Annotated in this window: 52 protein-coding genes and 1 tRNA gene (1 of these 53 running past the window's edge); 34 read left to right on the top strand and 19 right to left on the bottom strand. The window is 40.6% G+C overall.

Features of this window, described 5'->3' with window-relative positions:
• The 6 genes from B1202_RS08760 to B1202_RS08735 all read left to right on the top strand — a co-directional run.
• Positions 1-412, top strand: partial view of a substrate-binding domain-containing protein gene (locus B1202_RS08760; RefSeq protein WP_078190190.1) — the 3' portion only. The gene continues 617 nt to the left of window position 1, outside the view; 412 of the gene's 1029 nt are visible here — the last part of the coding sequence; its start codon lies beyond the left edge, outside the window; it ends in the stop codon at positions 410-412.
• A gap of 99 nt (positions 413-511) precedes the next feature.
• The gene (gene pstC, locus B1202_RS08755; RefSeq protein ID WP_078190189.1) at positions 512-1891 is read left to right on the top strand and encodes a phosphate ABC transporter permease subunit PstC; all 1380 of its coding nucleotides are present in this window, start codon (positions 512-514) and stop codon (positions 1889-1891) included.
• Entirely contained in the window at positions 1888-3279 is a 1392-nt protein-coding gene (gene pstA / locus B1202_RS08750; RefSeq protein WP_078190188.1) for a phosphate ABC transporter permease PstA, read from the top strand. The genes pstC and pstA overlap by 4 nt, the downstream gene beginning before the upstream one ends.
• Before the next feature lie 13 nt (positions 3280-3292).
• Positions 3293-4216 carry a phosphate ABC transporter ATP-binding protein PstB gene (gene pstB, locus B1202_RS08745; RefSeq protein ID WP_078190187.1) on the top strand — a complete coding sequence of 308 codons (924 nt, stop codon included), beginning with the start codon at positions 3293-3295 and terminating at the stop codon, positions 4214-4216.
• A gap of 189 nt (positions 4217-4405) precedes the next feature.
• A complete protein-coding gene (gene sohB, locus B1202_RS08740) occupies positions 4406-5368 on the top strand; it encodes a protease SohB (RefSeq protein ID WP_078190186.1) in 963 nt (320 codons plus the stop codon).
• A gap of 340 nt (positions 5369-5708) precedes the next feature.
• Positions 5709-7916, top strand: a complete 2208-nt coding sequence (locus tag B1202_RS08735) for an Ig-like domain-containing protein (protein WP_078190185.1) — start codon at positions 5709-5711, stop codon at positions 7914-7916.
• 61 nt (positions 7917-7977) lie between these two features.
• Here B1202_RS08735 and B1202_RS08730 read toward each other — a convergent pair whose 3' ends face one another.
• Positions 7978-8607: a DUF2238 domain-containing protein gene (locus B1202_RS08730; protein ID WP_078190184.1), complete on the bottom strand. Its 630-nt coding sequence runs from the start codon at positions 8605-8607 to the stop codon at positions 7978-7980.
• Positions 8608-8819: 212 nt separating this feature from the next.
• On the opposite strand from B1202_RS08730, the gene B1202_RS08725 reads away from it, so the two are divergent.
• Positions 8820-9059, top strand: a complete 240-nt coding sequence (locus B1202_RS08725; RefSeq protein ID WP_078190183.1) for a hypothetical protein — start codon at positions 8820-8822, stop codon at positions 9057-9059.
• A 203-nt stretch (positions 9060-9262) separates the two neighbouring features.
• On the opposite strand, the gene purB is transcribed toward B1202_RS08725, so the two are convergent.
• The 9 genes from purB to B1202_RS08680 form a co-directional block, all read right to left on the bottom strand.
• Entirely contained in the window at positions 9263-10651 is a 1389-nt protein-coding gene (purB, locus tag B1202_RS08720) for an adenylosuccinate lyase (RefSeq protein WP_078190182.1), read from the bottom strand.
• 56 nt (positions 10652-10707) lie between these two features.
• Positions 10708-11439 carry a high frequency lysogenization protein HflD gene (hflD, locus tag B1202_RS08715; RefSeq protein ID WP_078190181.1) on the bottom strand — a complete coding sequence of 244 codons (732 nt, stop codon included), beginning with the start codon at positions 11437-11439 and terminating at the stop codon, positions 10708-10710.
• Between the two features lie 12 nt (positions 11440-11451).
• Positions 11452-12588: a tRNA 2-thiouridine(34) synthase MnmA gene (gene mnmA, locus B1202_RS08710; RefSeq protein ID WP_078190180.1), complete on the bottom strand. Its 1137-nt coding sequence runs from the start codon at positions 12586-12588 to the stop codon at positions 11452-11454.
• A 4-nt stretch (positions 12589-12592) separates the two neighbouring features.
• A complete protein-coding gene (locus B1202_RS08705; protein WP_078190179.1) occupies positions 12593-13078 on the bottom strand; it encodes an NUDIX hydrolase in 486 nt (161 codons plus the stop codon).
• Between the two features lie 244 nt (positions 13079-13322).
• Positions 13323-13865, bottom strand: coding sequence for a hypothetical protein (locus B1202_RS08700; protein ID WP_078190178.1), 543 nt, complete (start codon positions 13863-13865; stop codon positions 13323-13325).
• A gap of 88 nt (positions 13866-13953) precedes the next feature.
• Complete coding sequence (locus tag B1202_RS08695; protein WP_078190177.1) at positions 13954-14496, bottom strand: gamma carbonic anhydrase family protein; 543 nt, start codon at positions 14494-14496, stop codon at positions 13954-13956.
• Between the two features lie 103 nt (positions 14497-14599).
• Positions 14600-15748: a D-alanyl-D-alanine carboxypeptidase PBP5/6 gene (gene dacC, locus B1202_RS08690; RefSeq protein WP_078190176.1), complete on the bottom strand. Its 1149-nt coding sequence runs from the start codon at positions 15746-15748 to the stop codon at positions 14600-14602.
• A gap of 118 nt (positions 15749-15866) precedes the next feature.
• Positions 15867-16253 (bottom strand): MCR_0457 family protein, encoded by a 387-nt coding sequence (locus tag B1202_RS08685; RefSeq protein ID WP_078190175.1) that lies wholly within the window; start codon positions 16251-16253, stop codon positions 15867-15869.
• Between the two features lie 228 nt (positions 16254-16481).
• Entirely contained in the window at positions 16482-16856 is a 375-nt protein-coding gene (locus B1202_RS08680; RefSeq protein ID WP_078190174.1) for an MCR_0457 family protein, read from the bottom strand.
• 116 nt (positions 16857-16972) lie between these two features.
• On the opposite strand from B1202_RS08680, the gene surE reads away from it, so the two are divergent.
• The 3 genes from surE (at position 16973) to B1202_RS08665 (ending at position 19713) form a co-directional block, all read left to right on the top strand.
• On the top strand, positions 16973-17746 hold the full coding sequence (gene surE, locus B1202_RS08675) for a 5'/3'-nucleotidase SurE (protein ID WP_078190173.1): 774 nt from the start codon (positions 16973-16975) through the stop codon (positions 17744-17746).
• Between the two features lie 114 nt (positions 17747-17860).
• Positions 17861-18691 (top strand): peptidoglycan DD-metalloendopeptidase family protein, encoded by an 831-nt coding sequence (locus B1202_RS08670; RefSeq protein WP_078190172.1) that lies wholly within the window; start codon positions 17861-17863, stop codon positions 18689-18691.
• Positions 18692-18783: 92 nt separating this feature from the next.
• A complete protein-coding gene (locus tag B1202_RS08665) occupies positions 18784-19713 on the top strand; it encodes a LysR family transcriptional regulator (RefSeq protein WP_078190171.1) in 930 nt (309 codons plus the stop codon).
• A gap of 68 nt (positions 19714-19781) precedes the next feature.
• Here the strand turns inward: B1202_RS08665 and B1202_RS08660 are convergent, their stop codons facing one another.
• On the bottom strand, positions 19782-20993 hold the full coding sequence (locus B1202_RS08660) for an aspartate aminotransferase family protein (protein WP_078190170.1): 1212 nt from the start codon (positions 20991-20993) through the stop codon (positions 19782-19784).
• A gap of 198 nt (positions 20994-21191) precedes the next feature.
• Here B1202_RS08660 and grxD point away from each other — a divergent pair, with 198 nt between their 5' ends.
• A complete protein-coding gene (grxD, locus tag B1202_RS08655; RefSeq protein WP_067762767.1) occupies positions 21192-21533 on the top strand; it encodes a Grx4 family monothiol glutaredoxin in 342 nt (113 codons plus the stop codon).
• A gap of 182 nt (positions 21534-21715) precedes the next feature.
• Here grxD and B1202_RS08650 read toward each other — a convergent pair whose 3' ends face one another.
• Positions 21716-24334: a Lon protease family protein gene (locus B1202_RS08650; RefSeq protein WP_416202523.1), complete on the bottom strand. Its 2619-nt coding sequence runs from the start codon at positions 24332-24334 to the stop codon at positions 21716-21718.
• A 205-nt stretch (positions 24335-24539) separates the two neighbouring features.
• On the opposite strand from B1202_RS08650, the gene B1202_RS08645 reads away from it, so the two are divergent.
• From B1202_RS08645 to rpmE, 5 genes are all read left to right on the top strand, one after another.
• Positions 24540-26684 (top strand): AmpG family muropeptide MFS transporter, encoded by a 2145-nt coding sequence (locus B1202_RS08645; protein ID WP_078190169.1) that lies wholly within the window; start codon positions 24540-24542, stop codon positions 26682-26684.
• Positions 26685-26882: 198 nt separating this feature from the next.
• On the top strand, positions 26883-27284 hold the full coding sequence (gene gloA, locus B1202_RS08640) for a lactoylglutathione lyase (protein WP_078190168.1): 402 nt from the start codon (positions 26883-26885) through the stop codon (positions 27282-27284).
• A 223-nt stretch (positions 27285-27507) separates the two neighbouring features.
• On the top strand, positions 27508-28482 hold the full coding sequence (locus B1202_RS08635; protein WP_078190167.1) for a bile acid:sodium symporter family protein: 975 nt from the start codon (positions 27508-27510) through the stop codon (positions 28480-28482).
• A gap of 51 nt (positions 28483-28533) precedes the next feature.
• Positions 28534-29004 (top strand): hypothetical protein, encoded by a 471-nt coding sequence (locus tag B1202_RS08630; RefSeq protein WP_078190166.1) that lies wholly within the window; start codon positions 28534-28536, stop codon positions 29002-29004.
• 217 nt (positions 29005-29221) lie between these two features.
• Positions 29222-29446, top strand: a complete 225-nt coding sequence (gene rpmE / locus B1202_RS08625; RefSeq protein WP_078190165.1) for a 50S ribosomal protein L31 — start codon at positions 29222-29224, stop codon at positions 29444-29446.
• 83 nt (positions 29447-29529) lie between these two features.
• Here the strand turns inward: rpmE and B1202_RS08620 are convergent, their stop codons facing one another.
• Genes B1202_RS08620 through epmB form a run of 3 tightly spaced genes read right to left on the bottom strand, consistent with a single transcriptional unit; the run spans position 29530 to position 34417 of the window.
• On the bottom strand, positions 29530-31659 hold the full coding sequence (locus tag B1202_RS08620; RefSeq protein WP_078190164.1) for an EAL domain-containing protein: 2130 nt from the start codon (positions 31657-31659) through the stop codon (positions 29530-29532).
• On the bottom strand, positions 31641-33386 hold the full coding sequence (locus tag B1202_RS08615) for a GTPase (RefSeq protein WP_078190442.1): 1746 nt from the start codon (positions 33384-33386) through the stop codon (positions 31641-31643). Before B1202_RS08615 ends, B1202_RS08620 begins: the two co-directional genes overlap by 19 nt.
• A gap of 14 nt (positions 33387-33400) precedes the next feature.
• Positions 33401-34417, bottom strand: a complete 1017-nt coding sequence (epmB, locus tag B1202_RS08610) for an EF-P beta-lysylation protein EpmB (protein ID WP_078190163.1) — start codon at positions 34415-34417, stop codon at positions 33401-33403.
• Positions 34418-34805: 388 nt separating this feature from the next.
• Between epmB and efp the strand changes: the two genes are divergently transcribed.
• The 7 genes from efp to B1202_RS08575 all read left to right on the top strand — a co-directional run bounded on the left by efp (position 34806) and on the right by B1202_RS08575 (position 42216).
• The gene (gene efp, locus B1202_RS08605) at positions 34806-35375 is read left to right on the top strand and encodes an elongation factor P (RefSeq protein ID WP_078190162.1); all 570 of its coding nucleotides are present in this window, start codon (positions 34806-34808) and stop codon (positions 35373-35375) included.
• 194 nt (positions 35376-35569) lie between these two features.
• Entirely contained in the window at positions 35570-37672 is a 2103-nt protein-coding gene (locus B1202_RS08600) for a carbon starvation CstA family protein (RefSeq protein ID WP_078190161.1), read from the top strand.
• A 13-nt stretch (positions 37673-37685) separates the two neighbouring features.
• On the top strand, positions 37686-37988 hold the full coding sequence (locus B1202_RS08595) for a YbdD/YjiX family protein (RefSeq protein ID WP_078190160.1): 303 nt from the start codon (positions 37686-37688) through the stop codon (positions 37986-37988).
• Between the two features lie 228 nt (positions 37989-38216).
• On the top strand, positions 38217-39173 hold the full coding sequence (locus B1202_RS08590) for an AAA family ATPase (RefSeq protein WP_078190159.1): 957 nt from the start codon (positions 38217-38219) through the stop codon (positions 39171-39173).
• A 12-nt stretch (positions 39174-39185) separates the two neighbouring features.
• Complete coding sequence (locus tag B1202_RS08585) at positions 39186-40091, top strand: DUF58 domain-containing protein (protein WP_143221593.1); 906 nt, start codon at positions 39186-39188, stop codon at positions 40089-40091.
• A 3-nt stretch (positions 40092-40094) separates the two neighbouring features.
• The gene (locus B1202_RS08580) at positions 40095-42107 is read left to right on the top strand and encodes a transglutaminaseTgpA domain-containing protein (RefSeq protein WP_078190157.1); all 2013 of its coding nucleotides are present in this window, start codon (positions 40095-40097) and stop codon (positions 42105-42107) included.
• A 32-nt stretch (positions 42108-42139) separates the two neighbouring features.
• A tRNA-Val gene (locus B1202_RS08575) sits at positions 42140-42216 on the top strand.
• 79 nt (positions 42217-42295) lie between these two features.
• Here B1202_RS08575 and B1202_RS08570 read toward each other — a convergent pair.
• The 3 genes from B1202_RS08570 to B1202_RS08560 form a co-directional block, all read right to left on the bottom strand.
• Complete coding sequence (locus B1202_RS08570; RefSeq protein ID WP_078190156.1) at positions 42296-42943, bottom strand: CoA transferase subunit B; 648 nt, start codon at positions 42941-42943, stop codon at positions 42296-42298.
• A 3-nt stretch (positions 42944-42946) separates the two neighbouring features.
• The gene (locus B1202_RS08565) at positions 42947-43648 is read right to left on the bottom strand and encodes a CoA transferase subunit A (protein WP_078190155.1); all 702 of its coding nucleotides are present in this window, start codon (positions 43646-43648) and stop codon (positions 42947-42949) included.
• Positions 43649-43845: 197 nt separating this feature from the next.
• The gene (locus tag B1202_RS08560; RefSeq protein ID WP_078190154.1) at positions 43846-44727 is read right to left on the bottom strand and encodes a LysR family transcriptional regulator; all 882 of its coding nucleotides are present in this window, start codon (positions 44725-44727) and stop codon (positions 43846-43848) included.
• Positions 44728-45070: 343 nt separating this feature from the next.
• On the opposite strand from B1202_RS08560, the gene B1202_RS08555 reads away from it, so the two are divergent.
• The 7 genes from B1202_RS08555 to B1202_RS08525 all read left to right on the top strand — a co-directional run bounded on the left by B1202_RS08555 (position 45071) and on the right by B1202_RS08525 (position 51492).
• Entirely contained in the window at positions 45071-46057 is a 987-nt protein-coding gene (locus B1202_RS08555) for a quinone oxidoreductase family protein (protein WP_078190153.1), read from the top strand.
• An 18-nt stretch (positions 46058-46075) separates the two neighbouring features.
• The gene (locus tag B1202_RS08550; RefSeq protein WP_078190152.1) at positions 46076-46924 is read left to right on the top strand and encodes a TauD/TfdA dioxygenase family protein; all 849 of its coding nucleotides are present in this window, start codon (positions 46076-46078) and stop codon (positions 46922-46924) included.
• 56 nt (positions 46925-46980) lie between these two features.
• Positions 46981-48030, top strand: coding sequence for a 3-keto-5-aminohexanoate cleavage protein (locus B1202_RS08545; protein ID WP_078190151.1), 1050 nt, complete (start codon positions 46981-46983; stop codon positions 48028-48030).
• A gap of 120 nt (positions 48031-48150) precedes the next feature.
• Positions 48151-49497, top strand: coding sequence for an MFS transporter (locus tag B1202_RS08540; RefSeq protein ID WP_078190150.1), 1347 nt, complete (start codon positions 48151-48153; stop codon positions 49495-49497).
• The gene (locus B1202_RS08535; RefSeq protein ID WP_078190149.1) at positions 49494-50147 is read left to right on the top strand and encodes a DsbA family oxidoreductase; all 654 of its coding nucleotides are present in this window, start codon (positions 49494-49496) and stop codon (positions 50145-50147) included. The genes B1202_RS08540 and B1202_RS08535 overlap by 4 nt, the downstream gene beginning before the upstream one ends.
• Positions 50144-50467: a Rieske (2Fe-2S) protein gene (locus tag B1202_RS08530; RefSeq protein ID WP_078190148.1), complete on the top strand. Its 324-nt coding sequence runs from the start codon at positions 50144-50146 to the stop codon at positions 50465-50467. The genes B1202_RS08535 and B1202_RS08530 overlap by 4 nt, the downstream gene beginning before the upstream one ends.
• Positions 50464-51492 (top strand): YeiH family protein, encoded by a 1029-nt coding sequence (locus tag B1202_RS08525; protein WP_078190147.1) that lies wholly within the window; start codon positions 50464-50466, stop codon positions 51490-51492. Before B1202_RS08530 ends, B1202_RS08525 begins: the two co-directional genes overlap by 4 nt.
• Positions 51493-51575: 83 nt before the next feature.
• Here B1202_RS08525 and B1202_RS08520 read toward each other — a convergent pair whose 3' ends face one another.
• Positions 51576-52586: an AraC family transcriptional regulator gene (locus tag B1202_RS08520; RefSeq protein ID WP_078190146.1), complete on the bottom strand. Its 1011-nt coding sequence runs from the start codon at positions 52584-52586 to the stop codon at positions 51576-51578.
• A gap of 302 nt (positions 52587-52888) precedes the next feature.
• Between B1202_RS08520 and B1202_RS08515 the strand changes: the two genes are divergently transcribed.
• From B1202_RS08515 to B1202_RS08500, 4 genes are all read left to right on the top strand, one after another.
• Positions 52889-53494, top strand: a complete 606-nt coding sequence (locus B1202_RS08515) for an RBBP9/YdeN family alpha/beta hydrolase (RefSeq protein ID WP_078190145.1) — start codon at positions 52889-52891, stop codon at positions 53492-53494.
• A 134-nt stretch (positions 53495-53628) separates the two neighbouring features.
• Entirely contained in the window at positions 53629-55461 is a 1833-nt protein-coding gene (locus B1202_RS08510; protein WP_078190144.1) for a DUF1302 domain-containing protein, read from the top strand.
• A 231-nt stretch (positions 55462-55692) separates the two neighbouring features.
• The gene (locus B1202_RS08505; RefSeq protein ID WP_078190143.1) at positions 55693-57330 is read left to right on the top strand and encodes a long-chain-fatty-acid--CoA ligase; all 1638 of its coding nucleotides are present in this window, start codon (positions 55693-55695) and stop codon (positions 57328-57330) included.
• 38 nt (positions 57331-57368) lie between these two features.
• Positions 57369-57671: isocitrate lyase/phosphoenolpyruvate mutase family protein (locus B1202_RS08500; RefSeq protein WP_171262623.1), on the top strand; the 303-nt coding region annotated here is incomplete at its 3' end.

Here is a 57671-nt window from a genome sequence, read left to right as displayed (position 1 = left end):
GAAAAAAGCATGTTCAACATTCCGTAAAGATGGTCGTGTGATTGAAATCGCAGGCGACTATACAGAAACATTGGCACGCTTAAAAACTTCACCTAACGCGGTAGGCGTATTCGGTCTAGGTTTCTATGACCAAAACCGTGACAAACTACGTGTAGCAACAGTTAATAACGTTGCACCTTCTGAGAAGACGATTTTAAATGGTTCATACCCAGTATCTCGTCCATTGTTCTTCTACGTAAAAGGCGAGCACTTAAAATCAATTAAAGGCTTAAAAGAGTTCACAGAATTCTTCCTAAGCAAAAAAGTATCAGGTAAAGGTTCTAAGCTTGAAAAAGCAGGCTTAATTTCAATGTCTGATAAAGAACGCGCTGCAGTTCTTGCAAACTTTAAAGCTGGTAAAGCAGTTAAATAATTGGATTGAAACAGCCAATGGCAGGATTGACCTGCCATTGGCTTTTTGCAAAGAAACAGTTTTTTCAAGAAGGGCTTTTGAAAAAACAGTGGAGATTACATGAATCTGCTACTTATTGGTGTGTTGCTCGCAATTATTGCAATCGCTTATCAAGTTGGACTGACTAAAAGTCGCAAACTTGCAGGTAAAGGCAATAACTCAGCAATGTTGCATTCACGACCGGGCTATTATGGTGTTTTGGTCGCTTTATGGTGTGGGATTCCCGCTTTTCTAATCTTGATTGTTTGGAACTTGGTTGAACCGAGTATTTTTCAACACGTTATTTTAAATAATGTCCCTGAAAATATTCGTTTAAGTTTAGATCCTGCAAGCACGAGCGTAATGGTTGACCGCGTTCAAGCGATTGCTTCTGGTTTTGGGGTAAGTGATACACCAGCTGCATATGAACTTGCAGCAGCAGAACAGTTAAAGAAAATTGAAAACATCGGCTCATATGCAAAATTGGCCGTTGTGATTTGTGCGGCATTGATTGGTTTAGTCATGGCTAAACGCCGCATCGCAGAAAAATATCGTGCACGTAACCAAGTCGAAAAAGTCATTAATATTGCATTGGCACTGTGTTCGGGTGTCGCAATCCTGACAACAGTTGGCATTGTGATGTCGATGTTCAGTGAAGCCATGCGTTTCTTTAGTTTTGTCAGTCCACTAGATTTCTTCTTAGGCACTGAATGGAACCCCGGTTTTAGTACATCAGGGAATGCTGAAGGTAGTTATGGTTTGCTGCCACTCCTTTGGGGCACACTCATGGTTAGTGGAATTGCGCTATTGGTTGCTGTTCCAGTTGGTCTGATGATTGCGATTTACTTAGCTGAATATGCAAAGCCAAGTTTCCGTGCTTGGGCAAAACCGGCCATTGAAGTTCTCGCAGGTATTCCAACCATCGTTTACGGTGTATTTGCCTTAATGATTATTGGACCCTTTGCAAAACAGCTCGGCGCATATATCGGACTCGATATTAATGCAACCAGTGCTTTAACAGCAGGTTTTGTGATGGGGATTATGATTATCCCATTCGTTTCATCATTATCTGACGACATCATTACCCAAGTGCCTCGCGCGCTTCGTGACGGTTCACTCGGTTTGGGTGCGACAAAATCAGAAACCATTCGCCAAGTAGTGATTCCAGCCGCATTGCCGGGCATCATCGGTGCATTCTTATTGGCAGCATCTCGTGCGATTGGTGAAACCATGATTGTGGTGCTTGCAGCAGGGAATAGTCCTTTACTGCATATCAACCCACTCGAAGCGGTGTCTACCGTCACCATTACCATCGTAAACCAATTAACAGGTGATACAGACTTTGCGAGTCCTCAAGCATTGGTTGCTTTTGCACTCGGTTTAACACTGTTTGTGATTACTTTAGGTCTGAATATTGTTGCACTGTACATTGTGCGTAAATACCGTGAGCAATACGAATGAGTACGACGAATACATCAAATATGGATCAAACCTTTGATCCGCACGCAGCCGCAGAGCTTCGTGAAAAACGTAAGAAAATCATTGAAAACTCATTGGCGAAAAGACACCGTAAAGAAAATACCTTCCGTGTCTTGGGCTTTAGTGCAGTAGTGACTGGCTTATTGTTCGTCGTGCTATTGTTTGGCAGTATTTTAGCCAAAGGCTTACCAGCATTCTGGCAAAGCTCGATGACGGTGCCTGTGTTTTTTGATCCAAGTATCGTCAATGTAGGAGCGAAACCGGTTCAAAAAGAAGGTGAATCTCCTGCACAGTTCCAAGAGCGTTATATTGCTTGGCAAACTGAAATGGGCATGGTGGATTGGGATGCATTGATCGTGAATGGGATCATTGCAAAAGATCCAGCGATTGCTTCTCAACGTGATGATCTCAACAGTTTATATACCAGTTCAGAAGCTTATCGCTTACGTGACATGGTTATGGCAGATCCATCATTGATTGGCCAAAAACAAGATTTAAAAATCCTTGCAGATGCTAATGTCGATGTCTGGTTAGCAGGTAATATTGACCGTAGTTTATCTGATGAACAGCAACAATTGAGCCCAGAAGTACGCCAACTCGCAGATAAACTCAAAGCTGACGGTGTGATTACTAACTCATTTAATACTGAAATATTTAAAAATCCAGACTCTCGTAGCTCACCTGCAACTTCAGGTTTAGCAGGGGCGTTTATGGGTTCACTCTTCATGATGCTGATCGTGATCATTATTTCGATTCCAATCGGTGTAGCATCCGCAATTTACTTAGAAGAATTTGCACCTAAAAACTGGATTACCGATGTTGTCGAAGTCAACATTAACAACCTAGCAGCAGTTCCTTCGATTGTCTTTGGTTTGCTTGGTGCTGCGATCTTTATTGGTTGGATGCATATGCCGCTTTCGGCACCTGTGGTTGGTGGTTTGGTCTTAAGTTTGATGACACTTCCAACAGTCATTATTACCACACGTGCTTCACTCAAAGCTGTCCCGCCATCGATTCGTCAAGCCGCTTTAGGTTTGGGTGCATCACGTTTACAAACTGTATTTCACCATGTCTTGCCACTGGCATTACCGGGTATTTTAACTGGTGCCATTATTGGTGTTGCGCAAGCGCTAGGTGAAACTGCTCCATTATTATTGATTGGTATGAGTGCCTTTGTGGCAAGTGTACCAGCCACTCCTTTAGATCAATCCACTGCATTACCTGTACAAATTTTCCTTTGGCAAGGTAACGAACTACGTAACTTCTTTGAAGGGCGTACCGCAGCAGCAATCATTGTACTTCTTGCTCTCATGATCGGCTTAAACAGTTTAGCGATCTGGTTACGTAAGAAATTTGAAGTACGCTGGTAATTGAGGGCATTATATGAATAGCATCGTTACAACAGAAAAGAATTCCTTAGATCAGGATAAGTCCGTGAATCCAGAACAAACACAATTTACCTCTGCTCAGGGCAGCCAAAAGCAAACAAATACTGCGTTTGTGTCACAATTCGATACGCAATCTAGCGCGAAAAAAGATGCGAAATCGACCAATGTGAAAATCAGTACCAATGATGTGCATGTGTACTATGGCGAATCTGAAGCGATCAAAGGCATTGATCTGAACATTTATGAAAATGAAGTGATCGCTTTTATTGGACCGTCTGGTTGTGGTAAGTCAACGTTTCTACGTACGCTCAACCGTATGAATGACACGATTGATTCTTGTCGTGTGACAGGGCAAGTGCTCATGGATAATCAAGATATCTATGATCCAAATCTTGATGTGGTGTTACTTCGTGCCCAAGTGGGTATGGTTTTCCAAAAGCCGAACCCATTCCCAAAGTCAATTTTTGACAATGTCGCTTATGGTCCTAAACTGCATGGATTGGCACGTGACAAATACGACATGGAAGAAATTGTTGAAAATAGCCTACGTAAAGCAGGGCTTTGGGATGAAGTGAAAGATCGTTTGAGCCAACCGGGTACGGGGCTTTCAGGTGGTCAACAGCAACGTCTTTGTATTGCGCGAACCATTGCAGTCAGTCCTGAAGTGATTTTGATGGATGAACCCTGTTCAGCACTCGATCCGATTGCAACAGCAAAAGTAGAAGAACTCATCACTGAACTTTCAGCGCAATATACCATTGCGATTGTGACACACTCGATGCAGCAAGCAGCGCGTGTATCTGATCGTACTGCTTATTTCCATTTGGGAGATTTGATTGAAGTGAATTCCACTGAAAAAGTCTTTACCCAACCGGATCATCAGCTTACAGAAGCCTATATTACTGGTCGTTTTGGCTAATCTAGTCTGTCTAAAAAAGAGCCGAAAGGCTCTTTTTTTATGAAGTCAATAATTAGGTCAAAAAGTCTTGATAGAAATAAAATACTCAATTTGGCTCAATGAGAATTATTTTCAAAAAATAGATTGAATTTTTGTGATGCAACCCACATGTTATACAACATAAATATGAATTAAATGAGTTTCAATTTTATGCTATTTCATAATCCCAAGTTGCCTGCGGAAATTCGTGTAAGCCACTTAAATGCACGTATTAATGAACAACGAAAAAAAATTGCGCAAACCACTGCATCTAAACTTGAGCTGCTGCAACTAAGCCAACAATTATCAAAAGAAGCGCGCGCACGTAAAAAGAATAACCAAAAAATTTATGTGATCGATTTTAATGGTGATACCGCTGCATCTGCGGTGACAAGTCTACGTGAAGAAATTACCCTGATTTTAGCGACTGCAAAAGCTGGGCGCGACCGCGTAGTTTTACGTTTAGAAAGTCCGGGCGGGATGGTGCATGGCTATGGTCTAGCTGCTGCACAATTGGTACGTTTACGTGATGCTGGATTTAACTTAACCATTTGTGTGGATAAAGTTGCTGCAAGCGGTGGCTATATGATGGCCTGCATTGCAAATGAAATCGTTTCAGCACCATTTGCTGTGGTGGGTTCGATTGGTGTGGTTGCACAAGTGCCGAACTTTAACCGTTTATTGAAAGAAAAACATATCGATTTTGAACTGTATACCGCGGGTCAGTTCAAACGTACCGTAACGATGTTTGGTGAAAATACGGCTGAAGGTAAAGCCAAATTTGAAGAAGAGTTACAGCAAACCCATAACTTGTTTAAACACTTTGTTGAAAAATACCGTCCTCAGCTCAATGTCGATAAAGTTGCAACTGGTGAGCATTGGTATGGTCAAGATGCCATTGATCTTAATCTAGTCGATAAGCTCCAAACGTCAGATGAATATCTGTTAAGTCTCATGCCACAACATGATGTATATATGATTGAAACCCGCAAAAAGCCAACCCTTGGTGAGAAGTTAGGCTTACAAGCAGCGCAAATTGCGGACTCATTGGTTCCTGCAGTCATGTCTAAAGTGATGGAGTCATTGAGCAAAGCCAATTCGAGTCTCGTGCAGTTGCGTGATCCAAAACTCTAAAATTTTTTTGTTATGAAGTATTTAAAGCCCACCTTGGTGGGCTTTTTTTTATGCTAAATGACGCTACTTTGAAAATTGCAGCAAGCGCGGCTAATAAACAGCAATCATTTATAAATACTTTGATAATTTTGATTATCCAAACTTGGCTGAATCTAAAATATTATAATGGATAGAACCATAGAAACCGCTGTTATTGGCGTAGAATTTAAGGTGAAAAATTAAATAAAAATAATTCTGATGAATTAACATCCAGAATGGTTTGTCTGTTCAGCACCAATTTGATAAGGTACTTAACTAATTATTTATTAGATGTTTACTACATAATAACACTGAGGGCGAAATGACAAAAATTGTCGTGATATCAAAGAAAGATCAAACGATTTTAAAAGAAACTCAGGCCACAAAAATACAAATATCTCAACCGTCTGTTATTCAGTTAGAACTCAAGCCAGCCGATATTCAGTCGATCCATCGGGTCGGAAATCAATGTGTGATTACCCTGAAAAATGGTCAAAAAATCGTGATTGATCATTTTTATACAGATGACTTTGGCTCTGATAATTCTTTGGTTTTACATAGTGGGCCAGAGCAATTTGAGCTAGTCGAAATGGATGTCGATGGCAAAACGGTGAGCTATCGTTCAGTGAATGAATTTGCGCAGCCTTTATCTGCATCGACACAGTTAAATCAGGTGACAACACCTGCTCAAGCTACGGAAGTTGCAAGTGAAGATGATGGTTCGCCATCACTACTTAAAGCAGGATTGGCGATCTTAGGTGCAGAAGCTGTATATCTATTGGCATTTGACAAAGAAGATGATAAATCCTCTAGCAATGACAAAACAGCGCCAAGTACGCCAACTGGAAGTTTTGATAGTGACGGAAAAGTCGTGTCCGGTAAGGCGGAAGCTGGTGCAACAGTTTATATCGTAGATGCGAAAGGTAATACGATTGGTCAATCTAAAGCAGATGCTGATGGCAACTATAAAATTACTTTAGATGACCCGATTACAGACGGCAATCGCGTGATTTTGTACGCTAAAGACAAGGCGGGAAATAGTTCACAATCGACGATATTGACGGGTAGTAAAGATACGATTGTACCAGACGCAGCAAATGCACAAGTGGATGAAAGCGGTAAGTTTGTCTCAGGTTCTGCCGAAGCGGGTGCAAAAGTTTATATTTATGCTGCAGATGGCACAACACTTTTAGGTGGGCCTGTGACGGCGGCAAGTGATGGCAATTTCTCCATTACATTAAGTGATACTTTAGAAGCGGGTGAGACGGCTAAAGTTATCGTAGAAGATAAAGCTGGCAACAAATCTGAAGCGCAGTCAGTTGAGATGGGCAAAGATACGCTTCGACCTGATCAACCGAAGATTGAAGTGAATAAAGCCGGAACTGAACTGGTTGGTACTGCCGAAGCCAATAGCACCATTCAAATCTTAGATGCAAATTTACAAGTCATTGCTACCACTACGGTAGATGCCAATGGTCAATTTAAACTGACATTGTCCCCAGCACTGTCGGATAGTAATAAGACAACCATTATTGTGGTTGATGCAGCAGGCAATCAATCGGTACCTTTAAATGTCAGTGCTGGAACGGATAATACGGCACCCGTCGCGCCAACAGCAACAATCAATACAGATGGTACAGAGGTGTCAGGAAGCGCTGAAATAGGTGCCAAAATTACCATTAAAAACAGTGCAGGAAATACGCTTGGTACTGCAACTGTAGGCGACGATGGTCGCTATACGGTGAAATTAAGCAGCGCAATAACAGATAATAATGTTGTCCAAGTGACTGCGACAGATGCGGCTGGCAATAGCTCAAAGAGCACGCAAGTGATTGGGACAAAGGACACCATTGCGCCATCCGCGCCGACATTAACGATTGTGTATGATGATCGCGAGACTACAAAGCTCACCATTAAACAGGGGGAGAGCACTCAAGATTCAACCCCAAGTTTTGAAGGCAAAGGTGAGGCCAATGCCACGATTACCATTTATAAAAATGGAGTCGCAGTGGCAACCGTCAAAGCAGATACCAGTGGAAAATGGTTGTATACACCAGAATCTGACTTAGCGGCAGGTAAGTATAGCTATAGTTTTACCCAAACGGATCTGGCTGGAAATACCAGTGCCAAAAGCTCTGCATTTGATTTTACCGTTGAAGCGATGACAGTTGCCAAAGCGAGTTTATTCTTGATGTCAGAAGAACAGGCTTCGGTTGAATTACATGATCAGGCATCAATGTTAACAGATGATAATAGTGTGTTTGATGTACTTGCGCAGCACAGTGTTTCGAGCTTTGGCTTAAATGAAACAAGCTCTTTTATTTCTGATGATCAAATCGATTTGAACAGCTTATTGAGCAATCAAGAGCCAAACAATGCTCTTGATGTAATATCAGATGATTCATCTTATTTAAATGCGTCTATCAATCCTGTATCGGGTGGGACAGCAGTTTCGAATGCAGCGTTCCAAACAGCATGGGGCACATTAGATCCGTTAGATCAATCCTTAAATGTGCTACCACTCTATTAATAATTAATACATCCATTCATGAATATAGCGATAAAAAGCACTCTGATGAGTGCTTTTTTATTTAAGATTTTTTCTGATTGAAATATAAAATGCCGCCAGTGATCATCGCACCGAGTGTTGCGAGCAGCATATCTTTATGCGCATCCCAAATATCACCTTGTTGCCCATTATAATTTTCAGCTTCTTCTGGTGATAAGCCAATGGCAATCAGCCATTCGATCCATTCATAAAATAAACTGGTCGCCATGACGAATTGTACGACCAATAAAAAGAGTGTTCCGGCTTTTAATTGCGGTAGCCAGATTTGAAATATGCGATAAAAGAACGGATAGAGCAGCAATCCATAGGCAAGATGTACAAGCCGATCATACATATTCCGCGTCCATCCCATGCTTTGGTCAAGGTTGAAACCGAATAGAGTTTGTGTCCATTCAGAATAAGGTACATAAGAATATAAATAATGGGCACCGATGACATGAATCAATAAAAAGCCAAGATACAGGCAAACAGTTGCGAAACTTAGCCCTATTTTATAAAGGAAAACGAGCAGCACGATCAGCATAAACGCAGTGCCAATTTGATGGAGGATATACGCTTCCATTTCTAAAGGTTGGATACTGGCGATCATAATGGCAAGAGTTAATAACGCAAAAGCTAAGATGTGCTTAAGTTTTAATTTGAAATCAATCATGAAAAGGCAAAGCTCAAAATTTTTATCGGTGTGCAGTGGTTATAATTCGCGGCAAGTATAGCCATAATGTGATGAAAGGTGTTAGTTCGAGGGCGCTAGAATTTGTGCATTAATTTTTCAAATGTCATCAGCTAGCTACTAGGGATAAGTATTTTCAAAAAGATTGTATTAAACTCAGATGTATATCGAAGTATATATATTTGGAAGTGACTATGGCCGTTGTTGATGCATTTATTGCGACTCAAAATTGTTATTTTAACTATGAGTTTGAAGAACTTTATTTAACAGATGATTTTCCAGAAGAGCTCTCTGTGTCTTTGCGCGGCATGATGTTTCGCCATGAGATTCAATATCCTGAAGCCACATATTATGTTTATTACTCAGATGTTTTAACAGGCTGTGAATTACAACGAATGAAAGATGATTGGGCGAAATATTGCCCTGCAGAATAAAATTACTTCTAAATTTTCTCTATACTTATAGGAGATGAGAATCCTCAGAGTATATTCTAAGTTCGCAAGGGAGAGGTGGATAGTCTCATCTCCTTGCGGAGCATGCTCCTCATCTCAAAGAGAGAAGGAGTATATAGGTGGAAATAAAAAACGAGGCATGAAGCCTCGTTTTTTTTGATCTATCTAAAATTAGATTTTAGAAATCAGATCTTAGAAATTAAATCAGCAACTTGTTTTGCTTGAGTCGATGCATTACCTGTATAAGTCGCAGGTGTCATTTCTGCAAGACGCGCACGGTCAGTAGCAGGAACAGCTTCAAGCTCATTACCATTTACGAAATCAACCATCATGTCGCGAGTCATTGCTTGACCACGAGTTAGGGCTTTAAGTTTTTCGTATGGTTTTTCAACTGCATAACGACGCATAACAGTTTGAATAGGTTCAGCAAGTACTTCTTGCGCATGGTCAAGGTCTTCTAGAATACGTTGAGCATTCAATTCAAGTTTACCAATACCTTTAGAGCAAGCTTCAAAAGCGATTAAGCTTTGTGCAAAACCAACGCCCATATTACGAAGAACAGTAGAGTCAGTTAAGTCACGCTGCCAGCGAGATACAGGAAGTTTTTCGCCTAAATGCGCAAGTACTGCATTTGCAATACCCAAGTTACCTTCAGAGTTTTCGAAGTCAATTGGGTTTACTTTATGCGGCATAGTTGAAGAACCAACTTCACCTTCTTTCAAACGTTGTTTGAAGAACCCAAGTGAGATGTAGCCCCAAACGTCACGGTTAAAGTCGATCAAAATGGTGTTGAAACGACGTAGCGCATCAAAAAGTTCCGCCATGTAGTCATGTGGTTCGATTTGAGTGGTGTACGGGTTAAATTCTAAGCCTAAAGATTCAACAAATGCTTGTGAATGAGCAGGCCAGTTAATTTCAGGGTAAGCAGAGTAGTGCGCGTTGTAGTTACCTACTGCACCATTGATTTTACCAAGTAATTCAACTTGTTTGAATTGTTTGATTTGACGTGCAAGGCGGTAAGCCACGTTCGCCATTTCTTTACCCAAAGTTGTTGGGCTTGCAGTTTGACCATGTGTACGAGACAACATTGGTTGTTCAGCGTGTTGTTCAGCCAAAGCAACGATTGAATCGATGATTTGCTGCATTGCTGCAACTAAAACTTCACGGCCATTTTTAAGCATTAAAGCATGAGACAAGTTGTTGATGTCTTCAGATGTACATGCAAAGTGAATGAATTCTCCAGCATTTTTAAGCTCATCGATATGTGCGATTTGCTCTTTTAAGAAGTACTCAACTGCTTTTACGTCATGGTTTGTTGTACGTTCAATTTCTTTAATGCGGTTTGCATTGTCTTCAGAGAAGTTCGCAACAATTGCATCAAGCGCAGCGTTAGTTTCAGCACTGAACGCTGGAACTTCAGTGATTTCAGGACGGTTTGCAAGCGCTTGTAACCAACGCACTTCAACAGTCACACGAGCATGGATTAAACCAAACTCAGAGAGGAAGGGACGTAGAGCATCACATTTGCTTGCGTAACGTCCATCTAATGGAGAAAGTGCGGTTAAAGCGTTCATAGCGATTCCTTAAATTTTGGAATTAAACGTAAAACAAAAAGCCCGTACTGCATCAGTTAAACCACCTGATACTGTAAACGGGCAAGATCTTGAATATCTTGTAGTAGCTTGCGCTTACTGAAAATCATACCCCATGAGCTACCACCGAGCTGACGCCATAAATGTGCCATTTGTAAGCCGGTAAATAAGGTGGCGCGAATGCGATTGGTATGAGAGGTGTCTTTAAATGCTTCGGCATTACCACGAACCATAATACGTGGATTAATTTGGCCGGCAGTTTCAATATAGGTTTGCGCTAAATTGGCAATGATACTTGGATGTAAATAATTATTATCGAAAAAAGAAAGCTGTCTTAGAATTTTTTGTTGGGATTGTTCAATGATTTCTACAAATTTAGGATTGCTATAGACTTTCTTTTCTAACTGCAATAATGCCATCGCATACGTCATGGGTAGCTTGGTATTGGCAAGTTTAGGCAGTCTAGATTTGGGAGAAGTATTGAAGGGCTGAGTAATGCTACTTTCTAAAGTCTTTAAACCCAGCGAAATATCTGCCAAACCACTAAAAAAATCGAGCGTCTGACTAGACTGATTAGACTTAGGACGGATATTTAAACTGGCTTTAATGAGATGTTCAAAATAAAAGTTACCGCTTTCCCCGATACTCTGTTGACCAGTCAATGCAGTCATATGCGTAAGCTGTGTTGCTTGAAATACAGCAGCTAACGCCAATGCACGATTTTGGCGAGTATTCAGAGTCTGAGGCTGTTGAAACGGTAACTCTGTCATCCGAAACAATCCTTATTCAATAAAATCCGGTTTAGGCGCATTGGTATGATGAATCACACCGCCACCTAAACAAACTTCACCGGTGTAGAACACCACACTTTGACCCGGTGTAACAGCACGTTGTGGCTCATCGAATTCGACACGCACACCATTTGGTGCTCTAAGGTCTTTAAATATTGTACAGTCTTGGTCAGGCTGACGATAACGAGTTTTCGCTGTGCAGCGGAAGCCTGATTGAGGAATCTCTTGTTCACCAGCCACCCAATCAATCGCTTCAGACCATAAAATGGTGCTTTGCATGAGTGGATGTTCATGACCTTGACCAACGATTAGGCGGTTACCTTCGATATCTTTATGCAGTACAAACCAAGCGCCTTCTTCAGCACCTTTTAGACCACCAAGACCGATGCCACCACGTTGGCCGAGCGTATAGTACATTAAGCCGTGATGTTCACCAACCTCTTTACCCGTATCTAGGACGATTTTTCCGGGTTGAGCAGGTAAATATTGCTTTAAGAAGTCATTAAATCGACGTTCACCAATAAAGCAGATTCCTGTTGAATCTTTTTTCTTCGCGGTGATTAGACCTAATTCTTCAGCGATTTTACGCACTTGAGGTTTTTCAATTTCACCCACAGGGAATAATGTTTTGTTAATTTCACGACCATGCACTGCATGTAGGAAATAGGTTTGGTCTTTGTTGTTGTCTAGACCACGTAGTAGAGGAGCATACTCTTCACCACGTGAATTTTTTAGCGTTTCACCACGGCGGCAATAGTGGCCTGTCGCAATAAAGTCAGCGCCTAAGTTGACAGCATGGTCGAGAAATGCACGGAATTTAATTTCTTTGTTGCAGAGAATATCTGGGTTTGGTGTACGACCTGCGGCATATTCTTCTAAGAAATGCTCAAAGACACGGTCCCAATATTCCATCGCAAAGTTTGCGGTATGAAGTTTGATACCAATTTTGTCACAAACGGCTTGAGCATCGGCAAGATCTTCCATTGCCGTACAGTATTCCGTGCCGTCATCTTCTTCCCAGTTTTTCATGAAAAGACCTTCAACTTGATAACCTTGTTGAAGTAAAAGTGCTGCAGATACAGAAGAATCTACACCACCAGACATACCGACGATGACACGTTGTTGCATAGGATTAAGCATCCAAATTTGAAATTAAGGGAGAATTTTGGTGCTCGTAAATGAGCGATAAAGGAAATTTTTGACCTGAAAGAGCATCTTGCACAGCTTTGATGACTAATGGACTGCGCGCACGGGCAGACTCAATGAGTTCATCAAGCGTCATCCATACTGCACCGACAATACCTGTGTCTAATTGTGCATCGGCATGGTGCTGAATGTCTTTAGCTAAGAAACAGAAACGGAAATAAGTACGATCAGGGAACATCGGGGGAGTATAAGTATACATGCCTAGAAGGTTCGTGATTTCTACATCGTGACCTGTTTCTTCCATGGTTTCTCGAATGGCTGCTTCAATGATGGTTTCGCCAGCTTCGACATGACCTGCAGGTTGATTAAATACAGTATGGGTCACACCTTCTGTATGTTCTTCAACAAATAGGAATTTTCCGTCTTTTTCAACGACTGTCGCAACAGTGACGTGAGCAGTCCAAGCGGTCATAGAAAAGCACCATGGGGTAAAAACGCTATTCTACAAAATTTAGGGAGCGGTGGCTATGATTGATTTTTTTCTTAATTTCTTTTGTTTATAGTAAGAAAAATTGTTAAATAAATAAAAGTGTATTGTTTAATTATTTAGTGAAATTATAGTTTTAGCCCAGTACTGACCGAATTGTTATAGATTTAACATTACAGCTTTTTAAAATACTTGCTTTAAAAAGCAGTAATGTTAAATATTAAAATCTTTATTCTATGAAGGGAATTTTACTATCTCGAGGCAAATCTGGGAATAATGTGTAAATCATATCAGGATTCTTTTGAAGACCCGCACCATCAATGTATTTCCACTCCTTACTTTCAATTGGACGTACTGCAAGCATGAAGGAAAGATCACCTGTAATTTTTCGGCCATTCATAGAAATCGTGACTTGTTTAGGTACGGCACAAAACTCATTTCTACCAATGATATAACTTTGTTTTGGAGGATGAGTGTCAACTTGAGAGACATATATTTTATTTTGTTTAAAGGAGTTTGCAGCAAGTTCTAATATTGCATTATATTTCTCTTTACCGCCTGCATAATTGATAATAGATGAATCTGTTTTTTCGGTGACTAATGCATAATTACCCTTATTCAAGGCTGTGCCGATATCTTTAATTTCTTTGGCAATGATTTTTTCATAATCATCTTTACACTGCGTTGAATTCGCAAAAGCAGTTGTAGAGGTTAAAATTACGCCTGCAAAAAATATTCTAGTAATGAATAAAGTATAAGGTTTAATCAACATTAAAGAGTTACTCTGTATTTGAATTTGTCTGTCAATGAAGCATTTAGACATAAGCTGGAACTGTTAAAACTAAAAACGAATGCGTATATTATTTATTTTGATCAAGATAATTATTCGACACTTTCACATAATTCTGTGCTGAATAAGGCAAGAATGCTTTTTCTTTATCCGTCAGTGGACGCACTTTTTTGACTGGACTGCCCACATATAAATAACCACTTTCCAAAACTTTATTAGGTGGAACAAGTGAACCAGCACCAATCATCACATCATCTTCAACAATTACATCATCTAAAATAATCGTACCTATACCGATTAAAACACGATTACCAATCGTACAACCATGTAATTTCACGTGATGACCAATCGTCACATCTTCACCAATAATCAGTGGAGAACCTTCAGGCTTATCGGCTTTTTTATGACTCACATGCAACATTGAGTGATCTTGCACATTAGAATTTTTACCAATACGAATGTGGTTTACATCACCACGAATCACAGCAAATGGCCAAACTGAAACATTTTCAGCCAATACAACATCGCCAATCACCACTGACATTTCATCGATATAGCAAGAGTCAGCAATATGTGGAACAGTGTTTAAATAAGGGCGGATGTTTTGGCTCATAGGTAAGTCATCTACAGGTTTTTAGGCAGTATAAAATAAAAAAGCACCTAGACCGAAATCTAGATGCTTTCACTTTAGTCTTAATATCGAGTTTTCATCAAACTTAGAATAAGTTGCTAAAGAATTGTTTGATGTGATCAATCATTTTTGCAAAGAAACCAGCTTCTTCTACATTTTGTAGAGCAACAAGCGGTTTTTCAGCAATGACTTTGCCATTAAGTGTTGCAACGTATTTACCAACCACTTGACCTTGTTTTAAAGGAGCAGTCAATTTAGGTTGAACAACCAATTGAGTTTTAATGGCGTTCGCTTCGCCTTTAGGCATTGTCACGTTAAAGTTTTCAGCTAGGCCAACTTGAACTTCATTGTCTTTACCGTACCAAACTTTTGCTTTTGCAAGTACTTGTTTAGCAGGTTGAACTTTTACAGTTTCAAAGTTTGCATAACCCCAAGCTAAAATTTCACGTGTTTGAGATGCACGCTCATTCATGCTTGGCGCACCAAAGATTACTGAAATTAAGCGTAATGGACCACGTTTAGCTGAAGTTGTTAAGCAATAGCCCGCTTCTTCAGTATGACCAGTTTTCAGGCCATCTACACTTGGGTCAGTATAAAGCAGGGCATTACGGTTGCCTTGTTTAATGCCGTTAAATGCAAATTCTTTTTCAGAATAGATCGGATAGTATTTTGAACTGTCATGAATGATATGTTGCGCAAGAGTCGCCATATCTTTAGCAGTCGAAAAATGACCTTCAGCTGGCATACCTGTCGCATTGATGAATTGAGTATTCACCATGCCAATACGTTTTGCTTCTTGGTTCATCATGTGGGCAAAGGTGCCTTCATTGCCGGCAATATGTTCTGCCATAGCTTTAGAAGCATCATTACCCGACTGAATGATAATACCGCGTAACATTTCTAACGCAGTTGCAGTGCCGTTGAGCGGAACGTACATACAAGACTCAGTGCTGCTACCGCGACACCAAGCCGACTCATTCATACGTACTTTTTCATTTTCAGTTAGTTCACCGCTTAATAACTTTTGTTCAATGATGTAACTGGTCATCATTTTTGTCATTGAAGCAGGAGCTAATTTTTCGTTTTCATTTTTAGAAGCAAGGATTTGCCCTGTCTCATAGTCCATCAGCACATAAGATTTATTATTCAATTCTGGAGGTGCAGATAAGACGGTTGCCGCAAAAGAGAAGCTAGGTGCTAGTAGCAATGCGGCAAGGGCGGTTTTTCGGGTCATTCTGGGTGGTTCCAATAACTTAGGTATAAGCACAAAGAGCCTAGCATTTTAGGACAAAGCTAGGCGGACTGCTATGGGGTGCAAGCGCTTATTTTAAAAGTATTGTAACCAATTGGTATTATTTGCTGTAAGCAGTCAATTCTTTGCAAATCGCACCATTTTTCTTGTCGCCAGCTTTCTTCGCATCAGACTGCGCTTCTTTTAAAGCTTCTTTAAAACTTTTTTGTTTGCTGAGCTGTTGTAAGGCATTTACAGGGTTCTTTTCATTCGGCATATATTCTTTGGCTAATTTTGCATAACCTGCTTCAAACTTTGGTTGATCTTTGTCATTCACCAGTTTTGGACAAACTTCAGAAAGTACATAAATAGCTGCAAGTTCTTGACTGGTCACTTGAGGTGTAGGTGTCACTTCAATTTTTTCATCTGCGGCATGTGCAGACATGGTGGTGAACGCAAAAGCAGAAAGGCTAAGGGCACAAAGAGATTTTACAAAAGAGTTTTTCATTTAAATAACCTGTGAAATAACTTAGAAGATATCAAATAGCTAAAATTTATTTGCCTAGCTTAATCATATTTTGGGTAGAGATCAGTAGAAAATTGTATTGAAGCTGTTTAGAAATCAATACATTGTGAAAGAAAAAAGGATGAGGCTATAAAGCGTCATCCTTTTTTGGGCAGGTTTGATGCAATTAGGACTAACCTATTCAGAGGGCGTCCAAATCAGATTGATCAATTAACCTTCATAACTTAAAACGTCATCACAAACTGATTTTTGTTCAGCTTTATCAGTTTCTTTAGCAGCTTGACGTGCTTCTTCAAGAACTGATTTATATTCGCTGTCAGACTGTAGTTTTTCTAAAGTCATTGATTTGTCAGAATAATCAGCAAGATATGTTTTAGTGAGTGCTTGAATGTTGGCATCAAATTTTGCATTTTGACCAATAATCGCAGGGCATACTTCTAACATGACTTGTGCAGATGCAATATCTTCTTTTACGATGGTATTGGCTTCTTCTTGAGTGAAGTCATTGTCTGCGACCACAGTTTGAGTCATGCAAGCTGCTAGAGCAAAGCCCAATAAACCACGAAGTGCTACGGTTTTATTCATTTTGTACACACACATTTATGCTGGATGTTGAAATGTAAATATATATAATTATTCATATATTTCAATAAAATGTTCTTGCGAGTCATTTTTAATTTTTTAGTAATGGAAATTTAGTTGTGAATATATTAATTGCCAATGATGATGGCGTTTTTGCTCCCGGTATCCAAGCTTTAGCACATGCATTGCGTCCTCTCGGTCGTGTGGTGATTGTTGCGCCTGAAAGTGAACGCAGTGGTTTTTCAAGTGCACTGACTTTAGATCGACCATTACGACCTGTCGAAATTGCACCAAATATGTGGGCGGTAAATGGCACACCTGCGGACTGTGTGTATTTATCAATGAATGGTCTGTTCGATTTTGAATTTGATCTGGTGGTGAGTGGAATCAATAGCGGCGCAAATCTGGGTGATGATGTGCTTTATTCAGGGACAGTGGGTGCTGCATTTGAAGGTCGTTTAATGAAACAACCTGCGCTAGCCGTGTCTTTGGCTGGGCCGAATGTGCGTAGTTATAACAACCCTGAAGATTATGCCGTAGCTGCACAATGGGTGCATGACTTTATTGCCAATGGTTTACCTGCGCTACCTGCACGACATATTTTTAATATCAATATTCCAGATGTCGCTGAACTTCAAGGCACTAAAGTGACTTATCAAGGGCGACGTTTACAGTCCAAACCGATTACCAGTCATGTAGACCCGCGTGGTCGTCAAGTCTATTGGATTGGCTTGGCAGGTGAGGCTGTGGCAGAGCCTAAAAAAGGCTTAACGCATATCGAATCAGACTTCTTTGCAGTTGCAAATGGTTATGTCAGTGTAACGCCTATACAAATGGATGCTACAAACTATGAGATTTTGAATAACTTGCACTCAGAGTTATCTAAATCTTAAGTATTAATGTTATAACTTTGTGAAAATGGTTATGCCGCAACTTTTTTAGAGTGGATTTTTGCTAATCTTAGCCCATTCATAATGACTATATTTGAATTATTAGTGAGGAAGATGATGTCCCTGGTGTCACAATATCGCGTTATTGCCGCTCCTGCAGCATTATTTAAGACCCTTGTTTTATCTGCTGCGGTTGTTACGACTTTGGTCATGACTGGCTGTGCGTCAAAACCACAAATTAATAATGCGACCCGTTATGCGACTGCTCCGGATTATTATACAGTTCGTTCGGGAGATACTTTAAGTGGCATTGCCGCTCGCTATGGTTTGAGCTATGTCAGCATTGCAGAAATGAATGATATTTCGCAACCTTATCGCATCTATGTTGGACAATCCATTCGCCTTAAAAATGGTGGCTCACGTCGTACAACGTCTACGCAAGCCATGACCCAAGCGGCACCAATTCAACGCCAAACGATTGCTATGCCAACGCAAACAGCGCCCGTGACGCAAGCTTCAACCATACCATCGACAGTTACTCGAACCACCGTACCAACACCTGTGGTCAGTTCATCTAGTTTACGATGGGTGAGTCCAGTATCGCGTCCTACGGTATTGCAAGGTTATAACTTGGCATCGAATGTGAAAGGAACACGTTACGCAGGCAATACCGGTGACGCTATTTTTGCAGCAGCAGATGGTCAAGTGGTTTATGCCGCTGATGGCCTTAAAGAGTACGGCAATTTAATTTTGGTGAAGCACATTAATGGCTATATCACCGCTTATGCACATAACAGTAAAATGAATGTCAAAAGTGGTGATACTGTGAAAGCAGGGCAGCAAATTGGTGAGATGGGCTCCTCGGGTACAAACCGTACGATGCTTGAGTTTCAGGTACGTTTAGATGGTAAACCAATCAATCCAACTGCAGTTTTACCAAATAATTAAATATATAATGCAAAAGCAAAATATCCCCGTATAATACAATGAGTTGCTTTTATCGAAAGATGAAGCTTCTCATAAGTTTATGAGGGAAATTTATGTTAGATCAACTTCGAGCAATGGGTGTCTTTGCTTGCGTTGTGGAAAAAAATTCGTTTAGCGGCGCTGCTCGTGAGTTAGGTATTACCACGAGTGCCGTGAGTCAGCAAATCCGCTCACTAGAGCAGGATATGGAAGTCATTCTTTTACATCGTTCAACACGTAAGTTAAGTTTGACAGAAGCTGGACAAGCTTTTTTTCATAGTTGCCAAGAGATGCTATCTGCCGCAGAGCGCGGCAAAATTCGTATCAATGAACTTCGTGACGACTTAGTCGGTGAATTACGTATTGCATCGACACCAGAACTTTGTGCGAATCATGTGATTCCTGCATTGTCACATTGGATGTCAGCACATCGTGGTTTATCCGTTCATCTAGAAGCAGATAATCAATATATCGACTTAATTGATGGACGCATTGATATTGCGCTACGAATGAGTTCAAAAATTGATGATCAACAGTTTCATGTGGTGCCATTGGCACATGTTGAACAAGTTCTCGTTGCTGCACCAAGCTATATCAACCAAACCAGTTTAATTACACGACCAGAAGATTTACAAAATCATGATATGGTTCAAATAAATTTGGTTAAAAACTTTCAGCATTTTGCATTTGAAAATGCAGTGACGAAAGAGCAGGTTGCATTGGATGTGCATTCCCGATTTACAACAAATAATGTATTTGCTGCAAAAGCAATGTGCCAACAAGGACATGGCATTGCAAGAATATTATATCTAGATACGCAAAAAGACTTATTAAACGGTTCTCTTGTTGAAGTTTTACCAGAATGGCGCTTACCATCATTCACTCTATATGCTGTGATGTCTAAACGTGATCAACAGCCTACCAAGATTCATCGTTGCCTAGATGCATTAAAATTGTATTTCAGTCAATTACCGGGCGGACGTGTATACCAAGAAGCCTCATAAGAACAATAAAGCTTGAAAAAGTTATAAAAAAAGCCGCAATTAGCGGCTTTTTTTACTTTCGGCATAAATTAGGCTAGAAAGTTTTTCACCATTTTAACAATGCGTTCAATCAAGATATCCGCTTGTTCTTTATTAATGTTCAGCGTAGGCAATAAACGAATCACAGAACCTGCTGTTACGTTAATAATCAAGTGATGCTCATCACGTGCAATATTCACAAGTTCACCACATGCTTTTGGTAATTCAATGCCGACCATTAAACCAAAACCACGAACAGTTACGTTTTGCTCGGCAAGTTGCTCTGTGAATTGCTCAACAAGGTATGCACCCATATTTGCAGCATTTTCAACAAGGTTTTCTTTTTGAATAGTATCAATCACGGTATAAACCACACGTGAACCTAATGCTGTACCGCTATAAGTTGAACCGTGGTTACCCGCTGTTAAAACGCCAACTCCACGACCTTGAGTCATGACTGCGCCGATAGGGAAACCATTACCTAGACCTTTAGCTGTAGTTAGCACGTCAGGAACAATATTGGTGTGTTGATACGCAAAGTATTTACCTGTACGACCATTACCTGTTTGCACTTCATCAAGCATCATTAACCAGTTGTGCTGATTACAGATTTGACGAATTTCTTCGAGGTAGCTAAAACCTTGAGGTGCAGTGTTTACACCACCTTCACCTTGGATCGGCTCAACCAAAATCGCTACGATGTCAGGGTGGTGGATCGCTGCTTCTTCAATGGCTTCGATATCACCGAAAGGTACACGAATAAAACCTTCAACTAATGGGCCAAAGCCTTCTTGAACTTTTTTGTTACCTGTCGCAGATAAGGTTGCCATGGTACGACCATGGAATGAATGATCAGCAACGATAATTTTAGGTGTTGCGATACCTTGCATATGACCAAATTTACGTGCAATTTTGATTGCACCTTCATTTGATTCTGCACCACTATTTGAGAAGAAAACTTCTTCCATACCCGCAACTTCTGCTAATTTTTGCGCCGCAGCCGTTTGCCAAGGCACTTCAAATAAGTTACTGGTATGAATGAGGGTCGCTGCCTGTTCAGCAATTGCTGCTGTAATTGCAGGATGTGAGTGACCTAAACCACAAACAGCGATACCTGTCAGTGCGTCTAAGTATTCTGTGCCATCTGCAGTATACAGGTGAGCACCTTGACCTCGGACAAAGCTGATCGGTTGGCGGCCAAAGACTGGCATCAAGTGCGATGGTTGATCAGTTTGTACTGGGGCAAGGGTAATGTTATTCATGACTAACTCTAATTTGTCAGGTGATTGAAATAATATAGAGGAGACGCCATATATATATGAGCATCAAGAGGTCTATATAAGCAAAATATGGCTCACTTGAAAAGCTGAAATGTAAATAAAACGTGAAATATTGCTTTAGTCATATTGTTTTACTCAGTTTTGGGTATAATGCGAAGCAGATTTATTGAGGATATATCAATGACTGAACAAGCACGCGATACAGAAGCGTTAATTCGTGACCAAATTGCTAAACACGCAGTTCTACTTTACATGAAAGGCACTCCACAGTTTCCACAGTGTGGTTTCTCTGCGCGTGCAGTAGAAGCGCTCAGTCAAATTGGTCGTCCGTTTGCTTATGTAAATATTCTTGAAAATCAAGATATTCGCGCAACTCTTCCACAAATTGCAAACTGGCCGACTTTCCCACAATTATGGATCAATGGTGAGTTGATCGGTGGTAGCGACATTATGCTTGATATGTTCCAAAAAGGTGAATTACAACCTTTAGTTGAACAATATAGCCCAGCTCCTGAAGCTTAATTGGATGTGTATTTGATGATTTAAATCATTGGATACAGATAAAAATAGCGCCTTTAAGGCGCTTTTTTTATGACTTAATTATCAAAAAAGTCGGAGTTTATGCGTTTTTCCACCATCCTCATAGGCATTTAAAGCACAATGAATGGTGGAAAAATCAACAAATGAATAAACTCATCGAAGATTTATGACGGATTTTCTTCAATAACTTGCACATTTTCAGCAGTACTGTCTTGAGCTTCAGACTTCTTTGCCTTTTTATCTTTGTCCTTTTTTGACTTCTTCTTTTTTTTCTTTTTCTTTGGCTCTTCTTCCTCAAACTCAGCACCATCTTCAATCGCTTGCCAGTACTCAAGTTGCTCCATGACAGCAGCATAGATTGAGCCTTTGCTATAACGACCTTTTTTATCAAGCGTGCCCACTGGACGCGCCATCAAAATTTCTAACGCTTGATCAATGGTATCAATAGCATGAATATGGAATTGACCTTGTTGCACAGCTTCAATCACGTCTTTACGTAACATCAAGTGCTGCATATTTTGGCGTGGAATAATCACACCTTGCTTACCGGTCAACCCTTGTAATTTACATGCATCATAGAAGCCTTCAATTTTGGCATTTACACCCCCAATCGGTTGAACTTGACCCAATTGGTTCATTGAGCCAGTGATTGCCCAAGATTGATCGATTGGCAATTGGCTAATAGCTGAAATCAGTGCTGAAAGCTCTGCAACAGTTGCACTGTCGCCATCCACTTGACCATAGCTTTGCTCAAAGGCAAGGGCAGCAGAAAAATGTAAAATTTGTTCCCGACCAAAATGTGCCTTTAAGAAACTTGACATCAGCAGGACACCTTTGGCATGTAGAGAACCACCGAGTTCTACGCTACGCTCAATATCTAAAATATCGCCGCCGCCTTGATAAACGGAAGCTGTTAAGCGTGACGGTAAACCAAATTCAACATCTGCATATTGAATCACAGAGAGGGCGTTGATCTGCCCGAATCGATGACCTTTGGTTTCGATTAACTGTGTACCGCGACTGAGATCTTGCCAATACAATTCACGTAAGTAGCCTAGACGGTATTTACGATGATCAAGAGCGGTGTTGATATGTGTTTCTGTCACCATTTTATCGCCAGCGAGGGCTGCATGATGATGTGCTTCACGAATCAAATCACCTAAGGTGAGGGCATGTAATGACAAAGAGCTTTGATCTTCAGCTTGACGACTTGAATCAGTTAACAGTGCTGCGAGAGCCGTACGGTCAAACGGCAGAAGTTTGTCTGTTTGCACATAGTCAGCAATCAGCTGCATATATGCCTGCTCATTAATGTCATTACGTTGTAATGTATCGGTAAAATCGGCACGAATTTTAAAGACACTTCCAAGTTCAGGTTCGAGTTCTAAAATATCGTAATAAATATCAGGCTCAGCAAGCAGGATCACTTTGATATTTAAATCAATAGCTTCAGGCTCAATCGAAATACTGCCTGTCAGCGTGAGCATATGCTCAAGTGACGACAGCTTTAAATGTCCTGACTTTAATGCACGTTTGAGACCTTGCCATGCATAAGGCTGCTCTAAAAGTTGTTCAGCTTCCAAAATAAGGAAACCACCATTGGCCTTATGTAATGCACCGGGACGGATTAACGTAAAGTCTGTGGTGATGGTGCCGTTTTGAGTCAGTTGTTCGACATGACCTAACAAATTGTAATGGGTAGGGAAATCTTCAAAAATAACTGGCGCACCAGCATTAGGTTTATGTGTGGCAATGATGTTTGCTTGGTAGCGAGATGGTACGCGGTTAAATTGACCCGGTGTAAAGTCATCCTCTTCTTGCTCAAGAACAAACTCAACATTTTGAATGATGTCATCTGCATATTGCTTCAGATAATCTTCCAAGCCTTCAACCATGCTGAATTTATTTTGAATCACATCAATACGCGGCATGACGACTTGTTTAGCAATTTCACGGTTCAAAACCTGAACTTTATCGCGAGCATCATCTTCAAGATCACCAAGATGCAGACCAAGGCGTTCGAGTTTTTTATCCATATAACGGACGTTTGACGCAATTTCAGCACGTTGTTTGCTGCTTAAAGCATTGATGTCTTCTTTGGACATTTCTTGGTATTTGTTATCGACCAAATGTACGGGAACAAAGCAATGATCATCATCCTGAGAAATCAGTTTAAGATCAAGCTCTTCACCTTCTCTGGTTAATTCAACTAAGGCAAGATGTTGTTCATCACCAGCATGTTGGCGAATCATTTCAATGCGATTGTGATAGGTTTCTGCGGTAAAGCGACGTTCAAGTTGTTTTAATGTGGTTTGCCAACTTTGATGTAATAACGTTTGGAACTTTGTCGCTTGACCAGAAGGAAGTTTCAGCGCAATCGGTTCACGCGGAAACTTAAAATTATTGACATAGACCCAGTCTGAAGGCGTTGGCATATTTTTAGCGTGTTGTTGTAATAAGCGCTTAATCATCGTGCGCTTACCTAAGCCTGCGGTACCTACAGCAAAAATGTTATAGCCTGAGTAGGGTAATGCAATGCCAGCCTCGACCGAAGCACGGGCACGATCTTGTCCTAAAAAGTCATTAAGTGGTTTGATCCGCTTGGTAGACGTCGGAATTTTTTTAAGCTCAGGCGTATGCGTCAGCTGAAGCGGCTGCAACTGGGTTTTAGTTAAAGTATTCTGTATTTCGGGTTGATCAAAAGCGCTCTTTAGTGTCGTTACTGTTTCTGCTAAGTTTTTTGTGTTGGTTTCATTAATGGTAGTTGATAAAGAAGAGTGAATTTGTTCAAGTCGCTGGGTCACTGTTGAATCCAAAAAACTAAAGAATAGAGATATGTAATTAAGGTATACAGGTTTAATGCCAAAGATCAAGCAACAGCATGCGAAATATCGATAAAATAAAACAATGATTTCATAAATGTTGTTGAAACCGTTGTCATTAAGCGCTTGAATAGCAACATTCGATTTTGACAAAAATAACTGAGTCATGACAACACAAGCTTCAGGATGGAAATCTGCTTTTACTGCATTTTTAGACCGACGTGCGCTGATTATGCTTTTTCTTGGCTTTTCGGCCGGTATTCCAATTTTACTGATCTTTTCCAGTTTATCGCTTTGGTTAGGTGAAGCAGGGATTGATAAAAGTGCAGTGACTTTTTTTAGTTGGGCAGCGCTTGGCTATTCGTTTAAGTTTGTTTGGGCGCCATTAATTGATGAGTTGCCTGTACCATTTTTAACTAAGCAACTCGGACGTCGCCGTGCATGGTTATTGATCGCTCAGGTTCTCATTATCTGTGCAATTTGTATCATGGCATTTTCAGACCCAGCTTTAGGACAAAGCTATATTTACCAAATGGCCGCTGGAGCCGTACTACTTGGTTTTTCTGCCGCAACGCAAGACATTGTGATTGATGCATATCGTATTGAGTTGGCAGAAACTGAAATGCAGACCGTTTTAGCTTCGACCTATAATGCAGGTTATCGTATCGGCATGATCGTGGCAGGTGCAGGGGCGTTATTTTTGGCTGCATATTTAGGTACGGCCAAAGGTAACTATATTTATGAAGCTTGGAAATATACTTACCTTGCAATGGCTGCTGTGATGGTTATCGGTATTATCACAACTTTATCGATACGTGAGCCGCAGGTTGACCGTGTACAAAAGCATTATAAACGGACTGACTATTATCGTTTAGTTGCTGTATTTTTTGCTGCAGTGGTTGCCTTTGTTTTGAGTTATATCTATTCAGGTATTGCTGTTGAAAGCTTGAAAGAGCAGTGGCAAATTTCAGACTCATTCGCCTTGTTCTGTTTAGAGGCTGTGCGCTTTATTGGTTCAGCTGTGGTTGCTTTTGGTATCGGTTCAGTTTTAGTGAAATCAGGTGCTGTAAATAAGCAGATGGCATTTGAAACTTGGGTTAATCCAGTTGCAGATTTCTTTAAGCGCTATGGTCTAAAACTGGCTTTAGTGCTGTTATTACTCATTGGTTTTTACCGTATTTCCGATATTATCGCCGGCGTCATTTCTAATGTGTTTTATCAAGATTTAAACTTTACCAAAGAGCAGATTGCTGAAGCTGTAAAAGTCTATGGTGTGATATTTAGCTTGGTTGGCGGCTTCCTTGGTGGTTTGCTAGCGCAGCGCATGAACATTATGAAACTGATGTTTGTCGGTGCGATTTTAGCAAGTTCAACAAACTTGATTTTTATCGGTTTGGTCAAATCAGGTCAGCCATTGAGCGATGTCACTGTAAATGTAGCAGGGCAGCAATATACAGCGACGCCGGATGATACGGGTGCTTGGGCAGTTCAAATTCCAAAAGCAGTCTTGGCTGCAGATCAAAATATTAAAGTCAGTGCGGATTATCAGTCGAAGAATCAACATCCAGTACAGGTGAGTTTGCCGTATTTGAATAATGCTTTTTCAAACGCAGCAATGATGTTGCTGCCAGTGACTTCAGATAACACGATTTCAGCTCAAGAGACTGCAAATAGTATCGTGGTCCGTGGACAATACTTGGCAGGCGAGTTAAAAGAAAATCAAAAAATTCAAATTATTTTGGATGCTAAACCATTCGACGCGAAGCTTGATAAAACTGGTGTTTTTAGTGCTGCAATTCCAGGTCAAGCGCTCGAAACAGCAAAGCAAAAAACATTAACGGCTCAACTACTAGAAAATGATGTAGTGAAAAAGAGTGTCGATTTAACATATCAAGTGAATACATCAGCCAATATGTCAGGTGTGCTTGGTGTTGATATTCAACCGATTAATTTGGCTAGTGCTGAACAGAATGTGGACGTCAAAGGTAAGATCATTAAGCCTTATAGTTCGCTGTGGCTATATTTTGCGATTATTGTTGATAATTTGGCGTCAGGTCTTGCTGGTGCGGCATTTATTGCATTTTTATCGAGCTTGACCAGTGTTTCTTTCACAGCCGTTCAATATGCCATCTTTAGTTCATTAATGACTTTAACCCCTAAAATTTTAGGTGGTTACTCGGGTACGATTGTGACCAATATCGGTTATCCGAACTTTTTCTTGATGACAACTCTAATTGGTATTCCGATTTTAATTTTAGTGGTTTGGGTTGCTAAACTATTGAAAGAGCATGAACAGAAATCAAGTTCATAATTCAATTTAACTTAAAAAAAGCCTATTCAGTATGAGTGGGCTTTTTTATTCTAAGCTGTAAAATAGCCTAAGCAGGTCTACGGTTTTGGACAAGGATATTTGAAATAAGGCGGTATATGTGCTCTAGACTTAAATTGAACTTTGCATGTTAAATCCCTATAGTATTCAAACATAATGATAGATTTAGGAAACTCGATTATGCGCATGCTGCATACCATGTTACGTGTAGGCAATTTAGAGCGTTCATTGGCGTTCTATACTGAAGTACTCGGTATGACTTTGCTTCGTAAGCGTGATTATGAAGAAGGTCGTTTTACTTTGGCATTTGTGGGCTATGGTGATGAAGAAAATCATACCGTACTCGAGTTAACGCATAACTGGGATACAGATAGTTATGAATTGGGTAATGCTTATGGCCATATCGCTATTGCTGTAGATGACGCTTACAAGGCTTGTGAAGAAATTAAAGCACGTGGCGGTAACGTAGTGCGCGAAGCAGGGCCAATGAAAGGTGGTGTGACCGTCATTGCCTTTGTTGAAGATCCAGATGGCTATAAAATTGAGCTGATCCAACAAGACTCAAATGCACGAAATAATTAATCTGCAATCATTTATTTAAAGTCATCTGTAATTCTGAATATTCTTATTTATAAATATTTTTGAGCTGAGCTCACTATCAACATTTAAAATAATGAATATATCGGAGAAAAGCTGGCTTTATTTATATGGCCCAGTAAGATGAAATTTACTCAATGGTAAATTTAGCTTATTGGGCATTTTTTTGTCGATGAGCTTTAAAAGGAAATATGTACAGGATGTTGTTATGCTGAAAATGTTGGCTTTGGATCGTTTTACCATTCTACTTTTTGTAATGGTCATACTTGCGACTTTTTTGCCTGTTAGTGGACAAGCTGCAGAAATCTTTGGCTATATTACCACGGCTGCAATTGCCATTTTATTTTTTCTCCATGGTGCAAAGTTATCTCGTGAGGCTGTTGTTGAAGGCATAATGCACTGGAAGTTGCATGCTTTAGTTTTTGCTTTTACCTTTGCATTATTTCCATTACTGGGTTTAATGGCGAAACCAATCCTTGTGCCGATGTTAGGGCAAGAGTTGTATTGGGGCTTTTTGTTTATGTGCTTCTTACCTTCGACAGTACAGTCTTCCATTGCATTTACTTCGGTAGCACAGGGTAATGTTGCTGGCGCAGTCTGTAGTGCATCATTTTCAAATATTATTGGGATGTTTATTACCCCAGTGATGGTGGCCTATTTTATTCTCGGCCAGTCACAACATAACTATGATCCGACTGCATCTATTATCCAAATTACCCTGTTATTACTCATTCCCTTCATTTTAGGGCAGCTCCTCCGTCCTTGGGTGTTTCCTTATATGAAGAAAATGCCAAAAATCGTGAAGGTATTTGATCAGGGCTCAATTTTGATGGTGGTCTATGGTGCATTCAGTAGTGCAGTGGTGGCAGGGCTATGGCATCAAGTGAGTGGTATGACCTTATTCCTATTGATTGTGGCGTGCTCAGTCCTGTTAACGATTATTATGTTATTGGCGTTATATGTGCCACGTTGGTTGGGCTTTAGCCGAGCTGATCAAAAGACGATTTTCTTTTGTGGCTCTAAAAAAACCTTGGCGAGTGGCGTGCCCATGGCACAAATTTTATTTATTGGGCAGCCGATGGGGATGATAGTTTTACCGATTATGATCTTTCACCAAATTCAGTTGATGGTCTGTGGTGTGATTGCCAACCTTTGGGCAAAACAAAGCCGTGGGCAAGAATAGGGCGAGATGAGTACGTCCTTTTAAAATACCTTATATAGATGAAAAAAAATCATGAAAATTAAAAGAGGCTTCTTCATTTTATTCTTGGGTATGAACACAGTCGTTCATGCTCAAGAGGATTTATCTTTAAATAGTAACCGTGATGTCATTGAAAAAATGCCGCTCATCAGCCTACAGCCCATGCTAGATTTTTGTCGTGATCGACAACCACAGATGAATACGGAATTAGATCAGGCTTATCAAGCTGCAAAGCTTAAATTAATTGCTGCGGTTCAGGCGGCCCGTTTTAATGGTGTAGAGCCATTAAAGGCAAAAGATGTTGATCAGCCCGTCGATGCACAATTTAAACAGCAGCTTCAAGGCATGTTAGAGGGCATGAGCAAATCATTACAGCCAGTAAATGCAGCGACGTTTTGTCCTGCATTTATTGAAAAATTAAACCATTTTGATCAAGCCCAATTTCAGCGTACAGTCGAATTACAATATCAGAAATATTTAGAGCAAGCTCAACCTAAAGAGTAGAGCGATTCAGCCTTGAATATCTATTTATTAACATTAAAAAATCAGCTATAATTTGCCCCAACTTGTTGTGCTTAGCTCTGACGGTATCCGTCTCGGTGGGCCAAAAGAATGGTCTGTTATGGTGTTGGTCTGCTTTTTTAAGCCTTCCTTGTAGCGATACAAGAGTGATCAATTGCGATGACAGCTAAACCTTCTTAAATCTTAGGAGTAATCGACGATGCGCGCCGATATTCACCCAAAATATGAAACTTTAGTTGCTACATGTTCATGCGGTAACGTAATTGAAACTCGTTCAGCTCTTGGTAAAGAAACTATTTACCTAGACGTATGTTCTGCTTGCCACCCATTCTACACTGGTAAACAGAAAAGCGTTGACACTGGCGGTCGTATCGACAAATTCAAACAACGTTTTGCTGGTATGTCACGTTCTATCAAACGTTAATATCCAAAACGAAAAAACGGGCTTTATGCCCGTTTTTTTGTGCCGATAAAAAGATAAACCTTAAATCGGCAATGTTCAGAACCTTATTGGTCCTGAACATCGATGAGATGGTCGAGTTTCTTCTGGAAATAATCGCCTTGAATAAAACGAGCTTCGACATTCCAAGCATTGGCAAATAGGGTCATGTCATTTAATTCACGTAGCATGATTTCAACAGTTTTGATTTCATGATAAGTGGTAATTTTTTCTTGGAGCTCTTGGCACGACTTATCGTTTGCAAGCATTTTGGTCAAACTTGAATCTAATGTTAAGCAGTGAACATCCATTTGACGTAATAATGATTCACTAAACATCGAATGACCAAAATTGCGTAAAGCCAGTTCGGCACCATTTTTACGAAGTTCTACAAATGCTTTTTGAGCGGCATCGATATTGAGCTGAATGTCTTCTTCGGCAAATTGTAAAATTAGCGGATTTTTCAATTTACTACGAATAATCGTAATCAGTTTCGAAATAAACTCAGGGAAGGTGCGGTCGTTATATAGCACTTCTTTGTTCAGGTTAACGATTAATTTCGCTTCAGGGAACTGAGTGATGAAGTTGTGTAGCTGTTTACACGATTCAACCAAGATCCAACGATCCAATTTAATGGATAGCTCTGAGTCTTCAGCTAACTCACGCAGTTGGGCGATATCTTTCCATTTATTTTCAAAAATAAAGCCGCTGGTTACTTCATAAGTATAAAGATGAGAATCTTCTTTATCATACAGTTGTTGATATTTAAGATGAATTTCACCGCGTTCTAAGCAGTTGCGAAGCGCTTTGATAACAGGAGCTTCATCGCTAACGACAATCGGCGCAATTTGCGCTTCTGGTGTACCAAAATCCAAACTTGGAATATCAATTTCTAATGGAATCGTTAAGTCGATTTCAGGTGCTTGTTGGTTGGTTGGTAGCGCAGTATTAAAGGCTTTTGCAACAAAGGTCTCAAAATGTGCTTCATCACGAATATCGCTGTCTAAAACACTGTATCCCATGCGTAAATTTAATGGATAAGTTTCATTATTTACACTGAGTAATTGAGGTTTGCTCAGAGTGTTAAGACCAATCAATTTAGACTCAAGTTTGAGCTGATTATCTGCTTGGAATAAGGCAACCATTGCACCATTGTCTAAACTAAATAATGGAGCATGAGTCTGATCTTTCAAGAAGTCTTTAATATTGGTGAAATAGCTCTTATAGGTATTCCAATCTTTTTGAAAAATCGCATCTGAGCAAGAAGCCAACGTAAATAGCACTAATGCATTTACATTGGCAGGTTGTTGGCCGATTGTACGGTTGAGTTGTTGAAATGCTTTTGGTTTTTGTGGGCTGGCTTCAACTGGCGCGTTGTTAACAGCATTGCTGTTTTGACTGCCAATTTCAATTGCGAGCTGTAACGCATCTTCTTCAGCCGCAGCAATAAATTCGAGTTTTAGTGGGTTTTGCCCAGCCACTGCGATATTTTGTGAATCAAGATCAAAACGTCCTAAGTCGAGCTGTCCTTGACTGATTTTTTTAAAGCGTTGTTTAAAGTCATTGAGGTCAGCAGGTTGTAATAGATCGAGCAGGGGCAGACCGATTACATCGTCTTCATTTTTTAAACCAAATAAAGTGAGATATTCAGCATTGGCTTGAATATGAATACCTTCTTGAATCACGGCAACCGCTTTTCGACTATCTTCAACTAAAGACTGTGTTTGGATTTGAGCCGTTTCAAGCTCTTCCATTAAATGTTGTTGTGATTGTTGTAAGCGACTAAAGGACAAAGCGCGAATTAAACCAAAATAGAAACTTTCAGGTTCAGCAATATCGACGATGTCATAAATCCCTTTTTTGACTAAATTTGCATATTGTTCTGCTTGATAGTCTTCGGGTTTAAGTAAAATTATAGGTAAATTGGGTTGGCTCGACAGTTGAACTAAACTTAAAGCTTGTTCATATTTTAAATCATAAGCACGTCCAAAAATGATCAAGTCCCAATTGAGATTCAGCTGTTTTTCGAAATTTTGTAAATCATCAAGTAATATGGCATGAACTTGATGTTCGCTGTCTGTCAATAAATCACGTATCTGGTTAAAACGTATTTGATTATCATCAATAATGAGTAATCGAGTTTCCGTACGTTTTAGTTTTTTGGATAGTAATGGATTTCTCACTTTAATGCTTCCCATAAGTCGTTATTTTTGATCTCATTGCTCTGTTTCGCAATATAGTCTTTAACGACATTTTCTTGCTCTTCATTCAATAATTCATATTCAAAGCGAATAAAGCTTTGCGTCACCAACTGCGCTTTGGTGAGATAGACTTTGATGTCTTCTTTGCCTAAGCGCAGGTGGATCGTTTGTTTCTCTCGGAAGAGATTTGCCCCAGGTAAAATTAAGGTCGTAGACACTTGATCAAGTTGTGTGGTCTGTACCAATAAAGCAGGTTGATGATTTGTTGTATTGCGGTCGGTACGAATATGGGCTGAACATGGATACAAATCTTGAGCCAGTACTTCGAGACCCAATTCCAAACTTTTTTCTGTCGATTGTTTGATCCAACGAACAACACCGCCACGCCATTGGCTTTGAGCATTTTCTTGAATCAAAATAAATTCGCCGGTTTTTAAATTGGCTGGGGTAGGACCAGTCCATTTAATGCGATAACCATTCACACTAATATCTAAAACGTCAGCGGTATGAATCTGTTTCGCTTCACGATCTAGCGCTTTCGCATTGGTCATGCCTGTTGGCATATTTGAATCATGCGAATTGACAAAAGACGCTTCATTGTGGAATTGATAATTGCCTTCTAAATCTAAAGTTTCGTGGAAGTTTTTACCTTTAGAGAGATAGAAATGCGCCACCATTAAGCTAAAGCAAATATTAATTTGCGCAGAATATTCATAACGTTCATGACGACGTTCAGTGTTGTTGGTCAAAATATTATGAATATGGAAATATAGCGCTGGTGTTAAGAATAGCTTTTCATTTTTAGACAGATAATTGGCATTCTTAGTTTGCGTTTCGGTCAAATGATCGAGCAAGTTTTGCGTTGAAATGTACACATTGGCTTGATACGACCGATCTTGTTTCGAGTTATAAATCGGTGGGTGATCTTTTTTCGTATCTACAATATAGCGTGAAAGTGTGGTTTCTTTCGGTAGGATTTGAACCAATTTTGCCCAGTCAAAGCTACATAAATACAAGCCTTGGATTTCAGCAGGGCGAATCTGATGATTATTGAAAATATCTAACAAGATCAATTGTGCATAAGCTTGGGCAATATTTGCAATTTGATGCTGGGTACCGAGTAATTGATTGACATTACTTTGATAGAAATTGTGTTCAATGGCACATTCAATCAATTGATGTGCTGCAATCCATTGACCTGCCGTCGGTGTGGCATACAACATGTGTTGTTGATACAACAACAATGTCAGTTGTTGTATCGCATAGTAAATCGACGCAATTCGAGCAGTTTGTAAGCTTTTTTTATGGCCGAATGAAAAGATCGAAAATTTTTGTTGATTAAGCTGCTGATTACATCGCTTGGCAATATCAATATAGATTTTGGCAAAGTGACTGCGTAAAAGCATCGCCAATTCAATGATTTGGTCATTACGATCCGTGGTAATGAGGCTTTGATTGGTAAAGTGTTTTTCTAAGCTCGTGAGCACACTTTCCATAGTCGGATGTAAAATTTGAACCAAATCAAAACGTAGCATCTCTTGGCATTTCAGCTCGGAGATTTCAAGTAAGGCATTGAATAAAGCTTTAGATGAGGTACCCAATTGTAAAATTGAAATACCGTTTAACCACTCTTGCAGACCTTTAGCATTGGTCGGACAAAAGCTTAATTTATCCAGCTTTAATTCAGTCGGATTGTAAAACGTATCTGAAGTATGCGTGGTCATCTTTATTATTTAACTCAAAAAGTTGAAGCCCCAAAAAGCGGTGTCTTGTTTTTTTCGCCCGCTATTTCCCGTACAAGTTTAGGAACCAAATAACCTGGTAGGTTCTCTAAAACTTTTTTATAAATTAAATCAATATTCTGAGCTGGTGTATCAAAATGATGAGCACCTTTTACTTTATCCAGAACATGTAAATAATATGGCATTACACCTGCGTCGAATAAGCGGTAACTTAAATCGACCAATACATCTGCAGAATCATTAACCCCTTTTAATAAGACTGCTTGGTTCAGCACGGTGATTCCTTGTTTGACAAGCTGTTGTAGCTGGCTACACGTGAAGTCATCTAGCTCTGATGCATGATTTGAGTGTACCACTAGAATAATGCGTAGCCTACTGTTTTTTAAAATAGAAACTAGCTCTTCATCGACACGGTTGGGGATTACGATAGGAACTCGTGAATGAATTCTCAAAAATTTAATTTGTGGTAAAGTCGATAAACGTTCAATCCACACTTGAAGTTTACGATTTGATAGTGTGAGCGGGTCTCCACCACTTAAAATCACTTCATTAATATCGGGTTGTTGTTCGATATATTGCTTAATGTTTGCCCAATCGTCATTTTTAGGTAGGTTTTCTTGGTAGGGAAAATGTCGGCGGAAACAATAACGGCAATGGACCGCGCAGGCACCGGTTAAAGTCAGTAAAAAACGGGACTTGTACTTATGTAATACACCAGGCTGTTGGTTGGCCTGTTCTTCACCTAATGGGTCGGTAACAAAACCGGCGTGTTCTTCAAGTTCTAAATGATGCGGTAAGACTTGGAGTAAAAGCGGATCGAGCGGATTACCTTTTTTCATTTTTTCGACAAAAGCGCGCGGCACGCGTAGGCGAAACTCATCTGCTGCGAACTGAGCACCCGATAATAACTGATCATGCGAAAGTTCTAATACATCGAGTAATTCTTGAGGATTTGTAATCAAATCACTCAATTGAGTTTGCCAGTTTTGCTCTTGAAATAAATAGTTTATCATGCCGAATGTTTAAAAAATGCAGAAAGGTGAGTGGGGAATATTGCTGAAATTAATGCGTCGAACTTTGAAGTGTAAGCTGAAATAATTCCGATAAAGCTTACAACGGATGAAGCCTACGAAACATTTATTAAGTTTCAGTAAACAGCAATTTTACCTGTTTGTGGGCATTGTATAAACAAAGTTCTTTAATGTCTGAGTGTAAGTTAAGCAGCTTGACCCCTTTAATGGGGATTTTTTCGTTGCGACATGGTGCATTGGTCATTTAGAATACGCAATATCACATTAATGTGCATGTGGCAGCCAATGTTACAGTCAGTACTTGCTAAATGACATGTTACAGCCCATAGCATCTATAGATTAAAGTTAGTAAGTTTGGAGTGAGCCAGTCATGGCCTATTATTCTACGAATGATTTCAAGTCAGGCCTTAAGGTCATGCTTGACGGTAACCCATGTTCAATCATGGAAAACGAATACGTAAAACCAGGTAAAGGCCAAGCTTTTAACCGCGTAAAATTACGTAACCTTAAAACTGGTAAAGTTTTAGAAAAAACTTTCAAATCTGGTGATTCACTAGAAGCTGCTGACATCCAAGAAGTAGAAATGAACTACTTGTATAACGATGGCGAAATGTGGAACTTCATGGACCCAGAATCTTTCGAACAAATCACTGCAGACAAAGTTGCAATGGGCGACGCTGCAAAATGGTTGAAAGACGACTCTAACGAACTTTGCACAATCATGTTATGGAATGGTGTTCCTTTAACTGTGAGCGCGCCAAACTTCGTTGTATTAAAAATCGTTGAAACTGATCCAGGTGTACGTGGTGATACTTCAGGCGGTGGCGGTAAACCTGCTAAGCTTGAAACTGGTGCAGTTGTACGTGTTCCATTATTCGTACAGCAAGAAGAAAGCGTTCGTGTAGACACTCGTACTGGTGACTATTTAGAACGTGCATAATGGTTTAAAAATAGACTATTATCGAAAGGGATGAAGTGATTCATCCCTTTTTTTATACCTATTGGTTTAAATTTTTATGCCAAAGTATTAGATGAAAAAGCCCATAACAGGAGTAGAGTTTCAAGGGAAGAAACAGCAGTACCTCGAACAAGAAAAATCAAGCTGATTTATTTCAACATTTATGAGGGATTGAGATGGAAACCATTCAACCGAAGTCAGGAATGGCTTCAAAGATTATCTGGCTGTTTGTAGCCATTCTAGGTGCCGTTTCATTCGGCATACTAGCACTCAGTCGAGGCGAGCATGTCAATGCAGTGTGGCTGATCCTTGCAGCAATCTGTGTGTATAGCATTGCATATCGTTTTTATAGTTTATTTATTGCCAATAAAGTCTTTGAACTGAATGAGCGACGTTTAACGCCTGCCCATCGCTTAGCTGACGGCTTGGATTATGTACCGACCAATAAAAGCGTTCTATTTGGTCACCACTTTGCTGCGATTGCAGGTGCAGGCCCATTAGTCGGACCGATCCTTGCTGCGCAAATGGGTTATTTGCCGGGAACTATTTGGCTCTTGGTGGGTGTTGTTCTCGCAGGTGCGGTTCAAGACTTTTTAGTCTTATTCATCTCGACGCGTCGTGATGGTCGTTCACTCGGTGAAATGGCAAAACAAGAACTGGGTTCTTTTGCCGGAATCATCGTGATGCTTGGCGCACTAGGTGTGATGATCATCATTCTAGCGGTACTGGCTTTGGTGGTTGTAAAAGCGTTGACCAACAGTCCGTGGGGTGTCTTCAGTATCGCGGCCACTGTACCGATTGCGATTTTCATGGGTATCTACATGCGCTTTATCCGTCCGGGTAAAATTGCAGAAGTGTCGATCATTGGTTTTGTACTGATGATGGCAGGGATTATCTATGGTGGTGACATTGCACAGCATCCATACTGGGGGCCATTCTTTACACTTTCTGGTACTGAACTAACTTGGTGGTTGATTGGTTATGGTTTCGTAGCATCAGTATTACCCGTTTGGTTGCTGCTTGCTCCACGTGATTACCTATCTACTTTCTTGAAAATTGGTGTTATTGCAGGTTTGGCAATCGGGATCATGTTTGCATTGCCTGAAATGAAAATGCCAGCGGTAACGCATTTTATTGATGGTACGGGTCCTGTATTTGCAGGCTCAATGTTCCCATTCTTGTTTATTACCATTGCCTGTGGTGCAATTTCAGGTTTCCATGCCCTCGTTTCTTCAGGAACGACACCGAAACTTGTGAATAATGAAAAAGATATTCGCATGATCGGTTATGGCGGCATGTTGATGGAGTCTTTTGTTGCGATCATGGCTTTGGTCTGTGCAACGATTCTTGAGCCTGGTGTGTATTTTGCGATTAATGCACCAGCAGCTGTGATTGGTACAACAGTTGAATCTGCTGCGGAAGCAGTACGTACATTAGGCTTCGTGGTGACACCTGAAGCATTGACCCTACTTGCACAAGAAGTGGGTGAAAACTCGATTCTGTCTCGTACAGGTGGTGCGCCAACATTTGCGATTGGTATGGCTCACATTATTACGGAAATTTTCAATAACCGTTCAATGATGGCGTTCTGGTATCACTTTGCGATTTTATTCGAAGCACTCTTCATTTTAACTGCTGTGGATGCAGGTACGCGTGCATGTCGTTTCATGGTGCAAGATACAGTGGGTATCGTAGTTCCTGCAGTTAAAAACTCACATAATTTCTTCGGAAATCTGTTAGGTACAGCGGTGGCTGTCGCAGGTTGGGGTTTCTTCGTTTACCAAGGTGTGGTTGACCCACTTGGCGGTATTAATAGCTTATGGCCGCTATTTGGTATTGGTAACCAAATTCTTGCTGCGATGGCATTGATTTTGGGTACAGTGATTTTATTCAAGATGAAAAAACAAAAGTATGTTTGGGTAACGATTATCCCAACTGTATTCTTGTTTATTACTTCCATGACCGCTGGTTGGCAGAAGATTTTCCACGAAAATCCAAAGATTGGTTTCTTGGCTCAAGCAGATCGTTTTAATGCCGCAATTGCGAAAAATGAATTGTTGGCACCTGCAAAAACTATGGCTGAAATGCATACGGTTGCATTGTCGAATCAAATCAATGCCGGTCTTTGTGCATTCTTTATGATCGTGGCATTTGTGATGTTATTTGCAGCGATTGGTGTGGTGCGTCGTGCCTTGGCAAATCCAAATCCATCGGTGAATGAAGCAGAAGCGATTTACCGTGACCCAGCTGAAATTAATCCGTCAAATTCAGCACATTAATAGGGGAATATGAATGAACCTGAAGTTTGCAAAAAGTGGAAAAACGGTGATTTATAAAATCATTAAAATGACCATTATGTCGCAGAAGGATCTAATTCTGAACCCGAAAAATTGGTCACGTATTGCGACGTTGTGGCAACGTTTACAGCAAAGCTTCCGCCTGATGGTGGGTGTGCCAGATTACCAAAATTATTTGGAACATATGGCAAAACATCATCCTGATTTGGAAGCGATGGATGCAAAAACATTTTATCGTCACTGTGTAGATGCACGTTATCCATCAGCTGGTGGTGACATGAAGAAGTGTCCTTGCTAATGCTTTGACTCGAGCTAAAAATCTAAGAAAAAAGCGTTCTTCGGGACGCTTTTTTATTGCAAAATTTTGATCAGTCGAAGCAAAAACAACGTTTTTGTATACTCAATAAATATCAAGCGTATGTATTTAAAGTATTGAACTGGGTATGGCTTGGAGATAAACACTGTATTTTTAAATAAAACCCTGTATGTTAGTCATTCATTTAACTTTTTTATTGGGGAATAAAAGGTGTTTTGGGGATCAGAGAAAAGCCAACAAAATAATACATCAACGCTTTTAAGTGAGCAGAGCCTTGCGCCTTTTTACCCGAAAATAAATACTTTCCTCGAACAAATTAACCAAATTATTTTGGCTAAAAATCAGCAAACCAAATTGGCTTTAGCTTGTCTATTGGCAGGCGGGCATGTGTTATTTGAAGACTTACCCGGTTTAGGAAAAACGACATTATCTAGCGCCTTGTCACATTTGGCGGGTTTAAAGTTTCAACGGATTCAATTTACCAATGACATGCTGGCCAGCGATGTGATTGGGGTAAATATGTTTAATCAAAAAGAACATCATTTTGAGTTTAACTCTGGGCCGATTTTTACCCAAATATTATTGGCAGATGAAATCAACCGTTGTAGTCCAAAGACCCAAAGTGCCTTATTGGAAGCGATGGAAGAGGGCTACGTGACGGTTGATGGTGTGCGTTATGCTTTGCCGCAACCGTTTTGGGTGATTGCGACACAAAATCCCTTATTTCAAAGCGGTACGTATGCCTTACCTGAGTCCCAGCTAGACCGTTTTTTAATGCGCTTGTCTTTAGGTTATCCGTCGCGTCAGGCAGAGAAATTATTGCTCCAACAAACTTCACGCCATGATCTGATTGCGGCATTAGCACATATCTTTAATGAATCAGAAATTTTACAACTGCAAGGCTTTGTTGAGCAGATACATCTGAGTGATCGTTTAATGGATTACATTTTGGATCTTGCTGCTGAAACACGTAAAGGGAGACATGGTCTTTCTACGCGTGGTGTTTTAGCCTTAAAGAAAGCTGCGCAAGCCTATGCGCTGATTGAGCAGCGAAATTATGTGAATCCTGACGATGTGCAAGCGGTGTTTGCAGCGGTGGTATCTCATCGTATTGGGTTGTCAGATCTTGAAGCCTCTAAGCTTTTAGAACAAGTTTCAATTCAATAAAGGAGTTGAACCTTGGCTTCGATGTGGCAGCAATGGATTGAACGTCGATTTAAAATCGATCAGCACAAGCAGTTGACTCAAAAAGATGTCTTGATCTTTATCTATCAGCAAGGCTACTTGTATTTGGTGTTAATTTTCATCACCTTTATTGCAGGTGTGAATTATGCCAATAACTTGATTTTAGGCTTTTGCTTTTTAATTAGCGCCGTATTGTGTATTAGTTTCTATATAACTTTTAAACAGCTTCATGCGTTGCAGATTCAAATAAATGTTGTTGATACACCGCAAGCAGGTGAATTACTTTCGGTCGATATTTACTTTAAGCAAGATGCTGAACAGGCTAGGTATTTGTGGATTAAAACTGAAAATCAGCTACATAAATTATTGTTCAATATGCAACAGCAATGCTTTCAATTAAATTTTACAACCAGCCAACGCGGTGTTTTTCAGATTCCACCCATACAAATTTATAGTGTTTATCCCTTTGGTTTAGTTCGGGCCTGGACGTATTTGTACGTACAGCAACCAGCGTGGGTTGCACCTCAAGCCAGTTTGCATTCCGTTGAAAATAAGCAACAACAGCAAAACTTTGAACCTGATCTTGATGAATTTCGCGAATTACGCAGTTTTCAGACGGGGGATTCACTTCATGCGGTGTCGTGGAAACAAGCAGCAAGAGGACAAGGCTTATATGTCAAAGTCTTTGAACAATATGAAGATCTAAAGAAATTAGAGATTCATTATCACCATATGCCAGCTCAAAGTCATGAAGAAAAACTTAGCCTCATGATGGGTTTGGTCGAGCAGGCTGAAAAAAATCACGATCACTATGCACTGTATTTACCTAATGCTGAGTTAGCATCAGGCACAGGAACACCGCATTTTTCCGAAGCAAAACGGTTATTGGCGCAGGCTTAAGAGATGATTGAAAATACCATACGCCGCTCAATATTACTCACTTTAGCCTTGGTGCTTATTGCACAAATGCTATATATCCCTGTGGCGACATCATTAGTATTTTTAGTCATTTGGCTTATTTTATTACTCAATACCCGCGCCAGTAAAAAACCATTTTCTAAAATTTTAACCTATGTGCTGACATTGACTGCTTTATTCAGCATTTACTTAAGCCATAAAACCTTTATTGGTGTTGATGCTGGGGTTGCAGTACTTAGTACATTTTTATTTGCTAAATCTTTAGAAACAAAAACACGTCGTGATGTGATTATTTTATTTAACTTTGCGATGTTTGTGATTGCCAGTAGTTTTTTGTTTAGCCAGTCTTTTGCCATGGCATTGGTTATTTTATTGGCGTTGTTGAGCTGCTTTATTGGATTATACCGTTTACAGACCGTTGGTTTTAGCCAAAACTCAGGCGGTGAAATACAAGCGATTAAACAAGATATTGGGCATGTGGGTAAATTTATTGCCTTAGCCGTTCCATTCTTTATCTTACTGTTTCTCTTTTTCCCACGCCTGCCGCCGCTATGGCATATTCCTATTCCTGAAAACAAAGCTACAACAGGGATCAGTGATAGCATGTCTCCGGGCGATATTGCTGAGTTATCACAGTCGAGTAGTTTGGCTTTTCGTATAATCGGTGATATTCAAGCCTTGCCACCACGTACAGAGCTGTATTGGCGGGCGATGGCATTAGATGAATATGATGGTTCTAAATGGACCAGTCATTTTTTTAACCAGAACGTTATACAGCTGAATCCAGCCGAGTTAAAACCCAAGCGGACATTAAAGTATCAATATTTGGCTGCCGACCCAAGTGTGATGTGGATTATGTCGTTGGAGCAATCCGTTCCCAATGAAGCACGTTTTGCATTAGGTCAAGATGGTCGAATTACACCCTACCGATTATCAGCGCGAACGGAGCCGATTCAACTGAAATGGTTAGGAAGTGCAGAGCCGCCACAAATAAAAAATGTGACTTTACTTGAAAAATTAAACACACGTTATGTTGAACACTTGGATGTTCAATCACAACAATTGGCCCAAACTTTATGGCAGCGAAGTCATCAAAATCCTGAGCGTTATATTGCCGAAGTTTTGCAATGGTATAAACAAAATCGCTTTGCATATACCTTAAGCCCAGGCGTATTGGGGCAAAATCGGATAGATGATTTTTTATTTGGATCAAGACAGGGCTTTTGCGAACATTTCGCTTCGAGCTTTGCAATGTTGATGCGCTATGTAGGTGTTCCATCGCGTATTGTCGTGGGTTATCAAGGGGGGCAATTAGCACCAGATGGGAAAAGTTGGGAGGTTCGTCAGCTCGATGCACATGCGTGGACAGAGGTTTATGTCAATCAACATTGGCGTCGAATTGATCCTACAGCCATGATCGCACCTCAGCGTATCGATGGTGGGATGCAGGATTATATGGAACAAGATCGGACAATTTTTGGGAGCCAGCAGTCGACTTGGGCCTATCAACAATTTTCGATGTTGAAAAAAGTCCGAGTATGGAGTGATTATGCGAGTTACCAATGGCAAAGTAAGGTGGTGGGTTATAATGCTGAATCTCAACAACAGTGGTTTAAAAAGCTTGGGGTAAATTCTGCTTATGCAGGTGGGTTACTTCTTGTATTGAGTATTGGTGGCATTGTTGCATTTTATTTTATATGGATTTTGTGGAAAAAAAGAAAAAGTCTAAGTCCTTTGGAGAGAGAAATTGCCAAGTTTGCTAAGAATTTACCTTTAAGCCAGCAAAAAGGGGCTTCTGAAAGTTTTAGGCATTGGCTACAACGCTTGGCTGAAAATATACCTGAACTGGAAAGGGGTTCATTTGAACAAGCTATTAGGTTATTTGAGCAGGAAATTTATGTAGGTACTGCGCTAAGTTCTCAAGATATTCAATGTTTTAAGTTATTGCTTAAAACTTGTACGCAAAGTTTAAAAAAGTCAGAAAAGGGCTTGTCATAAAAAATAAAAATGAATATGATTCTACGCATTCTAGGTTTATAGCTCAGTTGGTTAGAGCGCTACGTTGACATCGTAGAGGTCACCAGTTCGAATCTGGTTAAACCTACCAAGATTTTTAGTTGTTAAATCAACTTATTAAAGCCCACAGTAAACGTGGGCTTTTTTATTACAAAAATATATTTATAGAATTAAGTGACTTTTATGTTTTTTGTCATTAACTCTACACCAGTCGCATGCTGAATGTGCGCCAAACTGACACCTGAAGCAAGCTCAACAAGTTCAAGACCCGCAGGGGTAATATCTAAAACCCCAAGGTCTGTGATGACTCTGCTGACGACGCCCTGACCCGTGAGCGGAAGCGTACAGTGTTTTAGAATTTTTGGACTACCATCTTTGGCAGTGTGTTCCATTAAAACAACGATCTTTTGTACGCCTGCAACCAAGTCCATTGCTCCGCCCATACCTTTGACTTTTTTCCCAGGGATCATCCAGTTGGCTAAGTCCCCGCTTTCTGAAACTTCCATAGCGCCTAAAATTGCCACATTGACATGACCGCCACGGATCATAGCAAAGGATTCAGAACTTGAAAAAAAGGCAGCACCCGAACGTGCAGTCACCGTTTGTTTACCTGCATTAATTAAATCTGCATCGACGGTTTCTTGCGTTGGAAACTCACCAATACCCAACAAGCCATTTTCAGATTGAAGCCAGACATTCATATTTTCAGGAATATAATTTGCAACTAGGGTTGGCAGGCCAATTCCTAAATTTACATAGAAACCATCTTCAAGCTCTTGTGCTGCGCGCTGCGCCATTTCATTACGTGTCCAAGCCATGATTTAAGCCTCCACTTTTAGGGTCATTTGTTCAATGCGTTTATTGGGCGTAGTATTGAGTACCAAGCGGTTGACATAGATGCCTGGTAAATGAATGTCATCTGGATCTAGCTCACCAATTTCGACAATCTGCTCAACTTCAACCACAGTAATTTTTCCTGCCATTGCGCATTCGGGATTAAAGTTTCTCGCGGTTTTTCTAAAGATTAAATTGCCAGCTTTATCCGCTTTATAGGCTTTAACCAAGGCAATATCTGTGGTGATGGTCTGTTCTAAAATATAGTCTTTACCGCCAAAGTTACGGACTTCTTTACCTTCGGCAATTAAAGTGCCGACACCTGTTTGAGTAAAAAAGGCAGGAATGCCTGCACCACCTGAACGAAGTTTTTCAGCTAAGGTACCTTGCGGTGTTAATTCGACTTCAAGCTCGCCTGTTAAAAGCTGGCGTTCAAACTCTTTATTTTCACCAACGTATGATGCAATCATTTTCTTAATTTGCTTGCTAATTAACAATTTGCCTAAGCCAACGCCGTCTGTTCCTGCATTGTTAGAAATACAGGTTAAGCCCTTAACTTGAGTTGCTTGTAAAGCATCGATCAGCATTTCTGGAATGCCGCATACACCAAAACCGCCGACAGCAAAACTCTGATGATCTTTTACAATATCTGCCAATGCTTCTGTTGCTGTTGCAAAGACTTTATTCATTCCATGAACCTAGTTTTTAATGATGTCTTATAACTAGCACTGGCGGATAAATTTGAGAAATTGATAATTTTTAAGGTGTAATTAAAAAAATGAATGAATTGAAAAATTGCATCCTTATTAGCAAAAAAAATGTCATGGTGTAGAGGCATTAAAAGCTCAATATGTCAGTAATCAGCGCAGAGAAAAGTAGCAAAAGATTAACGGTAATATTCAGTGATCATGTCGAGAAATTGGGCAGAAATATTCGACAATTGCAGGTCTTTTTTATATAGAAGGCCCAATTGCAAATGGATGTCTGCATCTGAAATATCAAGCAGAACATGCTGATTTGGGGGAATCATTTTTTCAAAACGGCGTGGTATTGCGCTGACGCCTAAATCTAAAGTGACAAAATGCGCCAGTGAACTAACTTGATGGCATTCAAGCTTTAAATCCAAAGTGAGGTCATTTTCCGCGGCTTTTGTTTCAACGATCTGCCGAACAATGGATGGATTTTGTAAAGTGGCAAAGGGATAGGACAGCAGTTCCTTCCACGTTACTGTTGTATTTTGGGCCAATGGGTGATGAATCGGTAGGAGCGCGATAAAATCTTCTTGAAATAAGGGCTGAAAATTTAAATGTTCAATATGGTCGGGCTTAAAGCAGATGCCAATTTCAAAGATGCCTTCTTGGATTTTCTCAATAATTTTTTCATTGGGCACGTCATGGATAGAAAAATGAATATTGGGATATTGTTTAGAAAATTCATGCAATATTTCGGGCAAAACCGCATGGGTCGCATAGGGCATGGATGCAATATTTAAAGTGCCTCTTTTTAGCTTAAAACGCTGTTTGAGGTCTTTTTCCATATCCTGCCAATTGGCTAAAAGTTTTTTAGCATAAGGAATCAGTGACTCACCTTCAGGGGTCATCTCTACACGGCGGGTATTGCGTTTAAATAATTTGCCGCCTAATTCTTCTTCTAGGGTTTTAATGCTGATACTGAGCGCAGATTGGCTAATGCACAATTCATCTGAGGCTTGGGCATAATTTAAGGTACGTGCCAAGATTAAAAAAGCTTTTAACTGTTTGAGTGTCATTGTTCTGTCTCAGTTTTAATTTATTTATTCAATGAAATATATCGTTTTAATATCTCTTGGATTATTGCATCAGTTGGCAGTGATTTATAGGATTGCACATGAAAAGAATAGAGAACGATAAATAAGCACAGTAAAAATGGCTTAAATTTAGATTTCTGTAAATATTTGAAATATATTGATTAAAATTATAAATCTTTATTATGGGATTAGATATCTGAATTTATCAAATAGTAGTGTCGCAAAATGATAAGTCGATGTCGTGATATGTAAAGTGGCTTGTCTTCTGAGTGATGTAGTTTTGCTGAATAGTTTATGCATTAGATAAAAACAGCAGGGATCGATGATGAGCAGCAATCACGCAGTACGCTTTAATGAAGTTGGCGCACCAGATGTTATGTACCTAGAAGAGATTGAAGTGGGTGAGCCCGCTGCAGGTCAGGTTCGTGTACGCCATGTTGCAGTGGGTTTGAATTATGCGGATACCTATTTCCGTGACGGCACATACAAAATTCCGCTGCCAAATGGGATGGGCGTAGAAGCATCAGGTATTGTGGATGCGGTTGGCGAAGGCGTCAGCAATGTTCAGGTCGGTGACCGTGTAACCTATACCGGTTTTATCAATACCTTGGGCGCATACAGTACAGCTCGATTGGTTGATGCAAACGTGCTGATCAAATTGCCAGAAGGCATTTCTTGCGAAACCGCTGCGGCAATGACTATGCGCGGTTTAACCTCTGCATATTTAATGCGCCGTATTTATGACTTTAAAAAAGGTGACAGCATTTTATTGCATGCTGCGGCAGGCGGTGTCGGTCTGATTGTTTCACAGTGGGCAAAATTACTTGGTTTAACCGTGATCGGTACAACTTCATCGGAAGAAAAAGCTGCGATTGCCCGCGCACATGGCTGTGATCACGTGATTAATTATAGCCATGAAAATGTTGCTGAATGTGTACGTGAACTGACCGATGGCGTCGGCGTGCATGTGGTATTTGACAGTGTGGGCAAAGACACCTTTATGTCATCACTTGATTCATTAAAACGCCGAGGCTTGATGGTATGTGTTGGGACTGCTTCAGGTCCAATTCCAGATTTCAATCCAGTATTACTGGCGATGAAAGGTTCACTCTTTATCACACGTCCGGCATTGGCTGACTACATTGCAGATCCTGCAGAAAAGCAGGCTTTGGCAGATGAAATCTTTGCGCATGTCAGCAGTGGCCGTATCAAAATTGAAATTAATCAGCGTTATGAACTTAAGGATGCAGTTCAGGCACATCGTGATTTAGAAGCACGTAAAACTACGGGATCATCCATTTTTGTGATTTGAGTTTGAAAAGGATTTCATATGCAAGTTGAAAAATTAAGCTGTCATATTGGTGCTGAACTGAAAGGCATCAATATTGCGGATGCGATTCAGGATGATGACCTATTCGCCGAAATCCGCAGCCATTTATTGCAGCATCGGGTTTTATTTTTAAGAGATCAAAATATTAGCCGTGCAGAGCATGTGGCATTTGCAGAGCGTTTTGGTCAGTTGGAAGATCACCCCGCAGTGGGCAGTCATCCGGACCATCCAGGGCTGGTACAGATTTATAAAAGTCCAGATAGCCCAATTGACCGTTATGAAAATGCATGGCATAGCGATGCAAGCTGGCGAAAAAACCCACCGATGGGTTGCGTACTGCGCTGTATCGAATGTCCAACAGTCGGTGGCGATACCATGTGGACCAATATGGTGATGGCTTATGAAAACTTGCCTGAACAGATTAAAGAAAAAATTGCTGATCTGCGTGCCTATCACAGCATTGAAGCGAGTTTTGGCGCAGCGATGCCTATCGAAAAACGTTTGGCTTTAAAAGCGCAATTTCCAGACGCAGAACATCCGATTGTACGTACACACCCTGAAACGGGTGAGAAAATTTTGTATGTGAATGCCTTCACCACACATATTAGTAATTTTCATACCAAAGAACATGTGCGTTTTGGTCAGGATGCCAATCCGGGAGCATCTGAGTTGCTGCGTTATTTGATTACTCAGGCCTATATCCCAGAGTATCAGGTGCGTTGGCGCTGGCAGCCAAACAGCATTGCGATTTGGGACAACCGCAGTACACAGCATTATGCCGTGATGGATTATCCAGCGTGCCACCGCAAAATGGAGCGGGCAGGCATTATTGGTGATGCAACTTATTAAGTTGCACAGCACACATTTCAATCATTTTACGATTTTAAATACATAAGGAGATGCACATGCAATTCTTTGATGACTCATTGCACCCAGAAAACATGGAAAAAGTGGTGATTACTGTTGCGCCATATGGCCCAGAGTGGATGCCTGAAGATTTTCCAGAAGATATTCCTGTAACAATGGAAGAACAGATTCAAAAAGCAGTGGAATGCTATGAAGCGGGTGCTTCTGTTTTACATTTGCATGTGCGTGAACTCGATGGCAAAGGCTCGAAACGTTTATCAAAATTCAATGAGCTGATTGCAGGTGTGCGTAAAGCTGTACCGGATATGATCATTCAGGTGGGCGGTTCTATCTCTTTCGCACCTGAAACTGAGGGTGAAGCTGCCTTATGGCTGAGTGATGATACCCGTCATAAACTTGCGGAACTTGACCCAAAGCCAGATCAGGTCACAGTTGCGGTGAATACCACGCAAATGAATATTATGGAGCTTTTATATCCTGAATATTTAAAAGGTACGTCTTTAGAACATCCTGCGATTCAAGCGGCTTATGCAGAAATGACCGTTCCTGCAGGTCCAGAATGGCTTATTGAACATCTTAAGCGCTTAGCTGCCAACGGTATCCAGCCGCATTTCCAACTTACAGGTATGCATGGACTAGAAACTTTAGAACGTCTGGTACGCAAAGGTTTATATAAAGGCCCAATGAACATTACGTGGATTGGTATTGGCGGCGGTTTTGATGGTCCGAATCCATTTAACTTCTTTAATTTTGTACACCGTGTACCAGATGGTTGCACTTTAACTTCTGAATCATTGCTAAAAAATGTATTGCCTTTAAATACCATTTCTATGGCGATGGGCTTGCATGCACGTGTGGGCAATGAAGACACGATCATTGACCATAAAGGTGAGCGTTTCTCTTCAGTTGAGCAAATTAAGCAAACTGTTCGTATTGCGCATGAACTTGGCCGTGAAGTGGCAAATGGTAAAGAAGCGCGTGAAATCTACCGTATTGGTGTGCAATACGACACGATTGACGCAACCTTATTGGCCAATGGCATGGCGCCAAACCGCAAGCCGGGTCAAAAAGGCGTACCTCAGCGTTAAGCCAAGCTCCGACTTGAGTGAGACGGATTTTTGAACTCAAGTCACAACTGAAGAGCGCACTTAATTTAAATGTGGTTCTTCAGTTTCAAATACACCAATTAAAAATACAAGGAGGTTGCTATGGGTGCGCATGAGTATTCCGCTCCAGCAACAGGTATAGATACATCTATAGGTATTCCACGCCGTTATGCTTGGATTGTTTTTGCCTTGACCTTTGGGCTGCTCATTTCAGATTACATGTCGCGTCAGGTTTTAAATGCCGTTTTTCCGCTGATTAAAAATGAATGGACATTAACAGATAGTCAGCTCGGTTTATTGAGCGGCATTGTTGCTTTAATGGTCGGTTTATTAACGCTGCCTTTATCTATTTTGGCCGATAAATTCGGTAAGGTAAAAAGCTTAACCTTCATGGCTGTGCTGTGGAGCTTAGCGACTTTAGGCTGTGCAATTGCAGAAAGTTATGAGCATATGTTGTTTGCCCGCTTTTTAGTGGGTGTGGGCGAGGCCGCTTATGGCAGTGTCGGTATTGCCGTGGTTGTGGCGGTATTTCCACGTGACATGCGTGCAACTTTAGCCAGTTCATTTATGGCAGGTGGTGTCTTTGGCTCATTTTTAGGTATGGCACTTGGCGGCGTGTTAGCACAGCATTTCGGTTGGCGCTGGGCATTTGGCGGGATGGCGATATTTGGTTTAATTTTGGCGACATTATATCCGATTTTAGTTAAAGAAAAGAAAATTGGTACGATTCCAAAAGAAGAATTGGCTAAGCAGAAAAAAGAAACGCAAAAGAATCATTTAAGAACGATTTATTCAAGCCGTTCAGTGATAGCAACATATATTGCTAGTGGTCTGCAACTGTTTGTTGGTGGTTCAGTTATCGTTTGGTTTCCAAGTTATTTAAATCGCTATTATGGCATGGCCACAGATAAAGCTGGCGTGCTAGCTGCGGTCATCGTATTAAGCAGTGCAGTCGGCACAATTTTATGCGGAATGTTGTGCGACCGTTTAGGTAAGGATCGTCCAGATCGTAAAGTGACCTTAGCCATTATTTATTGTTTGTTGGGCTGCATCTTATTATCCATTGCTTTTGCATTGCCTACAGGAACTGCGCAATTGGTGATGATTGCCCTTGGTATGTTTATGGCGTTAGGAACCAATGGGCCGTCGAGTGCAATGGTTGCCAATCTAACCCATAACGCGGTGCATAGTACGGCTTTTGCGACTTTAACTTTAGCGAATAATTTCCTTGGATTAGCTCTAGGACCCTTAGTCATTGGAAAATTATCCGATGTCATTGGTTTACATCATGCATTTCAGGTCATGCCTGCGGTGAGTATTTTATCTGCTGCAGTCTTCTTCTATGCAAAAAGACATTATTTAAAAGATGTCACAAGGTTTAATTTACAAGTGGCATCAGAACAAAAAGTAACTCGCCATGCATTATCAGAAGCAGGTGAACACAAATGAAATTAATAATTGATTTAGATGTATATTTTGATTTTATTTGCCCTTGGTGCTTAATTGGCAAACGTCAGCTACAGGTTGCCATTGATAAGTTAAAACGCACGCATCCACAAGTAGATGTAAATATCAGATGGCGCGGTGTTCAGTTACTTCCGGCGATGCCTATTGATGGTATTCCATTTAAAGCTTTTTATTTACAACGTTTAGGCAGCTCTATGGCCGTGCGTCTTCGACAAGAACAGGTACGCCAAGCAGCAAAAGGTATCGGGGTAGAGATAGATTTTGAGCGCATACCACGCATGCCTAATACCGCGAAAGCACATAGCTTATTAAGTAATGCATTAAAATTAGAAGATGCTAAGCGGCATGATTTACTGCTTGAGGGAATTTATTCGGCTTATTTTCATCATTCTGAAAATATCTCAGATGCATCAACTTTAGAAAAAATAGCAACTTATTGTGGCTACGAAGCAGGACCGATTAAAGCGATTTTAGATTCACCGAATGTGCCTTTTGTTTCGGCAAACACAGGAGGTAAAGGCGTTCCATATTTTGTATTTGATGGAACTTTTGCACTTGCAGGAGCACAGCCTGCAACGATCTTATATCAGGTCATGCTGGAATCACTTGAGGCAAAGGAGATTGAAGTATGAGTCTCCATTTTGAAGTACCCCAAGACAAAATTCCGAGCGTAGGTCAACGAAGCTTTTTAAAAATCGGTGAACAAGCATTCCTATTATTTAATGTAGATCACCATTTATACGTGATAGAAGACCAATGTCCGCACCAAGGCGCATCCTTCTTCAGCGGAAAATTAGACGGCTGTACCATTCAGTGTCCAGCGCATGGACTACGCTTTAATTTAACGGATGGTTGTATGGTCAATTCAGCACTGTTGAAACTGAAGACTTGTGCCGTAGAACACAAAGATGAGCGTGTTTATATTGTACTTGATAGTGAGGTACAAGCATGACTCAAGCAGAACAAATTGAAGTGAGTTCATCCCTTAGTTTAGGACAGAGAATTCGGGAACTTGCACCAGGCTTTTCAGTCAGTTTGGTGGTTGCCGCAGCCGCTACATTTTTGTCGGAGCACTATACTGCGCCAGTGATGCTGTTTGCTTTGCTGCTGGGTATGGGCTTAAGTTTTTTAGCCACAGAAGGGCGATGCAAAGTGGGTATTGAGTTCACAGCCAGAACAGTCATGCGTATTGGTATTGCATTACTTGGCATGCGGATCACGCTAGATCAGATGACAGCTTTGGGCTGGCAGCCGATTGTTTTGGTGATCACGCTGATTATTGTGACTATTTCTGTTTCGATGATTGCCGCAAAATATATGGGCTTTCAGCGGCTTTTTGGCATGTTAACGGGCGGCGCAACAGCCATTTGCGGTGCATCGGCAGCCTTGGCATTATCCGTTGCTTTGCCCAATCATCCGCAGAAAGAAAGAGCCACTTTGTTCACGATCATTGGTGTATCGGCACTGTCTACATTGGCAATGATTGTTTATCCGATGATTGCAAAATGGTTGGCTTTGTCTCCGCAAGAAGCCGGTATTTTCTTGGGCGCAACTATTCATGATGTGGCGCAAGTGGTGGGTGCAGGCTATAGCATGTCTGCCGAGACAGGAGATACTGCAACTGTCGTGAAGTTGATGCGTGTTGCAATGCTATTGCCAGTCATTGTCTGTGCGGTGATGATCACACGCATGCAAGGTAGTGAAGATATTGGAAAACGTCCGCCACTTTTGCCTTGGTTTGCGGTTTGCTTTTTATTACTTGCATGTATCAATAGCACAGGCTGGGTACCAGTGATGGTACAAAGCGGTATGAATGAGCTATCTCGCTGGTGTTTAGTGATTGCCATTAGTGCGCTTGGTATGAAAACCCAATTAAAGGAATTGGCGACGGTGGGTATAAAGCCAATTATCTTGATGGTTGGAGAAAGCATTTTCTTGGTGCTATTGGTGCTGACAGTTATGCATTGGCTGTTTTAGCAGCGTTATATTTCAGTCATGCATTATGTATTTCAAAAATAAAAAGCCTTTTTCGAAGGCTTTTTATTTTTGAAATTTTTATTTTAAGCATTGATGTGATTATTGCGCCACGTTGTAGGTGAAACACCAAATTGACTGATAAACCAGCGGGTAAATGAGCTCGGCATCGAATAACCCAAAATATCAGAAACTTGTCCCAAAGAATAATTTTGATTTTTTAAATATCTGAAGACTAAGGTTTTTCTGACGTCATTAATTAAGATACTAAAACTGGTTTCAGCAGCTTCCAAGCGTCGTTGCAAAGTTCTGACATTTACACCGTGCGTAATCGCCACTTGGTCGATAGTTGCACGTCCCATTGGTAAAAGCAGATAAATACTTTTGCGGATATCAAAAATGATCGAAGATTCGTTTTCATTTTGCAGAATATCAATATCTAGATAGCGCTGTGCATGGTTTGCCATCCCTTTATCTGCATGCGGATTAGCTTTATCCAGTTCGGCAGTTGTACAGACAATTCCATTAAATTCGCTGCCAAACTCTAAAGGGCAACCGAATATGCGTTGATGAACGCTAAGATCACGTGGTGCTTCATGAGTAAAATGTATCGCTAGAGGCCGCCATTTTTGAGACAGTAATGCTGCACAAAAACGGTGAGTAATACCGACAGCCAATTCAATCGCCTGACGGCTGTAATGGGTTGAACCTGCAACGACTTCCACACGAATAATAACCGTGCCTTCCATTTCTTCAATATGCATTTCCAATGCGCTGTTAATCACATTGCGATATCGAACAATGGTTTGCAAAGCATCACGCAAGGTGTGTTGATAACTGAGCAATAAACTCAACTCGCCAAAATCGGCAAGCTGACGCTGTTCGGCCATTAGTAATCCAAAAGCATCACAGTGGCTGTCTAGGGCTGACTGTTCGAGCAATTGAATTGCTTTGTCGACAGAGATCCTTTGTTTACTGTCTTTGAGCTGTGCGGGGTAGATCCCTGCATCAGACAGTAAATGGTAAGGATTCAGATTAAATTGCTGACTGATATCCATATAGTTTTTCAGGACAGCAGTATGGGCTAGTGGAACCACGTAGCTTCTCCTTTTCTTATTATCAACCTTCCTGGTCTGTATTTAGTTATATCGAAAATAATGACGTACGGAAAGTAGAGAATAGTATAGGGCGCAAGAATGCCATGCGCCGAGCGCTTTGAGAACGCAGATTTTATGCAAAACTTATTGAAATATATGCAATCGTTTTAAGGGTTTTTGTCGTGAAATGAAAAGCTTATGTCGCCTCATGTCAACTGCATATTTGAACAGCAATTTATTGTGAATATGAAAGCTGTTTTCAACCAAGTTCAGGTTAAGCATTGTGCTAAGGATGTCATGAAATGGAAAAAATATTCACCAATTCGACTGTGCTCATTGTTCCAGGTCTGCGTGATCATGTTGAGGAACATTGGCAGACGCTTTTAGCGTCTAAATTGCAGAAAGTCCGTACTGTGCCGCCAGCGGAAATTAATCAGCTGAACTGTACAAACCGTGTGGCTCGTATTCAAGCTGAGCTGGAGCAGATTCAAGGGCCAGTCATTTTGGTTGCACACAGTGCTGGTGTATTGATGACCGTGCATTGGGCAGCCCAGTATCAAGCCAAAATTCAGGGTGCACTTTTGGCAGCACCGCCAGACTTATCACAACAATGGCCTGAAAATTACCCGAGTTCAGATGTCCTTCGCCAAGAGGGTTGGGACCCATTACCGGATCAAAAGCTGCCATTTCCAAGCATTGTGGTCGCAAGTACCAATGATCATCTTGCCAGTTTTGAATCTGTGGCGTATTTAGCAGCAGTCTGGGGAAGTGATTTGGTCAATGCAGGCGCGGTAGGACATTTAAACCCTGCATCGGGTTTTGGTGAGTGGCCTTTGGCTGAAGAGCTGATTCTAAAACTCGATCAAACTGATAATAAAAACTATGTAGACAACATGCAATCTGCCTAGCGCATTGATTAGCGAATGCATTTTTATGAAGCGGTATTTCCAAGCAAACGATTTAAAACAAAGCTGCGTCCAAAGATGATCAAGCTGAACAATAAAACAAATCTATTTTTTTAAAATATCAATAAGGACATGATATGAGCGGTTATAAGCGTGTATTTATTCAAAAACGATTAGCAGTGGCTGTGCAGCGCGCAGGTCTATTGATGTGTACGGCTGCTGTGGTGTCTAGCGCTGCTGGCAAAAATTTTGATTTAAATGAACAATGGAAATTGGAAACAAAAACCAATATCAGCATTGGTCAAAGCTGGAGCACGCAAGATGCAGATCCAGCCTTACTGTATCGACCTGATGCATTGAGTATTGGTAAAGAAGGAACGAGTATCGATATCAATGGTGATAACGGGCGGGCCAATTTTGAAAAAGGCGATGCAATATCACAAATTGTTAAAGGTTTAACTGAGCTTCGTTTAAATGGGCAGCAGCAAGGTGCAGTGCTGAGCGCAAAATATTGGTATGACCATGCCTATGAAACTGGGCGCGGTGACTTCACTACATTTGATGATTCTACGTGGCCTCGTTTGGCGAAGTTTAAAGGGATCGATCTTTGGGATGCCTATATCTGGAAAAATTTTAGTTTTGATAATTCAAAAAATTTAGAACTGAAGCTCGGTAAACATGCCTTGAATTGGGGTAAATCTCAGTTCTTCCAAAACGGGATCAATTCCGTCAATGCGGTAGATTATGCAGCAATGAATCGTCCCGGCGGTGAAGCAAAAGAGCGTGTGATTCCAGTCGAAATGTTTTCTTTTTCATCGGCATTAAATGACAAATTGAAAGTCGAAGGCTTTTATCAATTTAAATTTCGTCCATCAGTTCTGGATGGCTGCGGCACATTCTTTGAAGTGTCAGATGTTTTTGCAGAGAACTGTGGGCCGTTATTGATTGGCGGGCCGGGCTTTACTACTGATCAAGCGATCAATGGTCCATTAGATTTCACGGTATCTCGTTTGCCGAGTGAATATGCCAAAGATAGTGGTCAGTATGGTGTTGCGATCAAGCAAATGATTCCGCAGCTCAATAATGCCGAACTAGGGGCATATTTTGCAAATTATCATAGCCGCATGATGCATTTTGACGGCATTGCAGTGACTGCGCCAGGGGCACAAAATTATCATACAGCCCGTATTTTTTCTGTATATCCAGAAGACATCAAGATGTATGGACTGAGCTTAGCTGGAAAAGTCGGAAAAACAGCATATTTCAGTGAGTTAAATTATAAGCCAAATATGCCACTGCATTTTAACAGTACAGACACGGTGTATGCCCAAGCGCTATTTAATGACACGCCGTTAACAGCGCCGGGTGAGACTCTAGAATTGGGTGAACATATTCATGGCTATGCACGTGTGCCGGTCACACAATTTACCCTCGGTGCAGCAAGCAATATTCCAAATGTATTGGGTGCAAGAACTTTGTCCTTTGTGGGTGAATTAGGCGTTAATCATATTGGTGATACCGATAAATATCACTTTGGACGTAGTGGTGCCTTTGGGCGGAGCGGGCTAACCACAGGGGCGTATGATCCAAATGATGTAAATACCTATTGTATTGCACCGAAAACTGGAGATTTATCAGATGAAGAAGTACGAAAATTGAATGAAAAATATTGTAATGATAAGGGCTTCTTTGAGGCGTGGTCGGCAGGTTACCGTTTAAGAGGGGCTTTAAATTATAACGATGTGCTGCCTCAAACCACTGTTACGCCAAGTTTAATGTTTAGACATGATGTCAAAGGCTACGGTCCGAATTTTCAAGAAGGGCAAATAGCGCTAAGTGCAGGGGTTTCTGCAACCTATCAGCAAAAATATACGGCGGAATTGTCTTATACAAATTTCTTTGGATCGAATGAATTCAGTGTGTTAGATGACCGTGATTTTGCCTCACTGGTATTTAAAATGAATTTTTAAAGCATGACGTTATAGTGTTTTTACTAAGCCGAGATGAATAATTTGATCTCGGTTTTTTATTCTAAAAATTGTATGATTTTTCTTCAGCATGTGTCCAAAAGATAAGTCTTTGTCGTGAAATGACAAATGTAAGCTCACAAAAGTGAGTAATTTAAGGATTAAAGACAGCCCAAAAAGCAGTCGAAGAATATCAATAAATTAGTCTAAACAATGTGAATAGGGATGTTTTAGATGATCGGAAATATGATGTTTCAACCGCTGTTGATCAGCAGCCTGATTGAGCATGCCGCACAGTATCATGCAGATACCGCGATTATCTCTAAAAATACAGATGGTTCTATAACTGAAACAACTTGGGGTCAAATTTCAAAAAATTCAAAACGTTTTGCAAATGTGCTTCAAACCTTCGGTTTAACCGTCAGTGATCGTGTTGCTACGATTGCATGGAATAACCATCGTCATTTAGAAACATGGTATGGCATCTCAGGCAGCGGGCTAATTTGTCACACCATTAATCCAAGACTATTTCCAAATCAGCACAAATATATTGTTAATGATGCGAATGATAAGGTACTGATTTTCGATAAAACTTTTCTAAATTTAGTGTTGTCGATTAAAGATTCGATTCCTTATGTAGAAGAATACATTTGCCTAGATGCTTATGACGAGGACGTCTATCGCGCTTTCCCAGAGGTTTTATTCTATGACGATCTGATTGTCCAGCAGAGCGATGAATTTGAATGGCCTGGTTTAGATGAAACCAAAGCTAGTTCTCTATGTTATACCTCTGGAACCACGGGCAATCCGAAAGGCGTGTTATATAGCCATCGTTCAACGGTCTTGCATAGCTATGCAGCTAGCCTTCCGGATTCTTTCCATTTTTCAGCCCAAGATCGCATTATGCCAGTCGTTCCGATGTTTCATGTGAATGCTTGGGGTACGCCATATTCTGCAGCCATGGTGGGTTGCAGCATGATTTTACCCGGGCCAATGCTAGATGGCGCGAGCTTGGTAGAACTAATTGACCGATATAAAGTCACCAATGCATTAGGTGTGCCGACCATTTGGCAAGGTTTACTCAATGCTGCATATCAGTCCGGCAGTAAGCTCGAAAGTTTGGTGCGTAATATTGTCGGTGGAGCAGCGTGTCCGCCATCGATGCTGAAAGCATTTAATGACGATTTTAATTGCGAAACCATCCATGCTTGGGGCATGACAGAAACCAGTCCTTTAGGTGTTGTTAATCAACTCAAAGCAAAACATAGTGAGCTAGACGAATCCGAGCAATTCAAACTTCGTTTTGCTCAAGGACGTCCGCCATATGGTGTCAGCCTGCGCGTTTGTCAGGATGAAATGGGGACTGTTGAGTCAGCACGTGATGGCCGATTAGCAGGGCATCTGCAGATTAAAGGGCATTGGATAGTTGAGTCTTATTTTGACCAATTTGAGCATAGCTTGACTAAGGATGGCTGGTTCGATACAGGAGATATAGCCACTTTAGATCAAGATGGATATATGCAAATTAGCGATCGATCTAAAGATTTAATTAAATCTGGCGGAGAGTGGATTTCTTCGGTTGAGCTAGAAAATATTGCAATTGAGCATCCAGAGTTAGATATGGTTGCAGTGATTGCAGCCGTGCATCCAAAGTGGGATGAACGGCCAATTTTAATCGCTAAAAAATCGGCTGAAAGCTGCGTATCAGAAGCAGAAATTTTAGACTTTTATAGTAATAAAATTGCCAAATGGCAAATTCCAGACAGAGTTGTCTTTGTTGATGCTATTCCTGTAGGTGGTACTGGAAAAATTTTAAAGAAAGATTTACGTGAAACTTACGGTTCAATTTTATTGAACGATGTTGTTGCGTAAGGATTTAACATTCACTATTGATATTCATGGAAAGGAATATGACACAACAAACGTCTGCAGGCTTAAGATTTAGACAAGCATTGGAAGTAGAAAAACCATTACAAATCATTGGTACAGTAAATGCCTATGCAGCAATGATGGCAAAAGAAGTTGGCTATAAAGCCATATATTTATCTGGTGCAGGTGTTGCGAACTATTCATATGGTTTACCTGACTTAGGCATGACCAGCTTAGACAATGTTTTGGAAGATGTTCGTCGTATTACCGAACGTGTAGATACGCCATTACTTGTCGATATCGATACAGGTTGGGGCGGTGCATTTAACATTGCTCGTACTGTG

The organism is Acinetobacter amyesii (assembly GCF_002018365.1).
GTDB lineage: Bacteria > Pseudomonadota > Gammaproteobacteria > Pseudomonadales > Moraxellaceae > Acinetobacter > Acinetobacter amyesii.
The sequence above is the reverse complement of the archived record's forward strand: the minus strand, read 5'-3'. Positions and strand labels throughout refer to the sequence as shown.

Bases quoted from the DNA above. Each gene is read 5' to 3' on its own strand.
- pstC (WP_078190189.1), top strand. From the start codon at position 512: ATGAATCTGCTACTTATTGGTGTGTTGCTCGCAATTATTGCAATCGCT.
- pstA (WP_078190188.1), top strand. From the start codon at position 1,888: ATGAGTACGACGAATACATCAAATATGGATCAAACCTTTGATCCGCAC.
- pstB (WP_078190187.1), top strand. From the start codon at position 3,293: ATGAATAGCATCGTTACAACAGAAAAGAATTCCTTAGATCAGGATAAG.
- sohB (WP_078190186.1), top strand. From the start codon at position 4,406: ATGCTATTTCATAATCCCAAGTTGCCTGCGGAAATTCGTGTAAGCCAC.
- B1202_RS08735 (WP_078190185.1), top strand. From the start codon at position 5,709: ATGACAAAAATTGTCGTGATATCAAAGAAAGATCAAACGATTTTAAAA.
- B1202_RS08730 (WP_078190184.1), bottom strand. From the start codon at position 8,607: ATGATTGATTTCAAATTAAAACTTAAGCACATCTTAGCTTTTGCGTTA.
- B1202_RS08725 (WP_078190183.1), top strand. From the start codon at position 8,820: ATGGCCGTTGTTGATGCATTTATTGCGACTCAAAATTGTTATTTTAAC.
- purB (WP_078190182.1), bottom strand. From the start codon at position 10,651: ATGAACGCTTTAACCGCACTTTCTCCATTAGATGGACGTTACGCAAGC.
- hflD (WP_078190181.1), bottom strand. From the start codon at position 11,439: ATGACAGAGTTACCGTTTCAACAGCCTCAGACTCTGAATACTCGCCAA.
- mnmA (WP_078190180.1), bottom strand. From the start codon at position 12,588: ATGCAACAACGTGTCATCGTCGGTATGTCTGGTGGTGTAGATTCTTCT.
- B1202_RS08705 (WP_078190179.1), bottom strand. From the start codon at position 13,078: ATGACCGCTTGGACTGCTCACGTCACTGTTGCGACAGTCGTTGAAAAA.
- B1202_RS08700 (WP_078190178.1), bottom strand. From the start codon at position 13,865: ATGTTGATTAAACCTTATACTTTATTCATTACTAGAATATTTTTTGCA.
- B1202_RS08695 (WP_078190177.1), bottom strand. From the start codon at position 14,496: ATGAGCCAAAACATCCGCCCTTATTTAAACACTGTTCCACATATTGCT.
- dacC (WP_078190176.1), bottom strand. From the start codon at position 15,748: ATGACCCGAAAAACCGCCCTTGCCGCATTGCTACTAGCACCTAGCTTC.
- B1202_RS08685 (WP_078190175.1), bottom strand. From the start codon at position 16,253: ATGAAAAACTCTTTTGTAAAATCTCTTTGTGCCCTTAGCCTTTCTGCT.
- B1202_RS08680 (WP_078190174.1), bottom strand. From the start codon at position 16,856: ATGAATAAAACCGTAGCACTTCGTGGTTTATTGGGCTTTGCTCTAGCA.
- B1202_RS08670 (WP_078190172.1), top strand. From the start codon at position 17,861: ATGTCCCTGGTGTCACAATATCGCGTTATTGCCGCTCCTGCAGCATTA.
- B1202_RS08665 (WP_078190171.1), top strand. From the start codon at position 18,784: ATGTTAGATCAACTTCGAGCAATGGGTGTCTTTGCTTGCGTTGTGGAA.
- B1202_RS08660 (WP_078190170.1), bottom strand. From the start codon at position 20,993: ATGAATAACATTACCCTTGCCCCAGTACAAACTGATCAACCATCGCAC.
- grxD (WP_067762767.1), top strand. From the start codon at position 21,192: ATGACTGAACAAGCACGCGATACAGAAGCGTTAATTCGTGACCAAATT.
- B1202_RS08645 (WP_078190169.1), top strand. From the start codon at position 24,540: ATGACAACACAAGCTTCAGGATGGAAATCTGCTTTTACTGCATTTTTA.
- gloA (WP_078190168.1), top strand. From the start codon at position 26,883: ATGCGCATGCTGCATACCATGTTACGTGTAGGCAATTTAGAGCGTTCA.
- B1202_RS08635 (WP_078190167.1), top strand. From the start codon at position 27,508: ATGCTGAAAATGTTGGCTTTGGATCGTTTTACCATTCTACTTTTTGTA.
- B1202_RS08630 (WP_078190166.1), top strand. From the start codon at position 28,534: ATGAAAATTAAAAGAGGCTTCTTCATTTTATTCTTGGGTATGAACACA.
- rpmE (WP_078190165.1), top strand. From the start codon at position 29,222: ATGCGCGCCGATATTCACCCAAAATATGAAACTTTAGTTGCTACATGT.
- B1202_RS08620 (WP_078190164.1), bottom strand. From the start codon at position 31,659: ATGGGAAGCATTAAAGTGAGAAATCCATTACTATCCAAAAAACTAAAA.
- B1202_RS08615 (WP_078190442.1), bottom strand. From the start codon at position 33,386: ATGACCACGCATACTTCAGATACGTTTTACAATCCGACTGAATTAAAG.
- epmB (WP_078190163.1), bottom strand. From the start codon at position 34,417: ATGATAAACTATTTATTTCAAGAGCAAAACTGGCAAACTCAATTGAGT.
- efp (WP_078190162.1), top strand. From the start codon at position 34,806: ATGGCCTATTATTCTACGAATGATTTCAAGTCAGGCCTTAAGGTCATG.
- B1202_RS08600 (WP_078190161.1), top strand. From the start codon at position 35,570: ATGGAAACCATTCAACCGAAGTCAGGAATGGCTTCAAAGATTATCTGG.
- B1202_RS08595 (WP_078190160.1), top strand. From the start codon at position 37,686: ATGAACCTGAAGTTTGCAAAAAGTGGAAAAACGGTGATTTATAAAATC.
- B1202_RS08580 (WP_078190157.1), top strand. From the start codon at position 40,095: ATGATTGAAAATACCATACGCCGCTCAATATTACTCACTTTAGCCTTG.
- B1202_RS08570 (WP_078190156.1), bottom strand. From the start codon at position 42,943: ATGGCTTGGACACGTAATGAAATGGCGCAGCGCGCAGCACAAGAGCTT.
- B1202_RS08565 (WP_078190155.1), bottom strand. From the start codon at position 43,648: ATGAATAAAGTCTTTGCAACAGCAACAGAAGCATTGGCAGATATTGTA.
- B1202_RS08560 (WP_078190154.1), bottom strand. From the start codon at position 44,727: ATGACACTCAAACAGTTAAAAGCTTTTTTAATCTTGGCACGTACCTTA.
- B1202_RS08555 (WP_078190153.1), top strand. From the start codon at position 45,071: ATGAGCAGCAATCACGCAGTACGCTTTAATGAAGTTGGCGCACCAGAT.
- B1202_RS08550 (WP_078190152.1), top strand. From the start codon at position 46,076: ATGCAAGTTGAAAAATTAAGCTGTCATATTGGTGCTGAACTGAAAGGC.
- B1202_RS08545 (WP_078190151.1), top strand. From the start codon at position 46,981: ATGCAATTCTTTGATGACTCATTGCACCCAGAAAACATGGAAAAAGTG.
- B1202_RS08540 (WP_078190150.1), top strand. From the start codon at position 48,151: ATGGGTGCGCATGAGTATTCCGCTCCAGCAACAGGTATAGATACATCT.
- B1202_RS08535 (WP_078190149.1), top strand. From the start codon at position 49,494: ATGAAATTAATAATTGATTTAGATGTATATTTTGATTTTATTTGCCCT.
- B1202_RS08530 (WP_078190148.1), top strand. From the start codon at position 50,144: ATGAGTCTCCATTTTGAAGTACCCCAAGACAAAATTCCGAGCGTAGGT.
- B1202_RS08525 (WP_078190147.1), top strand. From the start codon at position 50,464: ATGACTCAAGCAGAACAAATTGAAGTGAGTTCATCCCTTAGTTTAGGA.
- B1202_RS08515 (WP_078190145.1), top strand. From the start codon at position 52,889: ATGGAAAAAATATTCACCAATTCGACTGTGCTCATTGTTCCAGGTCTG.
- B1202_RS08510 (WP_078190144.1), top strand. From the start codon at position 53,629: ATGAGCGGTTATAAGCGTGTATTTATTCAAAAACGATTAGCAGTGGCT.
- B1202_RS08505 (WP_078190143.1), top strand. From the start codon at position 55,693: ATGATCGGAAATATGATGTTTCAACCGCTGTTGATCAGCAGCCTGATT.